Genomic DNA, 57,208 nt, shown 5'->3' on the forward strand with positions numbered 1-57,208 from the left:
ACCCAGGCGGCGGGTGATCAGCTCGGACGTGGTGGTCATCACCTTGCGCGAGAACACCTGGCCCGGCTGCACCAGCAGCAACGACTTGACCTGGTCTTCCGGCACCTTGAGGTCACCGGACAGCTTCACGTCGCGAACGGTGTATTTCTCGCCTTCGTTGATGTTGACGGTGATGTAGACGTGCTTCTTGTCCGGCGTGATGGACACCTGGGTGGAGGCGATGTCCATGTTGATGTAGCCGCGGTCCAGGTAGTAGGAACGCAGGCGCTCCAGGTCACCGGAGAGTTTTTCACGGGCGTACTTGTCGTCGTTCTTGAAGAACGACAGCCAGTTGGTGGTCTTCAGCTCGAACAGCTGCCCCAGGGTCTCATCATCGAATACGTTGTTGCCCACGATGTTGATGTGCTGGATGGCGGCGACGGTGCCTTCGTTGATCTTGATCTTCAGTGCCACTCGGTTGCGCGGCTGCGGCACCACCTCGGCGTCGACCTCGGCCGAGTAGCGCCCTTGGGCCACGTACTGGCGCTGCAGCTCATTACGCACACCTTCGAGGGTGGCACGCTGGAAGATCTCGCCTTCGGCCAGGCCCGATTGTTTCAGGCCCTTCATCAGGTCTTCGGTGCTGATCGCCTTGTTGCCTTCAATCTCGATGCTCGACACCGACGGGCGCTCGACCACGTTGATGATCAGCACATTGCCATCGCGGCTCAACTGGATGTCCTGGAAGAACCCGGTCTTGAACAAGGAACGAGTCGAGTCCACCAGGCGGCGGTCGTCGGCCTGGTCGCCAACGTTCAGCGGCAAGGCACCGAACACACTGCCAGCGGAAACCCGCTGCAGGCCGTTGACGCGAATATCGGAGATGGTGAAGGACTCGGCGTGAACTTCAGCGATCATCAGTGCGGACATGACCGCAGTTAGCAGCAGACGTTTCATGAAGTCCTTTTATTCCAACTGGCAATAAACAACCTGCCGTCACAAAACGGCAGGTTCGCAATTGAGCGAAGCTTTATAGTCGACCCAGATCGTTGATCAGGGCGAGCAACATCACCCCTATGACCAAACTGATACCGATCTGAACCCCCCAACCTTGCACCCGATCCGACAGCGGACGACCGCGCGCCCACTCGACCAGGTAAAACAGCAAATGCCCCCCGTCCAGTACTGGAATGGGCAGCAGGTTAAGAACCCCCAGGCTTATGCTCAGGTAGGCCAGGAAATTCAGGAAATCCCCCACGCCGGACTGGGCTGAAGCGCCCGCCACTTTAGCAATGGTTATCGGTCCACTCAAGTTTTTTACCGAGAGCTCCCCGAACAGCATTTTCTTCAGCGACTCAAGGGTCAGGACGCTCATGTTCCAGGTACGCGACAAGCTCTCACCCACCGCATCCAGCGGGCCGTAGCTGATTTCGCGGAGCATGTTGGCAGGCCATTCGCCACCTTTGACGCCAGCGCCAAGATAGCCACCGACGGCCTTGCCCTCCCCCTTGCGGGCCAAGGTCACCGGCAGCTCCAGGGCAGCGCCATCGCGCTCCACTCGCACCACTACCTTGGCATCCGGGCGGGCGCGCACGCGGTCGACAACCTGCTGCCATTCAGTCACTGCCACATCGTCCAGAGCCAGCAGCTTGTCACCGGTTTTCAGGCCCGCAGCGGCAGCCGGCCCCTTCGGATCGATCTCGGCCAGCACAGGTGTGATCGCCGGTCGCCAAGGGCGCAGCCCCAGGGATTGAATTGGGTCCGGCTCGTCGGCGCCCTTGAGCCAATTGTCCAGCTTGACCTGCAGCTGACGCTCGGCGCTGGCGCCCTCATCGCGCACGCCAATCTGCAAGGTACCGCTCTCGCCCAGACGACGAACCAGCTGCAAATTGACCGCCGACCAACCGTTGGTCGGCTTGCCATCTACAGAAACGATTTCCTGACCTGCGGTCAGCCCTGCAGATGCTGCCAGGCTGCCACTGTCGACCGCGCCGATAACCGGGCGGATTTGCTGGGTACCCAGCATCGCCAGCACCCAGAAAAACAGGATAGCCAGCAGAAAATTGGCGATCGGGCCTGCCGCGACAATCGCAATACGCTGGCGCACCGACTTGCGGTTGAACGACTGCCCGGCCAGCGCCGGCGGCACATCGCCTTCGCGCTCGTCGAGCATCTTGACGTAGCCACCCAGAGGAATGGCCGCAACAACGAACTCGGTGCCGTGGCGGTCATGCCACCGCAGCAGCGGCGTGCCGAAACCCACCGAGAAACGCAGCACCTTGACGCCGCAGCGGCGCGCCACCCAGAAGTGACCGAATTCGTGGAAAGTGACCAGCACACCCAACGCCACGAGGGTGCCGATAATCATGTAGAGCGCTGTCATGTCCATCTCCGAATGATGTTCAGCGGGCCGGCATCCTGCCCAGCCCCCTCACGAACCTTGGCGGGCCTGCATCAGCGGCCGTGACGCCTCAGCCACTCACGGGAAAGCTCCCGGGCACGCTGATCGGCGGCAAATACCGCATCCAGCGACGGCAGCGGTACGACGGGTTCCTGGTCGAGTACCTGTTCGATCATACCCGCGATCTCCGGGAAGCGGATGCGCCGTTCAAGAAATGCCTGGACCGCGACTTCGTTGGCCGCATTGAGCACGGCAGGCGCGCTGTTGCCGGCCTCGGCAGCCTGCCGCGCAAGGCGCAGGCAAGGGAAGCGTTGTTCGTCGGGCGCCTGAAAATCCAGACGGGCGATGGCGAACAGGTCCAGAGGGGCTACCCCGGAATCGATCCGTTCCGGCCAGGCCAACGCGTTGGCGATCGGCGTACGCATGTCCGGGTTGCCCAACTGCGCGAGTACCGAACCGTCCACGTAGTCGACCAGCGAGTGGATTACGCTCTGCGGGTGCACCACTACCTCAACCTTGGATGGCACGGCATCGAACAACCAGCAGGCTTCGATCAACTCGAGGCCTTTGTTCATCATGCTGGCCGAATCCACGGAAATCTTGCGCCCCATGGACCAGTTAGGGTGCGCACAGGCTTGCTCCGGGGTCACGTCCAGCAGCGCCTCGACCGGCGTTTCGCGGAACGGCCCGCCGGACGCGGTAAGCAGGATCCGGCGCACACCGACGGCACTCAGACCACGGGCGTAGTCGCCTGGCATGCACTGGAAGATAGCGTTGTGTTCGCTGTCGATCGGCAGCAGCACGGCCCCTTTTTGCCGCACCGCCTCCATGAACAGTGCGCCCGACATCACCAGTGCTTCCTTGTTGGCCAGCAACACCTTCTTGCCGGCCTCGACCGCTGCCAGCGTGGGCCGCAGGCCGGCAGCACCGACAATGGCTGCCATCACTGCATCCACTTCAGCGGCCGACGCCACCTGACAAAGCCCGGCCTCACCTTCCAGCACCTCGGTGGTGCAGCCGGCCGCAGCCAGACCCGCACGCAACCTCACCGCCGCCTCAGTGCTCGGCACCACAGCGAATGCCGGGCGATGACGCACACATAAGGCCAACAGCTCGTCGATGCGCGAATAGCCAGTGAGGGCAAACGCTTGATAACGGTCAGGATGACGCGCAATCACATCCAGCGTGCTCAGGCCAATGGAGCCGGTGGCCCCGAGCACGGTAATACGCTGCGGGCGACTCACATCACACCCCATTCGGCAGCCCACAGCAGTACGGCGAAAATCGGGATTGCCGCCGTCAGGCTGTCAATGCGATCGAGCACACCCCCATGCCCGGGGAGCAGATTGCTGCTGTCCTTGATACCGGAGCGACGCTTGAACATGCTCTCGGTCAGGTCACCGACCACCGAGGACATCACCAGCAACGCAGCGCCCAACAGGCCCAGCAGGATCTGACCAAAGCCCCAGTCGCGGCTGATGCCGACACCCAGGGTAATCAACAGGCTGACCGCCAGGCCACCGTACACGCCTTCCCAGCTCTTGCCCGGGCTGACCTGCGGAGCCAACTTGCGCTTGCCGAATGCCCGGCCAGAGAAGTACGCACCGATGTCGGCGGCCCACACCAGCACCATGACGGACAGGATCAGCCAGTTGCCCAGGGGCCAGTGCTTGAGCAGCACCAACCCTTGCCAGGCCGGCAGCAACACCAGCAGGCCGATCAGCAACCGACAGGCAGCACTGGCCCACAGGTCGCTGCTGCGCGGGTAGGTAAGCACCAGCCAGGTGGCCAGCCCCCACCAGATCACCGCAGCGCCCAGTACCCAGGGCGCCAGTTCCGGAAGGATGTACAGCAGCATCAGCGCCCCCGCGACCACCGCAGCATAGGCAATGCGCAGCGGCTGGGCCATCAGCCCGGCCAGGCGCGCCCACTCCCAGGCACCGAGGGTCACTACGAAGCCGATGAACAGGGCGAAATCCCCGCCATTGAGCAGGAAGAAACCACCCAGCGCGACCGGCAGCAGGATCAGCGCAGTAATGATGCGTTGTTTAAGCATTAAGCACGAGCTCCAGCCTCGACCTGCTCGCTGGTCTTACCGAAGCGGCGCTGGCGCGAAGCGAAATCGGCCAGGGCATTGCGCATGGCCTCGTGTTTGAAGTCCGGCCAGTAGAGGTCGGAGAAGTACAACTCGGCATAGGCCAGCTGCCACAACAGGAAATTGCTGATGCGGTGCTCGCCACCGGTGCGAATACAAAGGTCTGGTAACGGCAGCTCGCCGGTTGCCAGACAGGTCTGCAGCAGGCCCGGGGTGATGTCTTCGGGGCGCAGGTGCCCGGCTTGCACTTCCCGCGCCAGCCGCTGGGCAGCCTGGGCGATGTCCCACTGGCCACCGTAGTTGGCTGCTATCTGCAGAATGAAGCGGTTGTTGCCGGCGGTCACTGCCTCGGCTTCGCGCATGGCGGCCTGCAGCTCAGGATGGAAACGCGATCGGTCGCCGATGATGCGCAGGCTGATATTGTTCTCGTCAAGGCGCTTGGCCTCACGGCGCAGCGCCGAGAAGAACAGCTCCATCAGCGCACCGACCTCTTCGGCAGGGCGCTGCCAGTTCTCGCTGGAGAAGGCGAACAGGGTCAGTACCTCGACCCCGGATTTGGCACAGACTTCGATGACCGCGCGAACGGCGTCCACACCCGCCTTGTGCCCGGCCACGCCGGGCAGCAGGCGTTTTTTCGCCCAGCGATTGTTGCCATCCATGATGATCGCGACATGACGCGGCACCGAGGACGGCGCCGCTGGCTTGGTCTTTTCCATTAAAAAACCCCGGCCTTAGACGGCCATCAGGTCCTTTTCCTTGGCTTTGAAGGCAGCATCGACTTCGGCGACGAACTTGTCGGTCAGCTTCTGGATCTCGTCCGCGGCGCGACGCTCTTCGTCTTCGCTGATCTCCTTGTCCTTGGTCAGCTTTTTCAGGTCAGCCAGGGCGTCGCGGCGCACGTTGCGCACGGCTACCTTGGCATCCTCGGCAACACCGCTGGCCTGCTTGGTGTAGCCCTTGCGGGTTTCCTCGGTCAGGGCCGGCATCGGGACACGGATGGTGGTACCGGCGCTGGACGGGTTAAGGCCCAGATCGGAGGTGAGGATGGCCTTTTCGATGGCAGCGCTGAGGTTCTTGTCGTGAGCGACGATCTTCAGGGTGCGGGCATCTTCGACGGTGATCGCGGCGACCTGGTTCAGCGGCATTTCGCTGCCCCAGGCGGTAACCTTGACGCTGTCCAGGATGCTTGGGTGAGCGCGACCGGTGCGGATTGCAGCCAGGTTGCGGGACAGGGCCTCGATGGACTTGCCCATGCGCTCCTGCGCGTCTTTCTTGATGTCGTTGATCATGCTTGGCCTTCCTCGATCAGTGTGCCTTCAGCGCCACCCACCACGATGTTCAGCAGGGCGCCAGGCTTGTTCATGTTGAATACCCGCAATGGCATCTTGTGGTCACGGCACAGGCAAATTGCGGTCAGGTCCATCACACCCAGCTTGCGATCCAGAACCTCATCGTAGGTCAGGCGATCGAATTTCTCGGCGTGCGGATCCTTGAATGGATCGGCAGTGTACACGCCATCGACCTTGGTCGCCTTCAGCACCACGTCAGCATCGATTTCGATGGCGCGCAGGCAGGCCGCGGAGTCGGTGGTGAAGAACGGGTTGCCGGTACCGGCGGAGAAAATTACCACATCCCCGGAGTTGAGGTGACGAATAGCTTTGCGGCGATCGTAATGATCGGTGACACCCACCATGGAAATGGCCGACATGACCAGGGCCGGGATGTTCGAGCGCTCCAGCGCATCGCGCATGGCCAGGCCGTTCATCACGGTAGCCAGCATCCCCATGTGGTCACCCGTGACGCGGTCCATGCCGGCTGCGCTGAGCGCGGCGCCGCGGAACAGGTTGCCACCACCGATCACCAGGCCGACCTGGACGCCGATCCCTACCAGCTGGCCAACTTCAAGCGCCATGCGATCCAGCACTTTCGGGTCGATCCCGAAGTCTTCCGAGCCCATCAGGGCCTCGCCGCTAAGTTTGAGCAAAATGCGTTTATAGCGAGGTTGGCGACCACTCACCTGCTGAGCCATTGCGAGTCTCTCCTGCGGCGTACTTTTAGAAAATTCGTGCGGGCTGTTTGCAGCCTGCTAACTGTAGCGTGGCACCGCTTCGGTGCCAGCGAAGAGGGAGTCGTATAAACCCCTCCCCGTTTTGACAAAGAGGCTGCGCGCGTGAGCGGGCAGCCTCTTTGGGGCGACAGACGGGGCTGTCTTACTGCTTGGCAGCAGCGACCTGAGCGGCAACTTCAGCAGCGAAGTCGTCGACTGGCTTCTCGATGCCTTCGCCTACTTTGAAGTAGGTGAAGGAAACGATTTCAGCACCGGCTTTCTTGGCCAGCTCGCCAACCTTGACTTCCGGGTTCATAACGAAGGCTTGCTCTTTCAGCGAGGCTTCGGCTTTGAACTTGGTGATACGACCGTTGATCATGTTCTCAACGATGTTTTCCGGCTTGCCGGCGATCTTGTCGGCGTTCAGCTGCAGGAAGACATTCTTCTCGCGCTCGATGGCCTCGGCGGAGATTTCCGACGAATCCAGGAACTCAGGGTTCGAAGCTGCAACGTGCATGGCGATGTTCTTCGCCAGCTCCACGTCACCGCCTTTCAGAACGACGACAGCGCCGATCTTGTTGCCGTGCAGGTAGGCACCGACAACGTCACCCTCAACGCGCACCAGGCGACGGATGTTGACGTTCTCGCCGCACTTGGCAACCAGGGCTTCACGAGCAGCTTCACGCGAGGCGATCAGCGGAGCGGCGTCGGTCAGCTTCTGGGCGAAGGCTTCTTCGAGGCTTTCGGCCACGAAGTTCTTGAAGTCGTCTTGCAGGGCCAGGAAGTCGGTCTGCGAGTTCACTTCCAGCAGGACGGCGGATGTACCGTCGGTCTTGACGGCGATAGCGCCTTCAGCAGCGACGTTGCCAGCCTTTTTGGCGGCCTTGATGGCGCCCGAGGCACGCATGTCGTCAATGGCTTTCTCGATGTCGCCGCCGGCCTTTTCCAGGGCCTTTTTGCAATCCATCATGCCTTCGCCGGTACGCTCGCGCAGTTCTTTTACCAGCGCTGCAGTAATTGCTGCCATTTCAAAATCCTCTTGGAAAGTTTTTCAACCATTCCACCCGTCAATCACGGGCGTTCAATTCTGCAAATCCGCTGTTTTCATTTCAGCAGGCCCATGATGCGGGGCCGATGCTGACAGCAGGATTTCAAGGTGGCAAAAAGGGGGCAAAGCCCCCTTTTTGCGTGCCAAGTAGACGCTAGCGCCTATTACTCAGCAGCAGGTGCAGCCGCTTCTTCAGCGTAAACTTCGGTGCCGCCGGCAACGTTGTTGCGGCCGCGGATGACTGCGTCAGCCATCGAAGTCATGTACAGCTCGATAGCGCGAATGGCGTCATCGTTACCTGGGATGATGTAGTCAACACCTTCCGGGCTGCTGTTGGTATCGACAACGCCGATAACCGGGATACCCAGCTTGTTGGCTTCGGTGATCGCGATGCGCTCGTGATCAACGTCGATAACGAACAGAGCGTCTGGCAGACCGCCCATGTCCTTGATGCCGCCCAGGCTGCGATCCAGTTTTTCCAGGTCGCGGGAGCGCATCAGGGCTTCTTTCTTGGTCAGCTTGGCGAAAGTGCCGTCTTCGGCCTGGGTTTCCAGGTCGCGCAGACGCTTGATCGAAGCGCGGATGGTCTTGTAGTTGGTCAGCATGCCGCCCAACCAACGGTGGTCAACGTACGGCGAACCGCAACGAGCTGCTTGCTCGGCGACGATCTTGCCGGCGGAACGCTTGGTGCCGACGAACAGGATCTTGTTCTTGCCCTGGGCCAGGCGCTCTACGAACGACAGAGCGTCGTTGAACATTGGCAGGGTTTTTTCCAGGTTGACGATGTGGATCTTGTTACGCGCGCCGAAAATGTACTTGCCCATTTTCGGGTTCCAGTAACGGGTCTGGTGGCCGAAGTGCACACCGGCCTTCAGCATATCGCGCATGTTGACTTGGGACATGATAGTTCCTTGATAAGTCGGGTTGGGCCTCCACGTATCCCAATGACCAACCCGCGAATTCTGCAACTCGGGGCACCCAGGTCATCGTGTCGACACGTGTGTGGGTTAAGTGCTGACGGGGTCGTCCCCGAAAGCGGCGCATTTTATACCACAGACCGCGAGCGAACGGAACCCGGATACTGTTGCGTCTGTCAGCACTTTTTGCAGCACCCCGGCTTTCGCGCCAGAATGCCAGCTATAGACAACAGCATGGCCGCCTTTATCCCGACCGATCGGCGCCCTGCTCTGCTAGAATCCGGCCTTTCCCGTTTGTTCGCGCCGTGCACGGCGCCGTAGAGAGCCTGTAATGACCGTCACCATCAAGACCGCAGAAGACATCGAGAAGATGCGCATCGCTGGCCGCCTGGCCGCCGAAGTGCTGGAAATGATCGAAGAACACGTCAAGCCCGGCGTCACCACCGAAGAGCTCGACCGCCTGTGCCACGATTATATCGTCAACGTTCAGCAGGCCATCCCGGCACCGCTCAACTACAAGGGCTACCCGAAGTCGATCTGCACCTCGATCAACCATGTGGTCTGCCACGGCATCCCCAACGACAAGCCGCTCAAGGACGGTGACACGCTCAATATCGACGTCACCGTGATCAAGGACGGCTACCACGGCGACACCAGCCGCATGTTCCACGTCGGTAACGTGCCGGTCTGGGCCGAGCGCCTGTCCAAGGTCACCCAGGAATGCATGTACAAGGCCATCGAGCTGGTCAAGCCGGGCTGCCGCCTGGGCGACATCGGTGAAGTGATCCAGAAACACGCGGAAAAGAACGGTTTCTCGGTGGTGCGCGAGTTCTGCGGTCATGGCATCGGCAAGGTGTTCCATGAAGAGCCGCAGATCCTCCACTACGGCCGCGCGGGCACGGGCATGGAGCTGAAGGAAGGCATGACCTTCACCATCGAGCCGATGATCAACCAAGGCAAGGCCGACACCAAGGTGCTGGGCGACGGCTGGACCGCCATCACCAAAGACCGCAAGCTCTCGGCCCAGTGGGAACACACTTTGGTGGTGACTGCGACTGGCTACGAGATCTTCACCCTGCGCAAGGACGACACCATCCCGCGCACTTCGGCCTGACCGCACTCCGACAGGCCACCCCACGACAGGAACGTGACGCGATGCCCCAGGTGGACCCCGAGCTGTTCGACCGTGGCCAGTTCCAGGCGGAACTGGCCCTCAAGGCGAGCCCCATCGCCGCCTTCAAGAAAGCCATCCGCCTGGCCGGCGAGGTGCTCGACAAACGTTTTAGCGCCGGCAGCGACATCCGCCCGCTGATCGAGGCCCGCGCCTGGCTCGTCGACAATATCCTGCAACAGGCGTGGAACCAGTTCGACTGGGGCGACCAGAGCGGCATCGCCCTGGTTGCGGTGGGCGGCTACGGGCGCGGTGAACTGCACCCGCACTCGGACATCGACCTGCTGATTCTGCTGGGCGCTGCCGAGCACGAGCAGTACCGCGACGCCATCGAGCGCTTTCTGACCTTGTTGTGGGACATTGGCCTGGAAGTCGGCCAGAGCGTGCGCACCGTAGACGAGTGCGCCGAACAGGCCCGCGCCGACCTGACGGTAATCACCAACCTGATGGAAAGCCGCACCATCGCCGGCCCCGAGGCCTTGCGTCAGCGCATGCTGGAAGTCACCAGCACCGCGCACATGTGGCCGAGCAAGGAGTTCTTCCTGGCCAAGCGCGCCGAACTCAAGGCCCGCCACCACAAGTACAACGACACGGAGTACAACCTCGAACCCAACGTCAAGGGTTCGCCAGGTGGCCTGCGTGACATCCAGACGGTCCTTTGGGTGGCCCGCCGCCAGTACGGTACGCTCAACCTGCATGCACTGGCCGGCGAAGGCTTCTTGCTGGAAAGCGAGAATGAACTGCTGGCTTCGTCCCAGGACTTCCTCTGGAAAGTCCGTTATGCCCTGCACATGCTGGCCGGACGCGCCGAAGACCGCCTGCTGTTCGACCACCAGCGCAGCATCGCCACGCTGCTGGGCTACAGCGATGAAAACCCCAAGCGGGCGATCGAACAATTCATGCAGCAGTACTACCGGGTGGTGATGAGCATCAGCCAACTGTGCGACCTGATCATCCAGCACTTCGAAGAGGTTATCCTCGCCGATGAGGAAAGTGGCAGCACCCAGCCGCTGAACGCGCGGTTCCGCCTGCATGACGGCTACATCGAGGCCGCCCATCCGAACGTGTTCAAACGCACGCCGTTCGCCATGCTGGAAATCTTCGTGCTGATGGCCCAACACCCCGAGATCAAAGGCGTGCGTGCCGATACCGTGCGCCTGCTGCGCGAACACCGCCACCTGATCGACGACACGTTCCGCACCGACATCCGCAATACCAGCCTGTTCATCGAGCTGTTCAAGTGCGAAATCGGCATCCACCGCAACCTGCGCCGGATGAACCGCTACGGCATTCTCGGCCGTTACCTGCCAGAGTTCGGCCTGATCGTCGGGCAGATGCAGCATGACCTGTTCCACATCTATACGGTCGACGCGCATACCCTCAACCTCATCAAGCACCTGCGCAAGCTGCAATACACGCCGGTTTCCGAGAAATTCCCGCTGGCCAGCAAGCTCATGGGGCGCCTGCCCAAACCCGAGCTGATCTACCTGGCCGGCCTGTACCACGACATTGGCAAGGGTCGCCAGGGCGACCACTCGGAAATCGGTGCAGTGGACGCGCAGAAGTTCTGCGAACGGCACCAGTTGCCGGCCTGGGACAGCCGCCTGATCGTCTGGTTGGTGCAGAACCACCTGGTGATGTCGACCACCGCTCAGCGCAAGGACTTGTCCGACCCGCAGGTGATCAACGACTTTGCCCTGCACGTGGGCGACGAGACGCGCCTTGACTACCTGTACGTACTGACCGTGGCCGACATCAACGCCACCAACCCGAGCCTGTGGAACTCGTGGCGGGCCAGCCTGCTGCGCCAGCTGTACACCGAAACCAAGCGCGCCCTGCGCCGCGGCCTGGAAAACCCGCTGGACCGCGAAGAGCAGATTCGCCAGACCCAGTCGTCAGCGCTGGATATTCTGGTGCGCGAGGGCACCGACCCGGATGACGTCGAGCAGCTATGGGCGCAACTGGGCGATGACTATTTCCTCAAGCACACGGCCGCCGACGTGGCTTGGCACACGGATGCGATCCTGCAGCAACCGGCCGATGGCGGGCCGCTGGTGCTGATCAAGGAAACCACCCAGCGCGAGTTCGAAGGCGGCACGCAGATCTTCATCTATGCCCCCGACCAGCACGATTTCTTCGCCGTGACGGTGGCGGCCATGTCGCAGTTGAACCTGAACATCCACGACGCACGAATCATCACGTCGAGCAGCCAGTTCACCCTCGACACCTATATTGTGCTGGACAACGACGGCGGCTCGATCGGCGACAACCCGCAGCGGGTCAAGCAGATTCGCGACGGCCTGACAGAAGCGCTGCGCAACCCCGAGGACTACCCGACCATCATCCAGCGCCGGGTGCCGCGGCAGCTCAAGCACTTCGACTTCCCGCCGCAAGTGACCATCCTCAACGATGCCCAGCGCCCGGTGACCATCCTCGAAATCACCGCGCCAGACCGCCCAGGCCTGCTGGCCCGGCTGGGTCGGATCTTCCTGGAGTTCGACCTTTCACTGCAAAACGCCAAGATCGCCACCCTCGGTGAGCGGGTAGAAGACGTGTTCTTCATTACCGATGCCGACAACCAGCCGCTGTCAGACCCGCAGCTGTGCAGCCGCCTGCAGGAAGCCATCGTGCAGCAACTGCAGGCCGGTCAAGGTAGCGACACCAGCCAGACCCGCGTGACCTTTTAACGATTAGACGATTGACGAGACCTTGCGCCGATGAACCATGCCTTGACCCAGCTTCAGCCCTATCCGTTCGAAAAGCTCCGCGCCCTGCTGGGCAGTGTGAAGCCTGCGGCGGACAAACGCGCCATCGCCCTGTCGATCGGTGAGCCGAAGCACGAATCGCCGGCGTTCGTTGCCCAGGCCATGGCCGACAACCTCGACAAGCTGGCGGTTTACCCGAGCACCCTTGGTTTGCCAGCCCTGCGCCAGGCCATCGGCCAGTGGTGTGAACGACGCTTTGGCGTGCCAGCCGGCTGGCTGGACGCCGACCGCCACATCCTGCCGGTCAATGGCACCCGGGAAGCGCTGTTCGCCTTCACCCAGGCCGTGGTCAACCGCGCCGATGACGGCCTGGTGATCAGCCCCAACCCGTTCTACCAGATCTACGAAGGCGCAGCGCTGCTGGCCGGCGCCACCCCGCACTACCTGCCGTGCCTGGAAAACAACGGTTTCAACCCGGACTTCGACGCCGTACCGGCCGAGGTGTGGAAGCGTTGCCAGATCCTGTTCCTGTGCTCGCCGGGCAACCCTACCGGTGCGCTGGTGCCAATGAACACCCTGAAGAAGCTGATTGCCCTGGCTGACGAACACGACTTCGTGATCGCCGCCGACGAGTGCTACAGCGAGCTGTACTTCGACGAGGACGCGCCACCGCCTGGCCTGCTGTCGGCATGCGCCGAGCTTGGCCGTAGCGATTTTGCGCGCTGCGTGGTGTTCCACAGCCTGTCCAAGCGCTCCAACCTGCCTGGGCTGCGCTCGGGCTTCGTCGCGGGCGATGCCCAGATCATCAAGCCGTTTCTGCTGTACCGCACCTACCACGGCTGCGCGATGCCGGTGCAAACCCAGCTGGCCAGCATCGCTGCCTGGCAGGACGAGGCGCATGTGCGCGCGAACCGCGACCAATACCGAGCCAAGTACGATGCCGTGCTGGATATTCTGCAGCCGGTACTGGACGTGCAACGCCCGGACGGCAGTTTCTACCTGTGGGCCAAGGTACCGGGCGACGATGCCGAGTTCACCCGCGACCTGTTCGAAGCCCAGCATGTGACCGTGGTGCCGGGGTCGTACCTGTCGCGTGAAGTAGATGGGGTGAACCCGGGTGCCGGGCGCGTGCGCATGGCACTGGTTGCACCGCTGGCCGAATGCATCGAGGCGGCCGAGCGGATTCGCGCCTTCCTGCAAAACAGCTGATCAACCCCTTCGCGGGCGTGCCCGCGAAGGGCCTTGATAGGGTCTACTTGACCTGCCCCAGGTTCGCCTCACTCATATCCAGCTCACCCAGTACTTGCCGCACCACCTCATCCCCCACCAGGTGCTGACGATGCAGGTTATACAATTCCAGCCGCTGCGCCCTCAGGGCACGCAAGCGTAAACGCCGCTCCAGCAAGTCCATCTGTGCGGCCAGGGCCTTGGCTTCGGCACTGTCGTCGTAGCTTTCCAGCTCATCCCGGTATTCAGCCATCAAGCGCGCCTTCAACTCGGTCGCCAACGTTGCCTGCGCAGCATCCTGCGGTGCGTTGCTGTCGATCACCTCTTCTGCCTCCAAGGCATGAATCGCCGCCTCGGCCGTGCGCCGCCAGGCTTCCTGCACTTCCTGGTGCAAGCGCTCGTCCGGGCTCTTGGTCACCCCGCGCAGTAATATCGGCAGCGCGATGCAGGCGCTGATCAACGACAGCAGGATTACCCCCGCAGCAATGAAGATAAGCAGATCACGCTCCGGGAAAGCGGTGCCAGCCCCTATCAGCAACGGGATCGACATGACACCCGCCAGGGTGACAGCGCCGCGCACACCCCCCAAGGTCAGCAACCAGCAGGAACGCGCCGTAGGCATCAGCACCAGTGCCGGCTTGCCGCGCCAGCGACGGACCACACCGATCGAGCGCCAGATACTCTGGACCCAGATGAACCGCAACATAATCAGTGCGGCAAAGATCGCCACCACGTCCAGGCAGCGGTAGGCCAATGTCGGCCAGAGGGTCGCTTCGTGGCTGACCACAGCCTTGATGATGTCTGGCAACTGCAAGCCCAACAACAGGAAGATCAGGCCATTGAAGGCAAACTCCAGCAACGACCAGACACTGCGGTTGAGCAGGCGGGTACTGGTCTGACGCGGCAGCAGGTCGAGCCAGCTCTGCATCATGCCGGCCGCCACTGCCGAGAGAATACCCGAAACGCCCAAACGCTCGGCCAGCACGTAGGCTGCGAACGGCAGCAGCAACATGAACACCACATGGGTAGCCGGATCGTCCCAGCCCCGGGTGATCATCCACATGCGCAGGCGACCGATCAACCAACTCAGTACCACGCCCACCGCAAGGCCGCCCAGTGCGACCAACACGAAGCTGAAGCTGGCGTCAGCCAACGAAAACACCCCGGTGATCGCCGCCGCCAAGGCGAACTTGAAGGTTACCAGGCCCGACGCGTCGTTCATCAGCGCCTCGCCCTGCAGCATGTGCATCAGGGGAGTGGGCAGGCGGTCCTGGGCAATGGCTGAAACGGCCACGGCGTCGGTCGGCGAAAGCACTGCGGCCAGGGCGAAGGCCACCGGCAACGGGATGCTCGGCAGCAACCAGTGGATGAAGTAACCGGCGCCGACCACGGTGAACAACACCAGCCCCACGGCCAGCGCCACTACCGGGCCACGAATGCGCCATAACTCACGCTTGGGGATGCGCCAGCCGTCGGCGAACAGCAGCGGAGGCAGGAACAGGAACAGGAACAATTCGGGGTCAAGGGCTACATGCAGGCCCAGCGTCGGCCACGCCAGCAAGGCACCGGCGGCAATCTGTACCAGCGGCAATGGCAGCGGGATCACACGGCCGAGCAGCTTCGACAGGCTGACCAGGGTCAGCAGGATGAGGACGGTGTAGGCGGACTGCATCCGGTAAGGCTTCCTTTGAGAACCAGAAACGATAGCAAGGCGAAACATCGCCATTGGAACAATATGTTAGCGGCGACCGACGGTTCGGGGCCGCTGCACGATAGTCGCAGGTGACGAGGGAATATGTAACATGATGATACTTAGGTTTGATGGTAGGGGCTGCCTTGAGTCTTGTAGCGCCTTTGAGATCGAGCGCCGCCCGCGCGGCGCTTCGCGGGTAAACCCGCTCCTACGTTTGTTTCGGGCCAGTATCGCCTGTGCCAGACCCGCGCGACCGCCTTGTTTGTACGACGCGATATCGAGGCGTGCGCCAAGGCATTCGCGCGCAAATGCCACAGGCATAACTGGCCAGAAACAAACGTAGGAGCGGGTTTACCCGCGAAGCGCCGCGCGGGCGGCGCTCGATCTCAAACGCGCTACAAGACTCAAGGCAGACCTAACCACGCCCCACCAACCCCCAAGACTTGCACACCCGTGGCGCTCCCAGTCTCGTTCCCGCATAATCCCGCGACTGACATCGAAAAACGGAGAGATTGGGGCAACCTGTATCCCCAATGTACACAATGACCTACACGCTCTACGGCATCAAAGCCTGTGACACCATGAAAAAGGCGCGTACCTGGCTCGAAGACAAAGCCATCGCCTACGAATTCCACGATTACAAAACCCAAGGCATCGACCGCGACAGCCTGAACCGCTGGTGCGACGAACACGGCTGGGAAGTCATCCTCAACCGTGCCGGCACCACCTTCCGCAAGCTGGACGACGCCAGCAAGGCCAACCTCGACCAGGCCAAGGCCGTCGAGCTGATGCTGGCCCAGCCGTCGATGATCAAACGCCCGGTGCTCGACCTTGGCGCGCGTACCCTGGTTGGCTTCAAGCCCGACCTGTACGCCGCTGCCCTGGCCTGAGCCCCCACCCTATTTCGCACGAGGTAATCACATGTCCAATACCCTGTTCAGCCTGGCCTTCGGTGTCGGCTCCCAGAACCGCCAGGGCGCCTGGCTGGAAGTGTTCTACGCACAACCGCTGCTCAACCCGAGCGCCGAACTGGTTGCTGCAGTAGCCCCTGTTCTCGGTTACGAAGGTGGCAACCAGGCCATCGCCTTCAGCAACGCCCAGGCCGCACAACTGGCCGAAGCCCTGAAAGGCGTGGACGCTGCCCAGGCCGCCCTGCTGACCCGCTTGGCAGAGAGCCACAAGCCGCTGGTCGCCACCCTGCTGGCCGAAGACGCTGCCCTGAGCTCGACCCCAGAGGCCTACCTCAAGCTGCACCTGCTGTCGCACCGCCTGGTCAAGCCGCATGGCGTAAGCCTGGCCGGTATCTTCCCGCTGCTGCCGAACGTGGCCTGGACCAACCAGGGCGCGGTCGACCTGGGCGAACTGGCCGAGCTGCAACTGGAAGCACGCCTGAAGGGCGAGCTGCTGGAAGTGTTCTCGGTGGACAAGTTCCCGAAAATGACCGACTACGTGGTCCCGGCCGGCGTGCGTATCGCCGACACCGCCCGTGTGCGCCTGGGCGCCTACATTGGCGAAGGCACCACCATCATGCACGAAGGCTTCGTCAACTTTAACGCGGGTACCGAAGGCCCGGGCATGATCGAAGGCCGCGTTTCCGCTGGCGTATTCGTCGGCAAGGGCTCGGACCTGGGCGGCGGCTGCTCGACCATGGGCACCCTGTCCGGTGGCGGCAACATCGTCATCAAAGTCGGCGAAGGCTGCCTGATCGGCGCCAACGCCGGTATCGGTATTCCGTTGGGCGACCGCAACACCGTCGAAGCCGGCCTGTACATCACCGCGGGCACCAAGGTGAACCTGCTGGACGAGAACAACGAACTGGTCAAAGTGGTCAAGGCCCGCGACCTGGCCGGCCAGACCGACCTGCTGTTCCGCCGCAACTCGCTGAACGGCGCGGTAGAGTGCAAGACCCACAAGTCGGCCATCGAGCTGAACGAAGCGCTGCACGCTCACAACTGAGAACCCTGCCGGGTTTGAGGTGTTAAGATCGGGTCTGGCGCCAATGCACCAGACCCGATTTTCATTCCAGGCCTCGCAAACATGTTCCAGCCCTCTCCCTGGCGTGCCGACTTCCCCGCCATCGCCGCCCTGCAACGGCAGCACCAGACCTATCTGGACAGCGCCGCCACCACCCAGAAGCCGCAAGCCCTGCTCGATGCCCTGAGCCATTACTACGGCCATGGCGCAGCCAACGTGCACCGTGCCCAGCATTTGCCAGGTGCGCTGGCGACCCAGGCCTTCGAAACCAGCCGCGACAAGGTCGCCGCCTGGCTCAATGCCGCAGACTCGCGGCAGATCGTGTTCACCCACGGCGCCACCTCGGCACTGAACCTGCTGGCCTATGGCCTGGAGCACCGCCTCGAAGCCGGTGACGAAATTGCCATCAGTGCCCTGGAGCACCATGCCAACCTGTTGCCCTGGCAACAGCTGGCGCACCGGCGCAACCTGCGCCTGGTGGTGCTGCCACTGGACGCCCAGGGTCGTATCGACCAGGACCAGGCACTGCAACTGATCGGCCCGCGCACCCGAGTACTCGCCATCAGCCAGCTGTCCAACGTGCTGGGTACCTGGCAACCGCTGCCTGCGCTGCTGGCCCATGCCCGCGCCCAGGGCGCGCTGACGGTGGTTGATGGTGCCCAGGGCGTGGTGCATGGTCGCCAGGACATGCAGCAACTGGGCTGCGACTTCTATGTGTTTTCCAGCCACAAGCTGTACGGTCCGGACGGCGTCGGCGTGCTCTATGGCCGCGCCCAGGCCCTGGAGCTGTTGCGCCACTGGCAGTTCGGTGGCGAGATGGTGCAGCTGGCCGAGTACCACAGCGCCAGCTTCCGTCCCGCGCCCCTGGGCTTCGAAGCGGGTACGCCGCCGATTGCCGGGGTGATCGGCCTGGGTGCAACGCTGGACTACCTGGCCAGCCTCGATGCCCATGCGGTCGCAGCGCATGAAGCCAGCCTGCACCAGCACCTGCTGCGTGGCTTGGGCGACCGCGAGGGCGTGAGGGTGTTGGGCGTACCGCAGACTGCCCTGGCCAGTTTCGTCATCGAGGGCGTGCACAACGCCGATATCGCTCATCTGCTGACTGAACAGGGCATTGCCGTGCGTGCCGGTCACCACTGTGCCATGCCACTGCTGAAGGGGCTGGGGCTGGAGGGCGCGATACGGGTATCGCTGGGTTTGTACAACGACAGCGATGACGTGCAGCGTTTCTTCGACGCGCTGGACCAAGGCCTGGAGCTGTTGCGATGAGCCTGCCGGAACAGGCGCACCAAGCGCTGGAAGCGTTTCAACAGGGCAAAGGCTGGGAACAGCGTGCGCGGCTGTTGATGCAGTGGGGTGACCGCCTGGAGCCGCTGGCTGATGCCGAAAAGACCGAGGCCAACCGGGTGCATGGCTGCGAGAGCCTGGTGTGGCTGGTGGCCGAGCAGATCGAGGGCGTGTGGCGGTTCAAGGCCAGCAGCGATGCCCGCTTGTTGCGTGGGCTGCTGGCGCTGTTGCTGGTGCGGGTGCAGGGACTGGCCAGTGAGGAGCTGGCCGGGATTGATCTGCGCGAGTGGTTTACCCAGCTCGGGCTGGAACGCCAACTGTCGCCGTCGCGCAGCAATGGGCTGCATGCGGTGTTGCAGCGGATGGCGGAGTTGGCATCCAACCGCTGAATCGGCGCCGGTTTCTTCGCGGGCCTGCCCGCTCCCACAGGTACGGCATCATGCTTGAGAGAGATGCAATTCCTGTAGCGGGCGGCCCGCGAAGACGCCCACGCGATCTACTCAGGCTTGACCCGTTCCGACGGCCGGCGCGCTCCAGCCACCAGTTTTTCTATCGCCTTGCTCGCCGCTACCATGCCAAAGGTCGCGGTCACCATCATCACTGCACCAAAGCCACCCGAGCAGTCCAGGCGCACGCCCTCACCCACGAAGCTTTTCTGCAGGCAAACGCTGCCATCCCCCTTGGGGTAACGCAGCTGTTCACTGGAGAACACGCACGGCACGCCATAGTTGCGGCTGACATTACGCGAGAAGGTGTAGTCGCGGCGCAGGGTGGAACGCACCCGTGAAGCCAATGGGTCATTGAAGGTCTTGTTCAGGTCAGCGATCTGGATCTGCGTCGGGTCGATCTGCCCACCCGCGCCACCGGTAGTGACAATGGCAATCTTGCGCCGGCGACACCAGGCGATCAGCGCCGCCTTGGCCATGACGCTGTCGATGCAGTCGATCACGCAGTCGAGGTGCTCGGTGATGTACTCGGCCATGGTCTCGCGGGTGACGAAGTCGGCCACCGCATGCACCGTACACCCTGGGTTGATCGCCCGCAGGCGCTCGGCCATGACCTCGACCTTGGGCCGCCCCACCTGCCCTTCCAGCGCATGGGCCTGGCGGTTGGTGTTACTGACGCAGACATCATCCAGGTCGAACAGGGTAATCTCGCCCACACCGCTGCGTGCCAGGGCTTCGGCCACCCACGAGCCCACCCCGCCAATACCGACCACAGCCACATGGGCCTGGCCCAGACGTTGCAGCCCCTGGTCGCCATACAGCCGGGCAACGCCGGCAAAGCGTGGATCTTCTGTGCTCATGTTCATACCCCAAAAAACCGGCGCGCATTATATGCCAGTGAACCCTTGGCCTGCATCGTTAGGAAAGAGACTACCAACCCTGCTTTAATGTCCTATCACTTCCACATGAATGGACGACGATGTCTTCACGTAAATTCGGCCTGAACCTGGTAGTGGTGCTGGCCATCGCCGCACTGTTCACCGGGTTCTGGGCACTGATCAACCGCCCGGTCTCCGCCCCCGCCTGGCCAGAACAGATCTCTGGCTTTTCGTATTCGCCGTTCCGCCTGGGCGAAAGCCCACAGAAGGGTCAGTACCCCACCGACGACGAAATGCGCCAGGACCTGGAGCAACTGAGCAAACTGACCGACAGCATCCGTATCTATACCGTGGAAGGCACCCAGGCCGACGTCCCGCGCCTGGCCGAGGAGTTCGGCCTGCGGGTGACGCTGGGGATATGGATCAGCCCGGACCTGGAGCGCAACGAGCGCGAAATCGCCACGGCCATCCAGCTGGCCAACACGTCGCGCAGCGTGGTGCGGGTGGTGGTCGGCAACGAGGCGCTGTTCCGTGAAGAAGTCACACCGGAAAACCTGATCAAATACCTGGACCGCGTACGCGCAGCCGTGAAGGTGCCCGTGACCACCAGTGAACAGTGGCACATCTGGAAGGAACATCCTGAGCTGGCCAGGCACGTCGACCTGATTGCCGCGCACATCCTGCCCTACTGGGAGTTCGTGCCGATGAAGGATTCGGTCGAGTTCGTCCTCGACCGCGCCCGTGAACTGAAGCACCAGTTCCCGCGCAAACCCCTGCTGCTGTCGGAAGTCGGCTGGCCGAGCAACGGCCGCATGCGCGGTGGTGCCGATGCCACACAGGCCGACCAGGCCATCTACTTGCGCACCCTGGTCAATACCCTCAACCGCCGTGGCTACAACTACTTTGTCATTGAAGCCTATGACCAACCCTGGAAGGCCAGCGACGAAGGGTCGGTAGGCGCCTACTGGGGCGTCTACAACGCCGAGCGCCAGCAGAAGTTCAACTTCGACGGCCCTGTGGTGGCGATCCCGCAGTGGCGGGCCCTGGCAGTGGCGTCGGTGGTGCTGGCAATGATCGCCCTGATGGTGCTGTTCATCGATGGCTCGGCCCTGCGCCAGCGTGGCCGTACCTTCCTGACGTTCATCACCTTCCTGTGCGGGTCGGTGCTGGTGTGGATCGCCTATGACTACAGCCAGCAATACAGCACCTGGTTCAGCCTGACCGTGGGCGTGCTGCTGGCCCTCGGCGCGCTGGGCGTGTTCATCGTGTTGCTCACCGAGGCCCACGAACTGGCCGAAGCGGTCTGGATACACAAGCGCCGCCGCGAATTCCTGCCCGTGCAGGCCGACAGTGCCTACCGGCCCAAGGTGTCGGTGCATGTGCCGTGCTACAACGAGCCACCTGAGATGGTGAAACAGACCCTGGACGCCCTGGCCGCCCTGGACTACCCCGACTACGAAGTGCTGGTGATCGACAACAACACCAAGGACCCGGCCGTGTGGGAGCCACTCAAGGCCCACTGCGAGAAGCTTGGCGAGCGCTTCAAGTTCTTCCACGTCGCGCCGCTGGCCGGCTTCAAGGGCGGTGCGTTGAACTACCTGATCCCGCACACGGCAAAGGACGCCGAAGTGATCGCGGTTATCGACTCGGACTACTGCGTGGACCGCAACTGGCTCAAGCACATGGTGCCCCACTTCGCCGACCCGAAAATTGCCGTGGTGCAGTCACCGCAGGATTACCGCGACCAGCACGAAAGCGCCTTCAAGAAGCTGTGCTACAGCGAATACAAGGGCTTCTTCCACATCGGTATGGTTACCCGCAACGACCGTGACGCGATCATCCAGCACGGCACCATGACCATGACCCGGCGCAGTGTGCTGGAAGAACTGGGCTGGGCCGAGTGGTGCATCTGCGAGGACGCCGAACTGGGCCTGCGCGTGTTCGAGAAAGGCCTGTCCGCCGCCTACGCCCACAACAGCTACGGCAAGGGCCTGATGCCCGACACCTTCATCGACTTCAAGAAGCAACGCTTCCGCTGGGCCTATGGCGCCATCCAGATCATCAAGCACCACGCCGGCGCGCTGCTGCGCGGCAAAGGCAGCCAGCTGACCCGTGGCCAGCGCTACCACTTCCTGGCCGGCTGGCTACCGTGGATCGCCGATGGCATGAACATCTTCTTCACCATCGGCGCGCTGTTGTGGTCGGCGGCGATGATCATCGTGCCGCATCGGGTCGATCCGCCCCTGATGATCTTCGCCATCCCGCCGCTGGCGCTGTTCTTCTTCAAGGTCGGCAAGATCATCTTCCTGTACCGCCGAGCGGTGGGGGTGAACCTCAAGGATGCCTTCGCAGCTGCGCTGGCCGGGCTGGCGCTGTCGCACACCATCGCCAAGGCGGTACTGTATGGTTTCTTCACCAGCAGCATGCCGTTCTTCCGCACGCCGAAGAACGCTGACAGCCATGGATTGCTGGTGGCGATTTCCGAAGCCCGTGAAGAGCTGTTCATCATGTTGCTGCTGTGGGGCGCGGCGCTGGGCATCTACCTGGTTCAGGGGCTGCCGAGCTCGGACATGCGCTTCTGGGTGGCGATGTTGCTGGTGCAGTCGTTGCCTTATGTGGCAGCGCTGGTGATGGCGTTCCTGTCGTCGCTGCCCAAGCCCGCAGAAAAGGCTGCCCAAGCGCAGCAGGCTTGAGATTGCCGGGGCTGACCTGTGCAGCCCATTCGCGGGCACGCCCGCTCCCACAGGCCTGGCACAGGCATTCAGAGCTGTGCGGTACCTGATGGAGCGGGCGTGCCCGCGAATGGGCCGTGCTGCCCGAAACCATTTGATATAAGATAACGCCCCTCAGATTTCCCCGCCTTGCCTTGCCCCGGAGTCCCCCATGACGGCCCCTGCCGAGCTCTCGCCTACCCTTCAACTGGCCTGCGACCTGATCCGTCGCCCCTCGGTCACCCCCGTCGACGCCGATTGCCAGGCGCAGATGATGAACCGTCTGGGCGCCGTCGGTTTCCAGCTGGAGCCGATGCGCATTGAAGACGTCGACAACTTCTGGGCCACCCACGGCAGCCAGGACGGCCCGGTACTGTGTTTTGCCGGCCACACCGACGTGGTGCCTACCGGCCCGGTCCAGCAATGGCAGCATGAACCCTTCGAGGCACTGATCGACGCCGACGGCATGCTCTGTGGCCGTGGCGCCGCCGACATGAAGGGCAGCCTGGCGTCCATGGTCATCGCCAGCGAGCGCTTCGTGCAGGACTACCCGAACCACCGCGGCAAGGTCGCGTTTCTGATCACCAGCGACGAGGAAGGCCCGGCTCACCACGGCACCAAGGCGGTGGTCGAGCGCCTGAAAGCGCGCAACGAGCGTCTGGACTGGTGCATCGTCGGCGAACCGTCCAGCACCACCTTGCTGGGTGACGTGGTCAAGAACGGTCGCCGTGGTTCGCTGGGCGCCAAGCTGACCATACGCGGCAAACAGGGCCATGTGGCCTACCCGCATCTGGCGCGCAACCCGATCCACCTGGCCGCCCCGGCCCTGGCGGAACTGGCTGCCGAACACTGGGACGAAGGCAACGCGTTCTTCCCACCCACCAGCTTCCAGATCTCCAACCTCAATTCCGGCACCGGCGCCACCAACGTGGTCCCGGGCGAGCTGACCGCGCTGTTCAACTTCCGCTTTTCCACCGAGTCCACCGTTGAAGGCTTGCAGGCGCGGGTGTCGGCGATTCTCGACAAGCATGAACTGGACTGGTCGGTCGACTGGGCACTGTCGGGCCTGCCGTTCCTGACCGAACCAGGCGAGCTGCTCGACGCCGTGGCGGCCAGCATCAAGGGTGTCACCGGCCGTGATACCCAGCCCTCCACCAGCGGCGGCACCTCCGATGGTCGCTTCATCGCAACCATGGGTACCCAGGTGGTCGAACTCGGCCCGGTCAACGCCACCATCCACCAGGTTGACGAGCGGATCCTGGCCAGCGACCTCGATCTGCTGACCGAAATCTACTACCAGACCCTGGTTCGGTTGCTCGCCTGATGCTTGCCTGCCCGCTTTGCCAGGCGCCGCTGAGCCGGCTCGACAATGGTGTGGTGTGCCCAGCCGGCCACCGCTTCGACCGCGCCCGCCAGGGTTACCTGAACCTGCTGCCGGTGCAGCACAAGAACAGCCGCGACCCCGGTGACAACCAGGCCATGGTCGAGGCACGCCGCGACTTTCTCGACGCTGGCCATTACGCGCCAGTCGCCCGCCGCCTGGCCGAGCTGGCCGCCGAGCGCCAGCCTGGCACCTGGCTGGACATCGGCTGCGGCGAGGGTTACTACACCGCACAGATCGCCCAGGCCTTGCCGGCCGCCGACGGCTATGCGCTGGACATCTCCCGCGAAGCGGTCAAGCGCGCCTGCCGCCGAGCACCGGCGGTCACCTGGATGGTCGCCAGCATGGCCCGCGTGCCGCTGACCGACGCCAGTTGCCAGTTCATCGCCAGCGTTTTCAGCCCGCTGGACTGGGCCGAGGCCAAGCGTTTGCTCAGCCCCGGCGGCGGCCTGATGCGGGTCGGCCCGACCAGCGGCCACCTGATGGAACTGCGTGAAGTGCTCTACGATGAAGTACGCCCTTACGCCGACGACAAGCACCTGGCCCTGGTCCCTGAAGGCATGGCCCATGCCCACAGCGAAACCCTCGAGTTCCGCCTGAGCCTGGCCGCGCCCAAGGCCCGCGCCGACCTGCTGGCCATGACCCCACACGGCTGGCGCGCCAGCGCCGAAAAACGTGCCCGGGTGATCGATCAGCCCGAGCCGTTCGAGGTCACGGTTTCCATGCGTTATGACTATTTCGTGCGCCAAGACTGAGCACACCCGGAGCCCTTATGCGTCAACCTGATATCGAGATCTACCTGAAGGACGCCGACGTCGACCACAAGCAGATTGCCGAGTGGCTCGCCCAGGCAATCGGCCCGTGCACCGAGTGGAAGCAGAAAGGCCATACCTTCAAATGCCAGGCCGGTAACATTCCGGTCACTTGGTTACCCAAGGCTGTAGGGAAATGGAACAGCCTGTACCTGGAAAGCGACCAGACGCCGTGGGCCGATGACGTTGCCTGCGCCCGCGCCGCATTTGCCGCGCTGGGTGTGGAAGTGCGCTGTGCGCCGGGTGGCTGGGTCGAGGAAGACGGGGAAGAAGATGCCGACCGCTGGGTCCGCATCAGCGCCGACGGTGAAGAGGAAATCACCTGGCGTACATCATGAAACGGCAGGTTTGCTCGTTTCTGTAGCAGCGGGTTTACCCGCGAACACGGGCCACGCCCGTGGCAGCCACCGTGGTGGCTGCTTCGCGGGCAAGCCCGCTCCTACGGCTTGAAACCAGAGGCTCAGAGGCCCACTACGTCTTCGGCTTGCAGGCCTTTCTGGCCCTGCACGCAGGCGTACTCCACCCGCTGCCCTTCGACCAGGGTACGATGCCCCTCACCGCGGATCGCCCGATAGTGGACGAACACATCCGCACCACCTTCGCGCTGAATGAAGCCATAACCCTTGGCATCGTTGAACCACTTTACATTCCCAGTCTCACGAGACGACATCTGAACTACTCCGGATTTTTATTGTGAAGATCGCCTTGCAGGCATGAGGTCACCTGCCCCGTGCCAACGCCGCTTGCCGAAATATCCTGCAAGTGGCAGGCCGAGTATATGACACAGAACAAAAAAAATTGATGACGGCGCCGCCGTTGGCCGAATTTTGCTGAACTTACGCCGATACGGCAGACTAAATAGCAGAATACCCACCTGAACATCACACCCAGGGCACACACCCCATGACCCGTTCCCCCCTGCACCGCCTGATCTTCGGCGGCCTGCGTCGCCTGTTGTACCTGTGGGTGCGCTCCGAGACCATCAACCAGTCTTCCATGACCCTCAACCTCGACCGCAGCCGGCCGGTGTTCTATGCGCTGCCCTCGCCCGCGCTCACCGACCTGGCCGTGCTCGACCACGAGTGCACCAAGGCGGGGCTACCGCGCCCGGTGCTGCCGGTAGCTGTCGGCCCACTGCAGGAACCCGCCGCGTTCTTCTACCTGACCCCCGACCCGGACTGGCTCGGCCGTCAGGACAAAAGCGGCGCCCCGCCCACCCTCGAGCGCCTGGTGGCTGCCGTCAGCCAGCATGCTGAAGAAGATGCGCAGATCATTCCTGTCAGCGTGTTCTGGGGCCAGACCCCGGCCAGCGAGTCCAGCCCCTGGAAGCTGCTGTTCGCCGACAGCTGGGCGGTAACCGGGCGCCTGCGCCGGCTGCTGACCGTACTGATCCTGGGGCGCAAGACCCGGGTACAGTTCTCCGCGCCCATCCACCTGCGCGAGCTGGTGCAGCACAACAAAGGCCACGAGCGCACCGTGCGCATGGCCCAGCGACTGATGCGCGTGCACTTTCGCAACCTCAAGGCTGCCGTCATCGGCCCGGACATCTCGCACCGACGCACCCTGGTCAAAGGCCTGGTCCATGCCCCGCAAGTGCGCCAGGCGATTGCCGACGAAGCGCAGCGCGAGAACCTTCCGCTGGCCAAAGCCGAGGCCCAGGCACTGCGCTATGGCAACGAGATAGCCTCGGACTACACCTATACCGCCATCCGCTTCCTCGAAGTGGTGCTCAGCTGGTTCTGGAACAAGATCTACGACGGCATCAAGGTCAACCACATCGAACAGGTGCAGGGTATCGCCCCTGGCCATGAAGTGATCTACGTGCCGTGCCACCGCAGCCACATCGACTACCTGCTGCTGTCGTACCTGCTGTTCCGCAACGGCCTCACTCCGCCGCACGTGGCTGCTGGCATCAACCTCAACATGCCGGTGGTGGGTAACCTGTTACGCCGTGGTGGCGCCTTCTTCATGCGCCGCACGTTCAAGGGCAACCCGCTTTACACGGCGGTGTTCAATGAGTACCTGCATACCCTGTACACCAAGGGCTTCCCGGTCGAGTACTTCGTCGAAGGCGGCCGCTCGCGCACCGGGCGCATGTTGCAGCCGCGCACCGGGATGCTGGCCATTACCCTGCGCAGCTTCCTGCGTTCGTCGCGTACGCCAATCGTGTTCGTGCCGGTGTACATCGGCTACGAGCGCGTGCTCGAAGGCCGTACCTACCTGGGCGAACTGCGCGGCGCCAGCAAGAAGAAGGAGTCGGTGCTGGACATCTTCAAGGTGTTCGGCGCACTCAAGCAGCGCTTTGGCCAGGTCTACGTCAACTTCGGCGAACCCATCCGCCTGGCTGGCTTCCTCGACCAGCAGCAGCCCGGCTGGCGTGAACAGGATCACGGTCCGCAGTACCGGCCGGACTGGCTCAACGCCACCACCGCCCGCCTGGGAGAAACCGTGGCCCGCCACCTCAACGAGGCGGCGGCCATCAACCCGGTCAACCTGGTGGCCCTGGCACTGCTGTCCACCAGCCGCCTTGCCCTGGACGAGCGCGCCCTGACCCGCGTTCTCGACCTGTACCTGGCGCTGCTGCGCCAAGTGCCCTACTCGCCGCACACCACCCTGCCCGAGGGCGACGGCCAGGCACTGATCGAACATGTGCGCAGCATGAACCTGGTGGCCGAGCAGAAGGACGCCCTGGGCCGCATCCTCTACCTGGATGAAGGCAACGCGGTGCTGATGACCTACTACCGCAACAACGTGCTGCACATCTTCGCCCTGCCGGCGCTGCTGGCCAGCTTCTTCCTCAGCAGTTCACGCATGAGCCGCCAACTGCTGGGCCAGTATGTGCACGCGCTTTACCCCTACCTACAGGCCGAACTGTTCCTGCGCTGGACGCCAGAACAGCTGGACGAGGTCATCGACCAATGGCTGGTCGCGCTGGTGGAACAGGGCCTGCTGCGCCAGGACAACGACCTGTACGTGCGCCCGGCGCCCAGCTCGCGGCAGTTCGTGTTGCTGACCCTGCTCGCCCGCACCATCACCCAGACCCTGCAGCGCTTCTACATGGCCACCTCGCTGCTGATCAACAGCGGGCAGAACAGCCTGAGCGCCGAAGCGCTGGAAGACCTGTGCGTGATGATGGCCCAACGCCTGTCGATCCTGCATGGCCTGAACGCACCGGAGTTCTTCGACAAGACGCTGTTCCGCCACTTCATCCAGACCCTGCTCCAGCAAGGGGTGCTGCACGCCGATGCGCAAGGCAAGCTGGGTTATCACGACAAGCTCGGCGAGCTGGCCGAGGGCGTGGCCAAGCGAGTACTGTCGGCCGAGCTGCGCCTGTCGATCCGCCAGGTGGCCCTGCACCGTGACGACGGGCTGGAAACTTCGACCCTCTAACGGTTCATCGGTCGGCAAAATCCGCTAAAGTCCGTGGGGTTGGCCACAAGCCAGCTCCAAGGACACCGGAGATTCCATGAAAAAGCTCTTTATGCTGTGTTGCGCATCCCTGCTTGCAGCCTGCTCCAGCCAAACCCCACCCAACCAGGCCAGCCTGGACGGTGAAGTCTTCTACCTGCAGCGCATTGCCCTGCCGCCTGCCGCCACCCTGAGTGTGGAACTGCAGGATGTGTCGCTGATGGACGCCCCTGCCGTGACCCTGGCGCGCCAGGCCGGCCCGGTCAAAGGCAACGTGCCGCTGCCGTTCCATCTCACCTATGACCCCGCGCAGGTCAAGCCTGGCCACCGCTATGCGGTGAGTGCGCGCATTGAGCTGAATGGCAAGTTGCTGTTCATCAATACCGAACACCACGGTGTCGCGCTCGATGGCAGTGACCCGCAATTGGTACGCATCAAGGTAGACCAGGTTCGCTGATACCCGTTCTCATCCGTTTACAAGGAAAGCTTCATGATCCGCACTTCCCTGCGCTTCACCACCCTGTGCGCCGGCCTGCTGCTGTCGGCCAGTGCCCTGGCCCTGTCGCTGGGCGACCTCAGCCAGAAGGACGCCACCGGCGGCCTGAAAGATGCCCTGACCCAAGGTGCGCAACTGGCCGTCAAGCAACTGAGCACCCCAGGCGGCTTCAGCAACAACCCGGACGTGCGCATCGAGCTGCCAGGCAACCTGGGCAAAGCCGCCAAGGCGATGAAGATGTTCGGCAAGGGTGAACAGGTCGAAGCCCTGGAAACCAGCATGAACAAAGCCGCCGAGGCCGCCGTGCCGCAGGCCCAGGCGATTCTGGTGGATGCCGTGAAGAACATGAGCGTGACCGATGCCAAGGGTATTCTCAGCGGCGGTGACGACTCGGCCACCCAGTACCTGAACAAGAGCAGCCGCGAGCAGATCCGCGCCAAGTTCCTGCCAATCGTCAAGCAGGCCACCGACAAGGTTGGCGTGGCCCAGCAGTACAATGCCTTCGCTGCCCAAGCCAAAGGCCTGGGGCTGGTCAAGGATGACGCCAATATCGAGAACTACGTGACCGAGAAGGCGCTGGATGGCCTGTTCGAGATGATCGGCAAGCAGGAGCAGAGCATTCGCCAGAACCCGGCAGCGGCGGCTACCAGCCTGGCCAAGAAGGTCTTCGGCGCGCTGTAGGAGCGGGTTCACCCGCGAAAGGGCCGGGCCTGCTGGCCAATTTTCACCAGCCGTTCACCGTTGCTGCCGCTACCGTATTCGCGGGTAAACCCGCTCCTACACTGATCGAAAAGCCTGCGCGGTCCTCTGTAGGAGCGGGTTCACCCGCGAAAGGGCCAGGCCTGCTGGCCAATTTTCACCAGCCGCTCACCGTTGCTGCCGCCACCGTATTCGCGGGTAAACCCGCTCCTAAACGGCGGCGGGGTTGGACACAGGCCGTCGTAGGAGCGGGTTTACCCGCGAAGGGAGGGCTAAGCCCTCCCCCTGCGGTCTTCAGCCCTTCTTCACCCTGAACCACGCCGCATACAACGCCGGCAGGAACAGCAGTGTAAGCACCGTGGCCACGATCAACCCACCCATGATCGCCACCGCCATCGGTCCATAGAACACACTACGTGACAACGGGATCATGGCCAGCACCGCCGCCAGCGCGGTCAGCACGATCGGTCGGAAGCGCCGCACCGTAGCCTCGATGATCGCCTGCCAGCGCTCCATCCCCGCTGCGATGTCCTGCTCGATCTGGTCCACCAGTATCACCGAGTTGCGCATGATCATCCCCGCTAACGCAATGGTGCCGAGCATGGCGACAAAGCCGAACGGCTGGCGGAACACCAGCAGGAACAGGGTCACACCGATCAGCCCCAGCGGCGCGGTGAGGAACACCATCACCGTGCGCGAGAAACTGCGCAGCTGGATCATCAGCAAGCTCAGGACTACCACGATGAACAGTGGCATGCCGGCATTCACCGACTTCTGCCCACGCTCGGAATCCTCCACCGTGCCGCCCACCTCCAGCAGGTAGCCATCGGGCAGCTTGGCGCGGATTTCCTGCAGGGTCGGCAAAATCTGCTTCACCAGCGTCGCCGGCTGCTCCTGGTCGTAGATATCGGCACGCACGGTCACCGTCGGCAAGCGGTTGCGGTGCCAGATAATGCCTTCTTCAAAGCCGTACTCCAGGGTCGCCACCTGCGACAACGCCACGCTCTGGCCATTGTCGGTGGGCAACGCCAGGCTACCCAGGTTGCCCAGCTCGCTGCGTTCCTGCCGGGTGCCGCGCAGCAGGATCTCGATCAGTTCGTTGTCCTCGCGGTACTGGCTGACCGTGGTACCGATCAGCGAGCTTTGCAGGAAGCTCGCCAGGTGCGAAGTGCTCACGCCCAGCGCACGGGCGCGGTCCTGGTCGATTTCGAGGAACACCGCCTTGCTGGGTTCCTCCCAGTCCAGGTGCACGTTCACCACATGCGGATTCTCGCGCACCTTGTCAGCCACTTCACGGGCCAGTGCACGGGCCTTCTCGATATGCTCGCCAGTGACCCGGAACTGCACCGGGTAACCCACGGGTGGGCCATTTTCCAGACGCGTGACCCGGGCGCGCAGGTCGGGGAACTGCTGGTCCACCGTGCTGATCAGCCAACTGCGCAGCCGTTCGCGGTCTTCCATCGACTTGGCCAGCACCACGAACTGGGCAAAGCTGGCTGCCGGCAGTTGCTGGTCCAGCGGCAGGTAGAAGCGCGGCGAGCCGGTGCCCACATAGGCCACGTAGTTGTCGATACCGTCCTGCTGCTTGAGCAGTGCCTCCAGCTGCTTGACCCGCTCGGCGGTATTGGCCAGCGAGGCGCCTTCGGCCAGCTTCAGGTCAACCATCAGCTCCGGGCGCCCGGAGGCCGGGAAGAACTGCTGGGGTACAAAGCGGAACAGCAGGAGGCTGCCGACAAAAGCGGCAACGGTCAGCAGGATTACCGTCTTGCGCCGCCGTACGCACCACTCCACCAGCCGTCGCACGCGCTGGTAGAACGGGGTGGCGTAGGGGTCGGGCGCATGGCCGTCCTTGCCATGGCGCGCGGCATGCAGCTTGGCCAGGTCGGGTAGCAGACGCTCACCCAGGTAAGGCACGAACACCACAGCCGCCACCCAAGAGGTCAGCAAAGCGATGGTGACCACCTGGAAGATCGACCGGGTATATTCGCCGGTGCTGGAGGCCGCGGTGGCAATCGGCAGAAAGCCTGCTGCCGTGATCAGCGTCCCGGTGAGCATCGGGAAGGCCGTACTTGTCCAGGCATAGCTGGCTGCCTTGAGGCGGTCATAGCCCTGCTCCATCTTGATCGCCATCATCTCCACGGCAATGATCGCGTCGTCCACCAGCAAGCCCAGGGCCAACACCAGCGCGCCCAGGGAAATCTTGTGCAGGCCGATGCCGAAGTAATGCATGGCGGCAAAGGTCATGGCCAACACCAGCGGAATGGCCAGCGCCACCACCAGGCCAGTGCGCAGGCCCAGCGAGAAGAAGCTCACCAGCAGCACAATGACCAACGCCTCGACCAGCACCTGCACAAACTCGCCCACGCCGGCCTTCACCGCCGCCGGTTGATCCGAAACCTTGCGCAGCGCCATGCCGGCAGGCAGGTTATGCGCCAGGCGCTCGAACTCGCCTTCCAGGGCCTTGCCCAGTACCAGGATGTCGCCACCGTCTTTCATCGACACCGCCAGGCCAATGGCATCCTCGCCCATGAAGCGCATGCGCGGTGCAGGTGGGTCGTTGAAGCCACGGTGCACCTCGGCGACATCACCAATCCGGAAGGTGCGATCACCCACGCGAATGGGGAACTGGCGGATCTGCTCGACACTGTCGAAACGCCCGCTCACGCGCAGTTGCAAGCGCTCGCTGGGCGTCTCGAAGAAACCGGCGGTGCTCACCGCGTTCTGTTCTTGCAACGCCTTCTGCACGGCTTCCAGGGGCACGCCGAGGGTGGCCAGCTTGAGGTTGGACAGCTCGATCCAGACTTTCTCGTCCTGCAGGCCGATCAACTCGACCTTGCCCACATCCTTGACCCGCTGCAGCTGGATCTGGATACGGTCGGCGTAGTCCTTGAGCACCGCGTAGTCAAAGCCCTCGCCAGTCAGCGCATAGATATTGCCGAAGGTGGTGCCGAACTCGTCGTTGAAGAACGGGCCCTGGATCTCCGGCGGCAAGGTGTGGCGAATGTCCGCAACCTTCTTGCGGATCTGGTACCACAACTCGGGGATGTCCTTGGAGTGCAGCGAGTCGCGGGCCATGAAGGTAACCTGCGATTCACCGGGGCGAGAGAACGAGACGATTCTCTCGTACTCACCGGTTTCCATCAGCTTCTTTTCGATGCGCTCGGTCACCTGTCGCGACACTTCTTCAGCGCTGGCGCCTGGCCACAGGGTGCGGATGACCATGGCCTTGAAGGTGAATGGCGGATCCTCGCTCTGGCCAAGCTTGGTGTACGACATGGCGCCAATGACCGCCAGCAGGATCATCAGGAACAGGACGATCTGGCGGTTGCGCAGCGCCCAGGCAGAAAGGTTGAAACCCATCGGGACTTACTCCTTGGCCGTCAGGTTCACTACACGGTTGCTGCGGTCAACGGGGCGTACCTCCTGGCCCTCGCGCAGTACATGGCCACCAGCGGCAACCACCCAGTCACCCGGGTCCAGGCCTTCGAGCACCGGCACACTGTCGCTGCCATAAGCCCCCAGGCGCACGGTCGCCCGCTCCAGGCGGCTTTCCTTGTTCACCCGCCAGACATAGGCCTGACCGTTTTCCGCCGTCACGGCCGACAGCGGTACCGCCAGCGGGATCAGCCCGTCCTTGGCGATGAACACCCGGGCGCTCTGGCCCAGTTCAGCCGGTACAGCGGCCGTGGTAAAGGCGATGCGCGCCGCGAACGTGCGCGAGCGCGGGTCGGCGGCCGGTGACAGCTCGCGAATGCGCCCCTGGAAACGCGCCTGCGGGTGCGACCACAGCTCCACGCTCACCGGTTGGCCCACAGCGAAGCGGGCAAACTGCTGCTCCGGCAGGCCGATGGCTACTTCTCGCTCGCCATCGGCGGCAAGGGTGAACACGGTCTGCCCGGCGGCGACCACCTGGCCCACTTCAACCTGGCGCTTGGCAATCACCCCGGCCTGCGGCGCACGCAATACGGCATATTCGGCCTGGTTGCCCGCCACATCGAACTCGGCCTTGGCCTGCTTCAGACGGGCAAGGCCGGCGCGGTAGAGGTTTTCGGCGTTGTCGAACTGGGAGTGGCTGACCATCTGCCGTTCCAGCAGCTTCTGGTAGCGGTCGCGCTCGGCGCGCACCAATGCCAGGTTGGCCTCGGCAGCCGCCAGCTGGGCGCGATTGGCTTCAAGTTGCAGGCGCACGTCCTGCGGGTCCAGCTCGGCCAGCGGCTGGTCGGCCTTGACCCGCTGCCCCTCCTCCACCAGGCGCTTGCTGACCTTGCCGCCAATGCGGAAGGCCAGCTCCGGCTCGAAGCGCGCGCGCACTTCGCCGGGGTAACTGTCGGCAGCGGCTTCGGCCGGCTGTGGCTGCACCACCAGCGCCGGGCGCGGCGCGGCGGGTGGGGCAGCTTCCTGGCCACACGCCGCCAGAAGCAGGGCAGCAGCGGCGGGCAGAGCGATGGACAAGGCATGGCGCAACATGATGAATCCTTTCGCGGAGTGCACATTTAATATTTGTACTGGCTGGTATATTAAATCAGCGCAACGATGCCGGGAAGGGCATGCGCTGGCTTTTCGACGACCTGGCTGGAGCCCTCTGGCGCCTGTGAGATCAAGCGGCGGCTGAACGCCCACCCTGTCGATCAACTGAACGCTGGCAGGCCGCAGGTAAATGTGAGCTAGGTTTAGCCGTATCGCGGCTGACCCGTTAAGATGGGGATTCTTAAACCAGATGCAGACCACAATGCTCAACGACGCACCCATCGGCCCAGGCCGGCCCAAGGACCTGGCCAAGCGCGAGGCGATCCTCGAAGCGGCCAAGGCGCTGTTCCTCAGCCTTGGCTATGCCAACACCAGCATGGATGCGGTCGCTGCGGCGGCAGGTGTTTCAAAACTCACCGTGTACAGCCACTTCACCGACAAACAGACCCTCTTCTGCTCGGCGGTCATGGCCACCTGCCAGGTCCAGTTGCCTGACCTGCTGTTCGAGTATCCCGAAGGGGTACCGGTGGAAGAAGTGCTGCTGACCATTGCCCGCAACTTCCAGGCGCTTATCAGCAGTGACGAAGCGATCAAGCTCAGCCGCCTGATCATGGCCCAGGGCAGCCTGGACCCGAGTTTTGGCGAGTACTTTTACGAAGCCGGGCCCAAGCGCGTGCTCGCAGGCATGGAAGCGCTACTGCGCGGGGCTCATGAGCGTGGGCTGCTGCGCATCGACAACCCGCTGCGCGCCGCGGAGCACTTCTTCTGCCTGGTCAAAGGGGCACCGGATTACCGGTTGCTGCTGGGATGTGCGGGGCCGCTGGAAGGCGATGAAGCCGAGGCGCATGTGCGCGAGGTGGTGGGGGTGTTCTTGAGGGCATTCAAACCCTGATATCTGGATATTTTTGCAGGCCTCTTCGCGAACTTACCCGCGAAGAGGCCTGGGCAGGCCACACAAACGTCAGGCTTTCAACGCCTTCTTCGGATAAATGTCATACCGGCTCGACTTGCCTTCCAGGCTGTGACTGGGCTTCGGCCCGTCGATGATCGGTGCCTTGCGCGGGCGCTTCACCACCACCCGATGGCTGGCCAGCGCCAGGGCGGCTTCGAGCAGCGCCGGGGCATCCAGGTCATCGCCCACCAAAGGCCGGAACACGCGCATTTCCTTTTTCACCAGGGCGCTCTTGTCCCGGTGCGGGAACATCGGGTCGAGGTAGATCACCTGCGGCGCCTCCCCTTCCCAGGCGCGCATGCGCTCGATGGCGTTGCCGGTCAGCAGGCGCATGCGCCCGACAATCGGGCCCACCTCTTCATCCGCCCGCGCCCGCGCCAGGCCGTCCTCCAGCAGCGCGGCAATCAGCGGCTGGCGCTCGATCAGGGTCATCTGGCAGCCAAGGCTGGCCAGCACGAACGCGTCCTTGCCCAGCCCCGCCGTGGCATCCAGCACCTGCGGCCGGATACCTTGGGCAATGCCCACAGCCTTGGCGATCATCTGCCCGTTGCCACCGCCAAACTGGCGGCGATGCGCAGCCTGGCCTTCGACGAAGTCCACACGCACCGGCCCGGGTGCCTGCGGGCCCAGTTGCTGAATCTGCAAGCCGTCGGCGCCCACCTGCACCGCGAAGGCGGCGGTATCGTCCTGCAGCGGCAGGCCCAGGCGTTCAGCCCACACCCTGGCCTGTTGCGCATACTCAGCTGCCATCGCCTCGACCCTGATACCCGTGCCTTGCTCTTCCATCGTTCACACCCGAAAAATCAAACCAAGCCCTTAATGAATCGGCAGCCACGGCCGATACAGGCAATATCCCGCTATTCTGCCAGAGCACAGCGCGCACGACTGCCATGTCAGATACTCTTCCCATCGGCTTGACCTATTTGTCGCCTGTCGGCAACTACAGTCAGCACAACACCCAGGCACTCGGGGGCGTCAGCCACCTGTGGCAGGATTTCTTTGCCCGGGCGATGGCCGAGCAGCAGGAAGAGCCCGTAGACGGCATCAGCCAGTCGTTCGTGCAGTACGACCAGGACAGCGGCGAACCCATCGGCGGGGCCCGTGCACTGGCCTTGATCGACGCCCAGCGCGCCTGCCCGGTGCACGACACCATCGTGGCGCCGCCCGAACCGTTGTTTCTGCCCAAGGCCGAGCTTGAAGCCAAGCTGCTGCCGCCCGCCCCCGAGCCGTTCAGCGCCATGGAACTGATCGAGCAACAGCGCCAGCTCGACATCAACAACAGCTGGCTGCGCCCGGTGGTGATGAACCAGGGTCAGCCGATCGCCGAACCCGGCCCTGGCCCCACGCCGCGGTCATTGTTCCTGCCCATTGCCGAGTTCGAGACCAACCTGCTGGACCCGGCGCCCGAACCGTTCGACGACGCCACCCTGGCCAAGCAGCAGAATGACCTGGAGTTCGACATCCACTGGGCGCGCCCAGTGGTGCTGAACAACGTGCGCGCGTACGCCTGAAGCTAACGACAGATCTGCCAGCGCCCCATGTCCAGATGGAAGTGGTTGCGGTGCGCAGCGTTGTAGTCCGGCCCCAGTACCGTGCTGAAGCTCTCGCAAGCTGCCCGCTGCACCCGGTGCAGGAATTCCGCCTTCTGCCCGCCCGCCTGCCAGTCACGCGCCAGAATAATGCGCTGGCCGTCCTTCAGGCGAAATCCGCTGATGTCCAGCGCATTGGCCGTAGCGTGCTGGCTCAAACGGCCCTGCTTGCGGTGGTAGACGTTGCGGCAGGCAAAGCTGCCCAGGTGATCGACCTGCGTCACCGGTTGCCCAAACACTTCCTGCGCCGCCGGCTGCAAGCCATGGTTTTCGAACAGTGCATAGGCCACCGCCAACGGGCAACTGGCCAGAAAGCTGCTGCCCAACCGCGCCTGGCCGCCCTCAATGCGCCATACGTTCTGCAGCGGGCAGTTGGCCGACGCCGGGCTGTCGGCTTGTGCCCGGTAACGCAGGTGGCTGGTTTCCAGCGCCTGCCGGCACAGCGCTGGGTCATCGCGCAGGCGCGACAGTTTGTAGGGGGTCAGCAGGTTGGGCGGCTGGTGTACGTCCAGCGGCGCCCAGGGGTTCCATGCGGCAGGCAGGCGCCAGCCGAAGTGCCAGGCCAGGCCGGCCACCGTCAGCAGGCCGGCCAGTAGCGCCAGCAATGCCCGCATCAGCGACGGAACAGGTCGTTCAGCTGGGCAAACGGCATGGTCTGCTCACCGTAGCCGAACGTGCCCTCATCGCGAATTTCCTGCGCGGCCCGGTAGAAGGCCCCGAGCGCAGCACGGGCCAGCGACGAGCCAACGCTGACGCGGCGCACGCCCAGGTCCTGCAACTGGTTGACGCTCAGCGGCACGCCCGCCATGCCCATCAGCACATTCACAGGGCGCGGTGCGACTGCCTGCACCACGGCACGGACTTCCTCCACGGTGCGCAGCCCGGGGGCGTAGAGCACGTCGGCACCGGCTTCGGCATAGGCTTGCAGGCGCAGGATGGTGTCGTCGAGGTCCATGCGCCCGTGCAGCAGGTTTTCTGCACGGGCGCACAAGGTGAACGGGAATGGCAGGCTTCGCGCAGCCTGCACAGCGGCGCGCACGCGCTCCACAGCCAGCCCGAAGTCATAGATGGGCGCATCACTGCGCCCACTGGCATCTTCGATGGAACCGCCCACCAGGCCAATTTCGGCGGCACGCAGAATGGTCTGGGCACAGTCTTCGGGCAAGTCGCCAAAGCCGTTTTCCAGATCGGCGGCCACCGGCAGCGCGGTGGCATCGACGATCTCGCCGGCATTGTCCAGCGTATCGTCCAGGCTCAAGGCGCCTTCGGCGTCCGGCCGGCCAAGGCTGAAGGCCAGGCCTGCACTGGTGGTAGCCAGCGCCTCGAAACCCAGGCTGGCGAGCAACTTGGCGGAGCCGGCATCCCACGGGTTGGGGATGACGAACGCGCCGTCGCGCGCGTGTAACGCCTTGAAGGCCTCAGCTCGCAGGGTTTGCACATCCATGGTTCAACCTCCGGCAGTCAGGGAAAGGTCAGAGTAGCCCCAATTGTTCGACCTCAGGGGCGCGCGGCAATTCCGGCAAAGGTGCCAGGCCCGGCAGGCGTGCCATCAGGCGCTGATGGAAACGCTGGGCCAGCGCCGCAGCCAGGCGATTGTCCGAGGTGTGCAGGAAGATATAGGGATTGCGGCCTTCTTCGATCCAGGCGGCGACTTTTTCTACCCAAGGGCTAAGGAAGGTGTGATTGGCCTCCAGTTCCGGATGGCCGATGAAGCGAACCTGCGGGTGCTGGCTGAAGGCTGCCGGACGCGGTGGCACCTTTGGCTTCTTCGACTGCGCATGCAGCACGGCAGGGTCGCGCGAGGTACAACTGAACAGCGCACGCGGGTCGAGGCAGATACGCTCCACACCGCGTTCGTGCAGCAGGCGGTTGAGCAGGCGTTCTTCCTCACCCTTGGCAAAAAAGGCCTGGTTACGCACTTCCACAGCCACGGGCACGGCAATCTGATCGAGGAAGTGACAAAGCTCACCCAGGCGCGCCGGGCCGAACTGGGCCGGCAACTGCAACCAGTAGGGTGATACGCGCTGGCCCAGCGGGGCCATCAGCCGAGTGAAGTCGAAGGCAGGCTCAAGCTGGTCTCGCAGGTCGCCTTCATGGCTGACATCCCGCGGAAACTTGGCAGTGAAGCGAAAGTGCTCTGGCATGACCTGCGCCCAGCGGGCAATGGTGCCGGGAGCGGGACGTGCGTAGAACGTGGTGTTGCCTTCGACGGCGTTGAATACCTGGCTGTAGAAGCCAAGCATTTGATTACTGTTGGCGTCAGCGGGGTACAGGTAGTCGCGCCAGGCGTTTTCGCTCCACGACGGGCAACCGAGAAAATAAGGCAGTGGTAGGGGATTCATCCATCAAATGTACAGGTCGAGCCCCAGTACTTCCATGTCCCAGTCAGTAAAGCCTGCAGTGCTCAGGTAGCTGGCCAGTGCGGTGGCGGTGCGGCGGTCACGGGCGCGAGGGAAAACCATATCCTGCTGGCGGGCTGGCAGGCCACCACCAGGGCGGCGGGCGGTGGCTTCCTGCGGGGCGGCTTCTGCCTCCTCGATCACCTCGGCATCGTCGATGGCCTCGTCACGCACCGCTGCTTTGCGCGAGATGCGCTTGAGCGGGTAGGACTGCGATGAGAAACCGTCGATACGCATGGCATGAGCACTCAGGACCAATGATGGCAATTTAGCAGCATCAGAGTTCCGTCGCTAATGCTTGAGTGATAACTGGACCACAGATCGCGCAAAAGGTTTAAGCGTGTTCGGCGATAATCGACGAACAGCACTCAGTGCTTCTTGGGCGTGGCTACATTATCGCGCAGATAAACCGGTTGCGCCTGCTCGGCGACGATTGCCTCGCCACGGGCCCAGGCAAAGGTGGCCAGGCTGAGGACGTCCAGGGCGTTGGGCAAGGCACCCGGGTTGCTAGCCGCCACCTGTACCGCCAGGCGCTCGGCATAGCCCCATCCGGTACCGGCACCGAACCACTCGCCATTGCTGCCTGCCGGTAGCGCCACCTGCTCGGGCGGCAACACGGCTTCACGGCCGACCAGGCGCATTTCGCCCGCCGTGGCTTGGTAGCAGCCCCAGTACACTTCATCCATGCGCGCATCGATGGCAGCTGCCACCTGCTGCACGCCATGCTCGCGCAATGCACCCTGGGCCAAAGCGGCCAGGTTGGACACCGGCAGCACTGGGCGTTCGAGGGCGAAGGCCAGGCCTTGCACAACCCCGATGGCAATACGCACGCCGGTGAAAGCGCCCGGGCCACGGCCAAAGGCAATGGCATCCAGCGCATTCAGTGCCACGCCAGCGTCGGCCAGCAGTTGCTTGATCATCGGCAGCAGCTTCTGGGCATGCATGCGCGGGATCACCTCGTAATGGCTGGTTACCTTGCCGTCATGCAGCAGCGCGACGGAACAGGCTTCGGTGGCGGTATCCAGGGCCAGCAGGGTGGTCATCGAACGGGTATCCAGATGCGAATGAAAAAGAGCGGCAGTATAGAGCAGCAGCGGCGTTGTGTCCCGAGGGGGCCGCTGTGCGGCCCATCACGCTGATTTCAAAGCCTGCACTGGCCCTGGAGGAGCGACCTTGCGTCGCGAAAAGGGCCGCAAAGCGGCCCCAGGGTTTCAGCGGTATCACACCATTGTATGGGGCTGCTCTGCAGCCCTTTCGCGACACAAGGCCGCTCCCACAAAAGCGGGCCGTTGTCGAGGTGCGTCAGGCGCCGGATCAGCTCAGGGCTGCCAGGACCTTGGCGGTGATGGCTTCAACCGAGCCGACACCTTCGATGTGGCTGTACTTCGGCTTGCCGCCATTGGCAGCCGACAGCTTCTGGTAGAAATCCACCAGCGGCTTGGTCTGGCTGTGGTAGACCGACAGGCGATGGCGAACGGTTTCTTCTTTGTCGTCGTCACGCTGGATCAGGTCTTCACCGGTCTCGTCGTCCTTGCCTTCCACTTTCGGCGGGTTGTACTGAATGTGGTAGGTACGGCCCGAGGCCAGGTGCACGCGGCGGCCAGCCATGCGGCCGACGATTTCTTCGTCGTCGACGGCAATTTCGACCACGGCATCGATGTCGACACCGGCAGCGACCATGGCTTCGGCCTGTGGGATGGTGCGTGGGAAGCCGTCGAACAGGCAGCCGTTGGCGCAATCAGGCTGAGCGATGCGCTCCTTCACCAGGCTGATGATCAACTCGTCGGAGACCAGCTGGCCGGCATCCATGACTTTCTTCAGTTCCAGGCCCAGCGGGGTGCCGGCCTTGACGGCGGCACGCAGCATGTCACCGGTGGAGATCTGTGGAATACCGAACTTTTCGGTGATGAACTTTGCCTGAGTACCTTTACCGGCCCCGGGAGCTCCCAGCAGAATTACGCGCATCTTGTGCTCCTCAAATTTTTGTATGAAATTCAATGGATTCGGCGACCAGGGCCAAGTCCGGATAATCGGGTATGACCATAAATCGGTCAGAAGGCTGCTCAAGATACACAGCGCCCGGCAGCCAGACAAGCGTCCCAAAGTTGCAGGAATGCGCCACTTGCGGCTGACCGGGCAGGCGGTTGCGCCAGGCGCAACCACCCTCCCCGTCATAGTGCCGGGCCTGGATGGCACGCGCCAGACATGACCCGGGCTTGCCCTTAGCCGGTGTTGCGCAGCCCGGCGGCAATACCCGCCACGGTCACCAGCAAGGCCTGCTCCAACGGGCTGTCCAGAGCGGCTTCGCGACTGCGCGAGCGGGCCAGCAACTCTGCCTGCAGGCGGTGCAACGGGTCCAGATAGGTATTGCGCAGGCTAATGAATTCCAGTGTCTCGGGGCTGTGCGCCAGTAGCACCGGCTGCCCGGTCAGACCCAGCACGACCTGGCATGACTGCGACAATAGGTCGCGCAGGTGCGCACCTAAAGGACGCAAGTGCGGTTGCACCAGACGTTCGTCGTAGGCCTCGGCAATTTGCGCATCCGCTTTGGCCAGTACCATTTCCAGCATGTCGATTCGGGTGCGGAAGAACGGCCATTGCTCGCGCATTTGCGCCAGCAACTCACCCTGACCACGGGCCAAGGCATTAGTCAGCGCCGTTTCCCAGCCCAGCCAGGCCGGCAGCATCAGCCGGGTCTGGGTCCAGCCGAAGATCCACGGGATGGCCCGCAGGCTTTCGATGCCCCCGGCGCGACGTTTTGCCGGGCGGCTGCCCAACGGCAGGCGCCCCAACTCCTGTTCTGGCGTCGACTGGCGGAAGTACTCGACGAAATCGGGATTCTCCCGTACCACGCTGCGGTAGGCCTGGACACCATCGGCGGCCAACTGGTCCATCACTTCACGCCAGGCCGGCTGCGGGGGCGGTGGTGGCAATAGCGTGGCTTCAAGCACGGCAGCCAGGTACAGGTTGAGGTTTTGCTCGGCGATGCCCGGCAAGCCGAACTTGAAGCGAATCATTTCACCCTGCTCGGTGGTGCGGAAACGCCCCGCCACCGAACCCGGTGGCTGCGACAGGATCGCAGCATGGGCCGGGCCGCCGCCTCGCCCGACCGTACCGCCACGGCCGTGGAACAGCAGCAGCTCGACCTGATGCTCGGCACAGATACGCACCAGGTTTTCCTGAGCCCGGTACTGCGCCCAGGCAGCAGCGGTGGTGCCGGCGTCCTTGGCCGAATCGGAGTAGCCGATCATCACTTCCTGCGGGCCGCGCAGGCCCGCGCGGTAGCCCGGCAGGCCAAGCAGGCGCTGCATGACCGGGCCGGCGTTGTCGAGGTCGGCCAAGGTCTCGAACAGTGGCACCACACGCATGGGGCGGGTCAGGCCGGCTTCCTTGAGCAACAGTTGCACCGCCAATACATCCGAGGCGGCACCGGCCATGGAAATGACGTAAGACCCCAGCGAGGCGGCCGGCGCAGCGGCCACTTCCCTGCAGGTCGCCAGCACTTCGGCGGTGTCCGCTTGCGGCTTGAAATGCGCAGGTAGCAGCGGCCGGCGGTTTTTCAGCTCGGCCTGGAGGAACGCGATGCGCTGCTCCTCATCCCAGTCGGCGTAACGCCCCAGGCCCAGGTAATCGGTAATCTCGGTCAGCGCATCACGGTGGCGGGCAGCGTCCTGGCGTACGTCCAGGCGGCCCAGGAACAGGCCGAAGGTCACCGCACGACGCAGGCAGTCAAGCAGCGGCCCCTCGGCGATCACGCCCATGCCGCATTCGTGCAGTGACTGGTAGCACAGCTCCAGCGGCGCGATCAGCTCGCGGTTGTCCACCAGCACGTCGGCACCGGCCGGTTGGTTGCTGGTCAAGGCCGAATGCGCCCATGCGCGTGTCGCACGCAGGCGGTCGCGCAGTTGCTTGAGCACAGCGCGGTAGGGTTCGGCACTGTCGCCAACCTGTTTGCGCAGGGCGTCGTTGGCCTGCTGCATGGACAACTCGGCGGCCAGCGCATCGATGTCGCGCAGGAACAGGTCGGCGGCCATCCAGCGCGCCAGCAGGAGTACTTCGCGGGTGACGGCAGCCGTTACATTGGGGTTGCCATCACGGTCCCCACCCATCCACGAGGCAAAGCGAATCGGCGCGGCCTCCAGCGGCAGGCGCAGGCCAGTGGCCTCCAGCAGGGCCTTGTCGACCTTGCGCAGGTGGCTGGGGATGGCATGCCACAGTGAATGCTCGATCACTGCGAAACCCCACTTGGCTTCGTCTACCGGCGTAGGCCGGGTACGGCGGATTTCTTCGGTGTGCCAGGCCTCGGCGATCAGCCGGCGCAGGCGTTCACGCACTTGCTGACGTTCTGCCGAGGTCAGGTCACGATGGTCCTGTGCGGCCAGTTGGCCGGCGATCGCGTCGTACTTCTGGATCAGCGTGCGACGGGCCACTTCGGTGGGATGTGCGGTGAGCACCAACTGGATATCGAGCTTGGCCAGTTGCCGGGCCAGGGCATCGTTGCTGTGGCCGGCCTGCTTCAAGCGCCCCAGCAGCTCGGGCAGTACCTGCGCTTCGAACGGCTCGGGCTGGTCAGCGTCGCGCCGGCGGATCAACTGGTACTGCTCGGCCATGTTGGCCAGGTTGAGGAACTGGTTGAAGGCCCTCGCTACGGGCAGCAGGTCTTCTTCGGCCAGGTCCGCCAAGGTCGAGCTCAGCTGCTCACCCGGGCCGCGGCGGTCGGCCTTGGCACTGTGGCGGATGTCCTCGATTTTCTGCAGGAACGCATCGCCATGCTGTTGGCGAATGGTTTCGCCAAGCAGCTCCCCCAACACATGGACATCTTCACGCAAACGCACATCGATATCGGTCACTGGCGCTCTCTCCGTTGCATCCCTCTCAGCCTTGGCGCGCCCTGTGCCAGAGCGGGGTAACCCGTGAAGAGCCCAATGCGGTGTCTGGCACCGGCGTTGCCGGTGTTCGCGGGTAAACCCGCTCCTACAGGGGGGCGGTATCCCCCAAGAGTGCCCACAGCCGGGCGACGATGGCAAGCCGTGATCGGCCAAACCAAACTAAAGTGAAAGCACAGCACTCCCATGCAGTGCAGCCTTTCCAGGCGTCAACAGAGGTCATCATGAAAATCCGTGAACTCGCCCAGCACTGGGAACAGAATGCCGCCGGTACCCTCAGCCGTACCGGCCATGTCCTGCATCTGGACCTGGAGTCCGAAGCGCGCCTGGCCGCGCTGATCGACATGTACCCCAAGCGCACCGCCGAAGAACTGCTCGGCGAACTGATCGCCGCCGCCCTTGAAGAACTGGAAGCCAGTTTCCCCTATGTGCAGGGCCGCCAGGTCATCGCCACCGACGAAGAAGGCGACCCTTTGTACGAAGACGTTGGTCCTACGCCGCGCTTTCTCTCCCTGTCCCGCCAGCACCTGCACAACTTGAGCAACGCGACAGTCGACACCGACAAATAATCCTGCGCCCCAGCATTCCGGGCCTGCTCAAGGCCCGGAATACCGCTCCAGCCTGGGAAAGTTCCAGGCAAATCGCACTGACCGATCAGTCAGAAATAGTTATTCGATTACAGCGCTTTTTTCTGAACTATTCGAAAAACGTTCGAGTCGGAGCCAATAGCCATCACGCTAAAACCCTGCACACTGCCCTCGTGCACCGTTGAGCTGAAGCGCGCGGTTTTGTCAGGGATTGAGCGATGGACTGCTACGGACATCGTCGTTATCAGGAGTGATCCAATGGAGCTGACCACCATGAAGACCCGCACTAGCCAACTGTCATCCACTCATGTGCGCGGGTTCAAGCTGGCCGCGCTGGCGCTGGGCAGTAGCCTGGTCCTGGCCGGCTGTGCGGGCAATCCGCCCACCGAGCAGTATGCCGTTACCCAGTCCGCCGTGAACTCCGCCGTCAGCGCTGGCGGTACCGAGTTCGCCGCCGTGGAAATGAAAGCGGCTCAGGACAAGTTCAAGCAAGCCGAAATCGCCATGCACGACAAGAAGTACGACGAGGCCAAGCGCCTGGCCCAACAGGCCGAGTGGGATGCACGCCTCGCCGAACGCAAGGCCCAGGCAGCCAAAGCCCAGAAGGCCGTGCAGGATGCCCGCCAGGGCGTTCAGGACGTACGTGAGGAAGGCCTGCGCAGCGCTCAGTGAGCCCTGCCCCGCCAACCTTAGCCTTCGCACACGATCAAAGGATGAACACTATGCGCAAACACGTCATGATTCCCGCCCTGCTGGCCCTGAGCGTCGGTCTTGCTGCCTGCTCGCACGATCCGAATGCCAACCTGGAATCGGCCCGCACCAACTTCTCCTCGCTGCAGAGCGACCCGCAAGCGAGCAAAGTCGCGGCACTGGAGACCAAGGACGCCCAGGACTGGCTGAACAAGGCCGACAAGGCCTACATGGACCGTGAAGACGAGAAGAAAGTCGACCAATTGGCCTACCTGACCAACCAGCGCGTCGAAGTGGCCAAGCAGACCATTGCCCTGCGCACCGCCGAAGCTGAACTGAAGAATGCCTCGGCCCAGCGCGCCCAGGCCAAGCTGGATGCCCGCGACGCGCAGATCGCCAAGCTGCAGGACAGCCTCAACGCCAAGCAGACCGACCGCGGAACGCTGGTGACCTTCGGCGACGTGCTGTTCGACTTCAACAAGGCCGAACTCAAGAGCAGCGCTTACCCGAACATCACCAAGCTGGCCCAGTTCCTTCAGGAAAACCCGGAACGCAAGGTGATCGTCGAGGGCTACACCGACAGCGTCGGCTCGGCCAACTACAACCAGACCCTGTCCGAGCGCCGTGCCAACAGCGTGCGCATGGCACTGGTGCGTGCCGGGGTAGATCCGGCGCGTATCGTTTCCCAGGGCTATGGCAAGGAGTACCCGGTAGCGGACAACTCGAGCAACTCGGGACGTGCGCAGAACCGTCGGGTGGAGGTGACCATCTCCAACGACAACCAGCCGGTGGCACCACGCTCGGTGAGCCAGGTTCAGCGCTAAGGCTGGCTAGCTGAAAGGACAAGCCCCGCGATCGACGCGGGGCTTTCTTTTGCCTGTTCGGGCCTCTTCGCGGGCACGCCCGCTCCCACAGGTACGGCGCCAGTTTCGAGTTTTGCGCGACCCTGTGGGAGCGGGCGTGCCCGCGAAGAGGCGAGTTCAGGCAGCAGGGATAATGGCTCACTGCACCTGCTGCGGTGTTTCCTCGCCCATGCAGCGCACCGCGCGCTTGCGGTTGTCCACCAGCACGCCGGTCAGGCCTTTCTGCTGGGTGTCGAACAGCACCAGCACGCCGTCGACGCACTGGGCCACTTGCGGCGCCGGGTCCAGCGATACCTTGTAGTCCTCGCCGGGGATGGTCTTGAGCATGGTGAAATCCTGCAGCAGCAGGGCATCTTCGGGCTTGGCGAAATGCAGGTAACCGTAATACCACAAGGCCCCCACCGTCACGATGATGCTGCCGACGCCGGTCAGGATCAGCGGGATGGCGTTGCGTTCTTCACTCATTGCTTGTTCTTCTCGTCAGGGAAATTGGGCACTTCGGCAAGCCGCCGCAGGCCGTTGAAATGGCTGGGGTCATCGAGGAACCGCAGCATCACCTGGCGCCAGGTAGGGTCGGCGAAGGTCTGCACGTGCCCCCCTCGGGTCAGTTGCAGCACCCGCGGTGGTGGCGCGTGCTGATACAGGCGGATGCCGTTGTCCATCGGCACCAGGTTGTCGTCGATGCTGTGGAAAAACAACTTGGGCGGGCTGCTCAATCGCTCGATCGAGCGGATCGCGCTGTCGCCGTCCGGCACTAGCCACGACAGCGGAACCTGCAATGGCCAGGTCATCCAGGAGGTGCTGAGCGCAAAGCGCCCCACCGCGCGGTAACTGGCCGGCACGCCATCGAACACCAGGGCGCTGAAGCGCTGACGCTGCTCGGGGTGGGCCGCCAGGTAATGAATGGCCATGGCACCGCCCAGGCTCTGCCCCAGCAGTACCAGCGGCTTGCCCTTGACCTCGGGCGCCTGCTGCAGCCAGGCCATGGCTGCAGCAATGTCCTGGTACACCTCCGGCAGGCTCGGCTGGCCCTGAGACAAGCCATAGCCGCGGTAATCGATCATGAACACCTGGTAGCCCTGCTCCGGCAACCAGTAGCTCCCCCCCAGGTGCCCTGGCAGGTTACCGCCGTTGCCGTGCAGGTGCAGCACCGTGCCCTTGACCTCGACCCCAGCCTTGGCTGGCAGCCACCAACCGTGAAGGCGGATGCCATCAGCAGTGGTCAGCGTGACATCGCGGTATTCCAGCTTGGCGCGCTCCGGGGTGAAGGCCTGACCACGCTCGGGGTAGAACAACAGGCTGCTGCAGCCGCCAAGGCTCACCAGGACCAGGCCGAGGACGAGCAGGCGGCAGTGCTCAGAGAATGTTCGCGTAGTCGGCTTCAATGCGATCCAGGCTCAGGTGGTTGAGGAAGTTGGAGAAGCACATCCAGGCCGACAACGCACTCAGGTCGCGGAACTGTTCAGGCAGGTACTTGGGCGGCTCGACCAACCCTTCCTCGACAAGTTGGCGCAGGGTGCGCATGTCTTCCAGGGTGGTCTTGCCACAGAACAGCAACGGGATCTGTTCCAGTTTGCCCTTCTTCACGGCCAACTGAATGTAGTTGTAAACCATGATGAAGCCCTTGAGATAGGACAAGTCCTTGGTGAATGGCAGGCCATTGGGTACCGACCCGCGGAACACCCGGCTGGCGTTGCTGTAGCTCTGCGCCATCTCGAAGCCCTGCTCGCGGAAGAAACCGTAAACCTGCATGAAGTCTGCACCCTCCTCGACCATGTGGATGGCACGGGTGCGGTTGGTAAGCTTGCGCAGGCGGCTGGGGTAGGAGGCAAAGGCGATCACCTCCATGAGAATCGCCAGGCCCTCCTGGGTTACCGTCGATGAGGGCGGGCCCTTGGCCAGGAAGGTGCAGATCGGCTGGTTCAGGCCATTGAGCGTGGTGCCGACATGCACCAACCCTTCATGCACCTCCAGGGCGCGCACATCGCGGGCGTTGAACATGGCATCGGCACGCACCTTGATGTAGTCGGCACCGGCTGCGGCATCGGCGACGATACCGTCGGACTCGAACACGCGAATGGTCCCTTCAGCCTCGCCGAACACGTTGTTCAGCCGGTGCTGGAGGATCTCCACCGCCTCCTTGGCGGTGAGATTCTTTGGCTCATCCTTGAGGTCACCACGGCCATCGATGTTGTTCAGGTAGTCCGACAGCATCAGGCCAAGGTCGGCCAGGGTCGGGTCACCGGCGTGGAAAGCATCCGAGGCGGCGCCGTACAGCTCCTGGGAGATCAGGCCGAAGTCCTCGGTACCGCGCGCTTCAAGCATGCGCACCACCATGCGGTATTCGCGGCACATGCGCTTCATGATCTGCCCGACCGGGTTGAACTGGCCCAACTGGCGAATGATGTCGCGCTCGATGCCCTGGAACTCGGCCTTGACCGCGCTGGAGTCGAACGACAGCGGGCGCGACTGGTAGTAGGCACGATCAACCGCCGGCGGCTCCTTGCCCTTGGCCTTGAGAAAGCCCTGGCGGATGTTGTCGTCCCACTTCACCGCGTCCAGGACCCGGATAGGCGTCTGTGCCGCGACGATGCGGTCGGACAGGGCGCGGATGGTTTGCTGGTATTCGTCCACCGGGGACTCCTTTCTAGTACACGAAACCTGTACCGGCCTCTTCGCGGGCAAGCCCGCTCCTACAGGGATATCAAGAAGCCCAGGCCTGGCAAGGCCCCTGTAGGAGCGGGCTTGCCCGCGAAGAGGCCGGTACAGGCCACTACTTGCCGGAGCGCTGGAACCGCGCCACTTCAACGAACAGGTCGGAGTTGGCCGGGTCGTCCAGGTAGGCCAGCACCCGCGCCGCCGGGCTATCGATCAGCACGCCATCGCCGTTGTCGTCCGGCACTTCGGTACTGCGACCGGTCAGTTCCTTGTTGTCCACCGCCTGCTGTACCTGCTCGACATCCAGGTTGTAGACCACCAGCTCCTTGCCATCGACGATATCGAAGCCGCCAATCAGGAAATTGCCACCCAGGCGCTTGGGCACGCCAGCCGACAAGTACCAGCGGTTGCCATGGCGTGACACGGTGAACACGTACTCTTCAGGCGCCTTGCCCTTGGCCGTGGCCACTGCCTTGTAGGCGTCGCCACCGCTACGGCTGATCACCAGTTTCAACGGCTCCCCCCAGGCGTCCTTGCTACTCCACTTGCCGAGCAAGGCCTTGGGCGCTGCCTGGTTGCTGGGCAAGGGCTCATGGAAGGTCACCAGACAACCGCCCAGCAGCAGGAATGACAAAGTCAACAACACCACACGCCAGGCTTTCATCAGGTTCTCCTTGAAAAGGTCGTTCTCGGCTCAGGCCGATGCCAGCACCAGCTGCAGGTATCGGGTAAGCATAGCGAGCATCTGCCCATCGGCTTGCGCATTCGCTTGCTTGAGCAGGCCTTGATATTCCAACTGCTCGATAATCGCCGTCAACATCTGTGCATCCTGCTCCGGCTGCCGCGAGCCCACGACCTGCAGCAATTGCCGGGTGCCGTGCAGCAGGATCTGCTCATGAGCGCACACCAGCTCAGCCAGTCGCGGGCACAGCAATGCTTCCTGGCGGAAAGCCTGCTCGGCCATCAGGAAGTCACGGCGGTTCAGCAGTTGCCGCTGAACGTAGTCGGCGGTCATGCGCGCCACCTCGTCAGCCAGCCGCGCCCGGGCCTGCGGGCTGCCATCGCCCTGTGCCAGCAACTGGCGCAACACCACCTCGGTGTTGGCCCACAGCTTGGCCATGTAAGCCGCACTGCGCTCGACGTACTGGGCAAAGGTATCGGTGAGCAGGTCCTCGATGTCCTTGAAGTAGTAGGTGGTGGCCGACAATGGTACGCCGGCCTCGGCGGCCACTGCCCGGTGGCGCACACCGCGCACGCCATCGCGCACGACAATGCGCATGGCGGCATCGAGAATCAACTGGCGACGCTGTTCGCTGCCTTGGCGGGCAGTCTTGCGGCCTTGGTATTGCACGCTTTCGGCGACGGCGGTGGCGATGCCGGCGGCGCCTTGGTCAGGCATGGCGGGTGTCACGGGGGATACCTCATGGGCAGTGTTTCGTCAGTGCTGGCCCCTTCGCGGGTAAACCCGCTCCTACAAGGCCTTTGTAGGAGCGGGTTTACCCGCGAAGAGGCCGGTACTGACAACATAAAGCTTCAGGCAAGAAAAAGCCGCCTCGAAAGGCGGCTCGTTCAGCTCACTCAGGCCTGCGGACGCATGTGCGGGAACAGGATGACGTCGCGGATCGACGGCGAGTTGGTCAGCAGCATCACCAGGCGGTCGATGCCGATACCTTCACCGGCGGTCGGCGGCATGCCGTACTCCAGCGCACGAACGAAGTCGGCGTCATAGTGCATGGCTTCATCGTCACCCGCGTCCTTCTCGGCCACCTGGGCCAGGAAGCGCTCGGCCTGATCTTCGGCATCGTTGAGCTCGGAGTAGGCGTTGGCGATCTCGCGGCCACCGATGAACAGCTCGAAACGGTCGGTAACGGCCGGGTTGTCGTCGTTGCGACGGGCCAGCGGCGACACTTCGAACGGGTACTCGGTAATGAAGTGCGGCTGTTCCAGCTTGTGCTCGACCAGCTCTTCGAAAATCATCACCTGCAGCTTGCCCAGGCCTTCATGGCCCAGCACCTTGGCGCCGGCCTTCTTGGCAATCTCACGGGCGCGGTCGACGTCCTGCAGGTCGGCAGCGGTCAGCTCCGGGTTGTACTTGAGGATCGAGTCGAACACCGACAGGCGTACGAACGGCTCGCCGAAGTGGAAGACCTTGTCGCCGTACGGTACGTCGGTAGAGCCCAGTACCAGTTGCGCCAGCTCGCGGAACAGTTCCTCGGTGAGGTCCATGTTGTCGCGGTAGTCGGCGTAGGCCTGGTAGAACTCGAGCATGGTGAATTCAGGGTTGTGACGAGTCGAAACGCCTTCGTTGCGGAAGTTACGGTTGATCTCGAACACTTTTTCGAAGCCACCCACGACCAGGCGCTTGAGGTACAGCTCCGGCGCGATACGCAGGAACATGGCCATGTCCAGGGCGTTGTGGTGGGTTTCGAACGGCTTGGCTGCCGCACCGCCCGGGATGGTCTGCAGCATCGGCGTTTCGACTTCAAGGAAGTCACGCTCGATGAGGAACTTGCGGATGTGCGAGATCACCTGCGAACGCACACGGAAGGTGTGGCGGGTTTCTTCGTTGACCATCAGGTCGACGTAGCGCTGGCGGTAGCGCTGCTCGGTGTCGGTCAGGCCGTGGTGCTTGTCGGGCAGCGGGCGCAGCGACTTGGTCAGCAGGCGCACGTTGGTCATTTCGACGTACAGGTCGCCCTTGCCGGAACGGGCCAGGGTGCCTTCGGCGCTGATGATGTCGCCCAGGTCCCAGGTCTTGACCGCAGCCAGGGTTTCTTCCGGCAGGGTCTTGCGGTTGACGTAGACCTGAATACGGCCAGTCATGTCCTGGATAACCATGAACGAGCCACGGTTGAGCATGATGCGGCCGGCTACCTTGACCGGGATCGCGGCTGCTTCCAGCTCTTCCTTGGTCTTGTCCGCGTACTGCTTCTGCAGGTCGTTGCAGTAGCTGTCGCGACGGAAGTCGTTGGGGAAGGCATTGCCCTTGGCACGCTCGGCGGCAAGTTTTTCCTTGCGCAGGGCGATCAGGGCGTTTTCTTCCTGTTGCAGGTCTTGCGATTCGGTCTTCAGGTCGCTCATGTCGTCATTCTTTCCATCAGGTATTCGTTGCCCGTTCCGGGCAGGGCACGCGCTACCGGCGGCTGGCCAGGTAGCGCGGCATGGGTGTGCGGCTTACAGGCCCTGCTTGAGGCTCGCTTCCAGGTACTGGTCAAGGTCGCCATCGAGGACCTTCTGGCAGTCGCTGCGTTCGACGCCGGTACGCAGGTCCTTGATGCGCGAGTCATCCAGCACGTAGGAGCGGATCTGGTGGCCCCAGCCGATGTCCGACTTGCTGTCTTCCAGCGCCTGCGAGGCGGCGTTGCGCTTCTGCATTTCCAGCTCGTACAACTTGGCCCGCAGCATTTTCATGGCGGTGTCTTTGTTGGCGTGCTGGGAGCGTTCGTTCTGGCAGGCCACCACGGTGTTGGTAGGCACGTGGGTGATACGCACCGCAGAGTCGGTGGTGTTCACGTGCTGACCACCGGCACCCGAGGAGCGGTAGGTGTCGATACGCAGGTCGGACGGGTTGATGTCGATCTCGACCTTGTCGTCGATCTCAGGCGACACGAACACCGCCGAGAACGACGTGTGACGACGGGCGCCGGAGTCGAACGGGCTTTTGCGCACAAGGCGGTGCACGCCGATCTCGGTGCGCAGCCAGCCGAAGGCGTACTCGCCCTTGATGTGCACGGTGGCGCCCTTGATACCGGCGACCTCGCCTTCGGAAAGCTCGATGATGGTGGCGTCGAAACCGCGCTTGTCGGCCCAGCGCAGGTACATACGCAGCAGGATGTTGGCCCAGTCCTGCGCTTCGGTACCGCCGGAGCCGGCCTGGATGTCCAGGTAGGCGTTGTTCATGTCCATCTCGCCGCTGAACATGCGACGGAACTCAAGCTGCGCCAGGTTCTCTTCCAGGCCTTCCAGCTCGGTCACGACGTCGCTAACGGCGTTCTCGTCATTTTCCTCGACGGCCATGTCGAGCAGGTCCTTGCAGTCGGCCAGGCCGCCGGACAGCTTGTCCAGGGTCTCGACGACCTGGGCCAGCATGGCACGCTCGCGGCCCAGTGCCTGGGCGTACTCGGGCTTGTTCCAGACGTTGGGGTCTTCCAGCTCGCGGTTGACTTCGATCAGGCGGTCATGCTTGTGATCGTAGTCAAAGATACCCCCGAATTGACTGGGAACGCTCGGTGAGGTCCTTGATGGTGTTCAGGATCGGTTGGATTTCCATGGGCTGGCTACTCGCGCGAATTCGGTGAAAAGCCCGCGAGTATAACCGAGTCCGCAGCATGGCGGCAGACCCGCCGGGCGGTCGTATGTAGATAGGGCAACCTGCGCTCTCACACAGGCCGCGCCGTCTCCAAGAGCTCAGGCGATGCCGACTTGGTTACGCCCACCGTTCTTGGCCAGGTAAAGACCTTTATCGGCCGCCGAAATCAGCTGCCGGCAATGGCTGCCGATAGCCGGAGTCTGGGTGGCCAGGCCGATGCTCACGGTCAAGCACGTATCAGCCGTCGACGCAGTATGCGGGATGCCAAGGCCCAGCACGGTCTGGCGCAGTTTTTCGGCCACCAGCCGCGCCCCACCTGGCGAGGTGTTGGGCAGCACCAGGGCAAACTCTTCGCCGCCATAGCGCGCCGGCAGGTCGGTCGGCCGCGAGCACGAGCTACGAATGGCTTCGGCCACCTGGCGCAGGGCCTCGTCGCCGGCCAAGTGGCCAAAGCTGTCGTTGTAGGCCTTGAAATAATCGACATCGATCATCAGCAACGACAACTGCTGCTGTTCACGCATGGCCCGGCGCCACTCCAGCTCCAGGTACTCGTCGAAGTGGCGACGGTTGGACAGCCCGGTCAGGCCATCGGAGTTCATCAGCCGCTGCAGCATCAGGTTGGAATCAAGCAACTGCTGCTGGCTGACGCGCAGGGCACGGTAGGCCTCATCGCGCTGCAGCAGGGTCAGGTAGGAACGCGAGTGGTAGCGGATGCGGGCCACCAGTTCGATGGTATCAGGCAGCTTGACCAGGTAATCGTTGGCCCCGGCGGCAAATGCTGCACTCTTGACCAGCGGGTCTTCCTTGGTCGACAGGACGATGATCGGGATGTCCTGGGTCACTGGGTTGTTGCGGTATTCGCGCACCAGGGTCAAGCCGTCCAGGCCAGGCATGATCAGGTCTTGAAGAATGACCGTGGGCTTGATGCGCATGGCCTGGGCCACCGCCTGGTGCGGGTCGGCACAGAAGTGGAAGTCGATGTTGTCTTCATCGGCCAAGCCACGCCGCACCGCTTCGCCGATCATGGCCTGGTCATCGACCAGCAGCACCATCGCCGAGTTCTCGTTGGTGGTCGCGAAACCTTCGATCGGTAAATCATTCATCATTGTTCACCCGATCACTACCGGCCTGGCGGCGTGATTCAATACATTTCGTCATTTTGCGAAAAATTCAGTCAAGCGCCCGGCAATGCGTTCCAGCGGGCGAATTTCCACGGCGGCATCAATAGCCGCAGCAGCCTTGGGCATGCCGTACACCGCGCTGCTGGCCTGGTCCTGGGCAATGGTCAGAAAGCCCTGCTGACGCATCAGCTTCAGGCCCTGGGCACCGTCGCGGCCCATGCCGGTGAGCAGCACGCCCACTGCATCACCATTCCAGTAACGTGCCACGCTCTCGAAGAACACATCGATCGAGGGCCGGTAGATTTCATTCACAGGTTCGGCAGTGTAGGCCAGTTGGCCATTCTGTAGCAGGCGAATGTGGTGGTTGGTACCGGCCAGGAGTACCTGCCCTGGCTGCGGCGGTTCGCCTTCACGGGCCAGACGCACCGGCAGGCCTGCTGCGCTGCTGAGCCATTCGGCCATGCCTGCGGCAAACACCTGGTCCACGTGCTGGACCAGCACGATGGCCGCCGGAAACGCGGCCGGCAAACCCTTGAGCAGCACTTCGAGTGCTGCCGGCCCCCCCGCCGAAGACCCGATTGCCACCAACCCGCGGCGCTGGGAAGCCTCGCGCAGCGGCGCAGCCACCGACCTTGCGGCAGGTGCCCGCTGCTGGCCGACCAGCCAGCCAATATTGAGGATCTTGCGCAACAATGGCGCCGCTGCTTCGCGGGCATCGCCAGCGCCCAGCGCAGGCGTGTCGACCACATCGAGCGCGCCATGGCCCATGGCCTCGAATACCCGGTGTACGTTCTGCTTGCGGTCGACCGTGACGATGACAATGGCGCACGGGGTTTCGGCCATGATCCGCCGGGTCGCCTCGACACCGTCCATCACCGGCATGATCAGGTCCATGAGGATCAGGTCCGGTAACTGCTCGGTGCAGCGCTGCACCGCCTCGGCACCGTTGCTGGCCACCCACACGACCTGGTGTGCGGGCTCCAGGGCAACCGCCCGGCGCAACGCTTCGACGGCCAGGGGCATGTCATTGACGATGGCGATCTTCATCCCTGAGCACCTCCGATCAGTTCCACAACAGCATCCAGCAACGCATCGTCGTGGAAACTGGCCTTTGCCAAATAGTAGTCGGCGCCGGCGTCCAGGCCACGCCGTCGGTCTTCCTCACGGTCTTTATAGGACACCACCATCACCGGCAATGACTGCAGACGCTGGTCGCGACGCACCAGGGTAACCAGCTCGATACCGTCCATGCGCGGCATGTCGATGTCGGTGATCAGCAGGTCGAAGTCCTCACTGCGCAGGGCGTTCCAGCCGTCCATGCCATCAACCGCCACTGCCACGTCGTAGCCACGGTTGCCCAGCAGTTTGCGCTGCAGTTCGCGCACGGTCAGCGAGTCATCGACCACCAGGATGCGTTTGCGGACAGCGCCACGGGCTCCGCTGCTGCCGCGTTCGATGCGTTCCAGGCTGCCGGTGCTGAGCAGTTTTTCCACCGAGCGTAGCAAGTCTTCGACATCGACAATCAGGACCACCGAGCCATCATCGAGCAAGGCGCCGGAGGAAATGTCCTGCACCTTCCCCAGGCGTGGGTCGAGCGGCATCACGACCAGCACCCGTTCCCCCACCAACCGCTCCACGGCCACCCCGTACAGCTGCTCGCGCTCACGAATCACCACTACCCGCAAGCTGGCTTCGTCGCTTTGCCCCGCCGGGCGATTGAGCAACTGGCTGGCCGCCACCAGGCCAATATGCCGGCCTTCGTGCCAGAAGTGCTGGCGCCCTTCGATCTGCACGATCTGCTCGGCGGTCACTTCCAGCGTGCGTTCGATATGCGCCAGCGGGAAAGCGTAAGCCTCCCCGCCCACCTCGACCACCAGGCTGCGAACGACCGACAGGGTCAGCGGCACCTGAAGATGGAAGCGACAGCCCTGCCCTGCCACCTGGGTCAATTCGATCGAGCCGCGCAGCTCGCGGATCAAGTGCTGCACCGCATCCAGCCCCACACCGCGCCCGGACACTTCGGTAACCTTGTCACGCAGGCTGAAACCGGGCAGGAACAGGAACGTCAGCAGCTCCGCCTCACTCATCCGCGTCACCGTGTCAGCGGGCGACAGGGCGCGCTCGACGATGCTGCTGCGCAGGCGCTCCAGGTCGATACCGGCGCCATCGTCGATCAGTTCCAGGCTGAGCATGCCCGCCTGGTGCGAAGCCCGCAGGCGGATCACCCCCTCGTCCGGCTTGCCCGCCAGCAAGCGCCGCTCGGGCAACTCGATGCCGTGGTCGACGGCATTGCGCAACAGGTGGGTCAGCGGTGCTTCGAGCTTTTCCAGCACATCGCGGTCAACCTGGGTCTTCTCCCCTTCCACCACCAGCCGCACCGGCTTGCCCAGCGAACGGCCCAGGTCGCGGACCATGCGGCTTTGCCCGGTCAGCACGTCGGCAAACGGCCGCATCCGGCAGGCCAGGGCGGTGTCATACAACAACTGCGCACGCTGACTGGCCTGCCAGCCGAACTCATCCAGGTCGGCCGCCTGCTGCTGCAGAATCTGCTGGGTTTCTGCCAGCAGGCGCTGGGTCTGTGCCAAGGCTTCGAGCACCTCGTTGCCCTGCCCCGTGTCTTCCAGCTGCATGCGCAAGCCGTCAAGCGCCTGCATACCTTGCCCGTGCATGCGCTTGAGGCGCTGCAGGGTAGCCAGGTATGGCTTGAGCCGCTGGGTTTCCACCAGCGACTTGCTGGACAGGTCAAGCAGGCTATTAAGGCGGTCGGCGGTAACACGCAGTACCCGCTCGGCACCTTCTCCAGCGCGCTTGCCAGCCTTGCGCCGCAGGGCGGGTTCGGGCTCTGGTTCCGGCGGTTCGGCTGGCATTACCCTAGGTGCAGGCGGCAGGGTTGCCAGCGGCGGCTCCGGCGGCACGGATGCAGCCAGCGGCACGACAGGCATGGCAGAGGCGCCCGGGTCGAGCAGGCTGGCCATTTGCGCAAGAAACACCGGCAAGGTCGCCTGCGCACCGGCATCGCCGGGGGTGGCAATACGCATCAACAGGTCGGTACCTTGCAACAGCGCGTCAATATGCTCGGCGGTCAGCCGTAGTCGGCCTTCCTGGGCCGCCACCAGGCAGTCTTCCATCACGTGGGCGACACTGACACCAGCATCCACCCCGACAATGCGCGCTGCCCCCTTGAGCGAGTGGGCAGCGCGCATGCAAGCCTCGAGCTGGTCGGCCTGGGTGGGGTTGCGCTCCAGTGCCATCAGGCCGGCACTGAGCACTTGGGTCTGCGCCTCGGCCTCCAGGCTGAACAGTTCGAGCAAC

At 63.4% G+C, this 57,208-nt stretch carries 51 protein-coding genes (1 of these 51 cut by a window edge); 19 read left to right on the top strand and 32 right to left on the bottom strand.

What is annotated here, in order from left to right; all coding sequences use genetic code 11:
• From bamA to rpsB, 9 genes are all read right to left on the bottom strand, one after another.
• On the bottom strand, positions 1–936 hold a 936-nt coding region (gene bamA, locus AC3WLP_RS20815), incomplete at its 3' end, for an outer membrane protein assembly factor BamA (RefSeq protein WP_492576237.1).
• 73 nt (positions 937–1,009) lie between these two features.
• Positions 1,010–2,362 (bottom strand): RIP metalloprotease RseP, encoded by a 1,353-nt coding sequence (gene rseP / locus AC3WLP_RS20820; RefSeq protein ID WP_026031852.1) that lies wholly within the window; start codon positions 2,360–2,362, stop codon positions 1,010–1,012.
• Between the two features lie 71 nt (positions 2,363–2,433).
• Entirely contained in the window at positions 2,434–3,624 is a 1,191-nt protein-coding gene (gene ispC / locus AC3WLP_RS20825) for a 1-deoxy-D-xylulose-5-phosphate reductoisomerase (protein WP_088513367.1), read from the bottom strand.
• Entirely contained in the window at positions 3,621–4,436 is an 816-nt protein-coding gene (locus AC3WLP_RS20830; RefSeq protein WP_003252301.1) for a phosphatidate cytidylyltransferase, read from the bottom strand. Before AC3WLP_RS20830 ends, ispC begins: the two co-directional genes overlap by 4 nt.
• Positions 4,436–5,191, bottom strand: a complete 756-nt coding sequence (gene uppS, locus AC3WLP_RS20835; RefSeq protein ID WP_003252299.1) for a polyprenyl diphosphate synthase — start codon at positions 5,189–5,191, stop codon at positions 4,436–4,438. Before uppS ends, AC3WLP_RS20830 begins: the two co-directional genes overlap by 1 nt.
• A gap of 15 nt (positions 5,192–5,206) precedes the next feature.
• A complete protein-coding gene (gene frr / locus AC3WLP_RS20840) occupies positions 5,207–5,764 on the bottom strand; it encodes a ribosome recycling factor (RefSeq protein ID WP_003252296.1) in 558 nt (185 codons plus the stop codon).
• Entirely contained in the window at positions 5,761–6,504 is a 744-nt protein-coding gene (pyrH, locus tag AC3WLP_RS20845) for a UMP kinase (RefSeq protein ID WP_088513366.1), read from the bottom strand. The genes frr and pyrH overlap by 4 nt, the downstream gene beginning before the upstream one ends.
• A 181-nt stretch (positions 6,505–6,685) precedes the next feature.
• Positions 6,686–7,549 (bottom strand): translation elongation factor Ts, encoded by an 864-nt coding sequence (gene tsf, locus AC3WLP_RS20850; protein WP_003252290.1) that lies wholly within the window; start codon positions 7,547–7,549, stop codon positions 6,686–6,688.
• A gap of 185 nt (positions 7,550–7,734) precedes the next feature.
• On the bottom strand, positions 7,735–8,472 hold the full coding sequence (gene rpsB, locus AC3WLP_RS20855; protein ID WP_003252287.1) for a 30S ribosomal protein S2: 738 nt from the start codon (positions 8,470–8,472) through the stop codon (positions 7,735–7,737).
• 346 nt (positions 8,473–8,818) lie between these two features.
• Here rpsB and map point away from each other — a divergent pair, with 346 nt between their 5' ends.
• From map to dapC, 3 genes are read left to right on the top strand one after another with little or no spacing between them, the layout of a single operon-like run.
• Positions 8,819–9,601 carry a type I methionyl aminopeptidase gene (map, locus tag AC3WLP_RS20860; protein ID WP_003252286.1) on the top strand — a complete coding sequence of 261 codons (783 nt, stop codon included), beginning with the start codon at positions 8,819–8,821 and terminating at the stop codon, positions 9,599–9,601.
• A gap of 41 nt (positions 9,602–9,642) precedes the next feature.
• Complete coding sequence (locus AC3WLP_RS20865; protein WP_003252283.1) at positions 9,643–12,345, top strand: [protein-PII] uridylyltransferase; 2,703 nt, start codon at positions 9,643–9,645, stop codon at positions 12,343–12,345.
• Between the two features lie 30 nt (positions 12,346–12,375).
• Positions 12,376–13,572 (top strand): succinyldiaminopimelate transaminase, encoded by a 1,197-nt coding sequence (gene dapC, locus AC3WLP_RS20870; RefSeq protein ID WP_012053545.1) that lies wholly within the window; start codon positions 12,376–12,378, stop codon positions 13,570–13,572.
• Between the two features lie 43 nt (positions 13,573–13,615).
• Here dapC and AC3WLP_RS20875 read toward each other — a convergent pair whose 3' ends face one another.
• Positions 13,616–15,262, bottom strand: a complete 1,647-nt coding sequence (locus AC3WLP_RS20875; RefSeq protein ID WP_088513365.1) for a Na+/H+ antiporter — start codon at positions 15,260–15,262, stop codon at positions 13,616–13,618.
• Between the two features lie 563 nt (positions 15,263–15,825).
• Between AC3WLP_RS20875 and AC3WLP_RS20880 the strand changes: the two genes are divergently transcribed.
• The 4 genes from AC3WLP_RS20880 to AC3WLP_RS20895 all read left to right on the top strand — a co-directional run bounded on the left by AC3WLP_RS20880 (position 15,826) and on the right by AC3WLP_RS20895 (position 18,933).
• Positions 15,826–16,173 (top strand): ArsC family reductase, encoded by a 348-nt coding sequence (locus tag AC3WLP_RS20880; RefSeq protein ID WP_041168523.1) that lies wholly within the window; start codon positions 15,826–15,828, stop codon positions 16,171–16,173.
• A gap of 31 nt (positions 16,174–16,204) precedes the next feature.
• Positions 16,205–17,239, top strand: a complete 1,035-nt coding sequence (dapD, locus tag AC3WLP_RS20885; protein WP_004574732.1) for a 2,3,4,5-tetrahydropyridine-2,6-dicarboxylate N-succinyltransferase — start codon at positions 16,205–16,207, stop codon at positions 17,237–17,239.
• Between the two features lie 81 nt (positions 17,240–17,320).
• Positions 17,321–18,526, top strand: a complete 1,206-nt coding sequence (locus AC3WLP_RS20890) for a cysteine desulfurase (RefSeq protein ID WP_088513363.1) — start codon at positions 17,321–17,323, stop codon at positions 18,524–18,526.
• The gene (locus tag AC3WLP_RS20895; protein ID WP_003252266.1) at positions 18,523–18,933 is read left to right on the top strand and encodes a SufE family protein; all 411 of its coding nucleotides are present in this window, start codon (positions 18,523–18,525) and stop codon (positions 18,931–18,933) included. The genes AC3WLP_RS20890 and AC3WLP_RS20895 overlap by 4 nt, the downstream gene beginning before the upstream one ends.
• 107 nt (positions 18,934–19,040) lie before the next feature.
• Here the strand turns inward: AC3WLP_RS20895 and tcdA are convergent, their stop codons facing one another.
• Positions 19,041–19,850 carry a tRNA cyclic N6-threonylcarbamoyladenosine(37) synthase TcdA gene (gene tcdA, locus AC3WLP_RS20900; RefSeq protein ID WP_178085913.1) on the bottom strand — a complete coding sequence of 270 codons (810 nt, stop codon included), beginning with the start codon at positions 19,848–19,850 and terminating at the stop codon, positions 19,041–19,043.
• A gap of 119 nt (positions 19,851–19,969) precedes the next feature.
• Here tcdA and AC3WLP_RS20905 point away from each other — a divergent pair, with 119 nt between their 5' ends.
• The 4 genes from AC3WLP_RS20905 (at position 19,970) to AC3WLP_RS20920 (ending at position 25,110) form a co-directional block, all read left to right on the top strand.
• Positions 19,970–22,561: a glycosyltransferase gene (locus tag AC3WLP_RS20905; RefSeq protein WP_012053552.1), complete on the top strand. Its 2,592-nt coding sequence runs from the start codon at positions 19,970–19,972 to the stop codon at positions 22,559–22,561.
• 190 nt (positions 22,562–22,751) lie between these two features.
• The gene (gene dapE / locus AC3WLP_RS20910) at positions 22,752–23,903 is read left to right on the top strand and encodes a succinyl-diaminopimelate desuccinylase (RefSeq protein WP_004574734.1); all 1,152 of its coding nucleotides are present in this window, start codon (positions 22,752–22,754) and stop codon (positions 23,901–23,903) included.
• Positions 23,903–24,715, top strand: a complete 813-nt coding sequence (locus AC3WLP_RS20915; protein WP_014754288.1) for a putative RNA methyltransferase — start codon at positions 23,903–23,905, stop codon at positions 24,713–24,715. The genes dapE and AC3WLP_RS20915 overlap by 1 nt, the downstream gene beginning before the upstream one ends.
• A gap of 17 nt (positions 24,716–24,732) precedes the next feature.
• Positions 24,733–25,110: a hypothetical protein gene (locus tag AC3WLP_RS20920; RefSeq protein ID WP_010952612.1), complete on the top strand. Its 378-nt coding sequence runs from the start codon at positions 24,733–24,735 to the stop codon at positions 25,108–25,110.
• A gap of 122 nt (positions 25,111–25,232) precedes the next feature.
• Here the strand turns inward: AC3WLP_RS20920 and AC3WLP_RS20925 are convergent, their stop codons facing one another.
• On the bottom strand, positions 25,233–25,442 hold the full coding sequence (locus tag AC3WLP_RS20925; protein WP_003252255.1) for a cold-shock protein: 210 nt from the start codon (positions 25,440–25,442) through the stop codon (positions 25,233–25,235).
• Positions 25,443–25,675: 233 nt separating this feature from the next.
• Between AC3WLP_RS20925 and plsB the strand changes: the two genes are divergently transcribed.
• From plsB to AC3WLP_RS20940, 3 genes are all read left to right on the top strand, one after another.
• The gene (gene plsB, locus AC3WLP_RS20930) at positions 25,676–28,162 is read left to right on the top strand and encodes a glycerol-3-phosphate 1-O-acyltransferase PlsB (RefSeq protein WP_088513361.1); all 2,487 of its coding nucleotides are present in this window, start codon (positions 25,676–25,678) and stop codon (positions 28,160–28,162) included.
• A gap of 76 nt (positions 28,163–28,238) precedes the next feature.
• Entirely contained in the window at positions 28,239–28,637 is a 399-nt protein-coding gene (locus AC3WLP_RS20935; protein WP_088513360.1) for a YbaY family lipoprotein, read from the top strand.
• A gap of 33 nt (positions 28,638–28,670) precedes the next feature.
• A complete protein-coding gene (locus AC3WLP_RS20940; RefSeq protein ID WP_003252248.1) occupies positions 28,671–29,357 on the top strand; it encodes a DUF4197 domain-containing protein in 687 nt (228 codons plus the stop codon).
• 312 nt (positions 29,358–29,669) lie between these two features.
• On the opposite strand, the gene AC3WLP_RS20945 is transcribed toward AC3WLP_RS20940, so the two are convergent.
• Together AC3WLP_RS20945 and AC3WLP_RS20950 are read right to left on the bottom strand one after the other, a co-directional pair.
• On the bottom strand, positions 29,670–32,735 hold the full coding sequence (locus tag AC3WLP_RS20945) for an efflux RND transporter permease subunit (protein ID WP_088513359.1): 3,066 nt from the start codon (positions 32,733–32,735) through the stop codon (positions 29,670–29,672).
• A gap of 6 nt (positions 32,736–32,741) precedes the next feature.
• Entirely contained in the window at positions 32,742–33,842 is a 1,101-nt protein-coding gene (locus tag AC3WLP_RS20950) for an efflux RND transporter periplasmic adaptor subunit (protein ID WP_012053558.1), read from the bottom strand.
• A gap of 250 nt (positions 33,843–34,092) precedes the next feature.
• Here AC3WLP_RS20950 and AC3WLP_RS20955 point away from each other — a divergent pair, with 250 nt between their 5' ends.
• On the top strand, positions 34,093–34,734 hold the full coding sequence (locus AC3WLP_RS20955; RefSeq protein ID WP_012053559.1) for a TetR/AcrR family transcriptional regulator: 642 nt from the start codon (positions 34,093–34,095) through the stop codon (positions 34,732–34,734).
• A gap of 69 nt (positions 34,735–34,803) precedes the next feature.
• Here the strand turns inward: AC3WLP_RS20955 and AC3WLP_RS20960 are convergent, their stop codons facing one another.
• Positions 34,804–35,580, bottom strand: coding sequence for a class I SAM-dependent methyltransferase (locus AC3WLP_RS20960; protein ID WP_012053560.1), 777 nt, complete (start codon positions 35,578–35,580; stop codon positions 34,804–34,806).
• A 104-nt stretch (positions 35,581–35,684) separates the two neighbouring features.
• Between AC3WLP_RS20960 and AC3WLP_RS20965 the strand changes: the two genes are divergently transcribed.
• A complete protein-coding gene (locus AC3WLP_RS20965; protein WP_012053561.1) occupies positions 35,685–36,305 on the top strand; it encodes a hypothetical protein in 621 nt (206 codons plus the stop codon).
• A 2-nt stretch (positions 36,306–36,307) separates the two neighbouring features.
• Here the strand turns inward: AC3WLP_RS20965 and AC3WLP_RS20970 are convergent, their stop codons facing one another.
• From AC3WLP_RS20970 to ppc, 7 genes are all read right to left on the bottom strand, one after another.
• Positions 36,308–36,997 (bottom strand): extensin-like domain-containing protein, encoded by a 690-nt coding sequence (locus AC3WLP_RS20970; RefSeq protein WP_014754295.1) that lies wholly within the window; start codon positions 36,995–36,997, stop codon positions 36,308–36,310.
• The gene (locus tag AC3WLP_RS20975; protein WP_014754296.1) at positions 36,997–37,827 is read right to left on the bottom strand and encodes an isocitrate lyase/PEP mutase family protein; all 831 of its coding nucleotides are present in this window, start codon (positions 37,825–37,827) and stop codon (positions 36,997–36,999) included. The genes AC3WLP_RS20970 and AC3WLP_RS20975 overlap by 1 nt, the downstream gene beginning before the upstream one ends.
• A gap of 28 nt (positions 37,828–37,855) precedes the next feature.
• Entirely contained in the window at positions 37,856–38,725 is an 870-nt protein-coding gene (locus AC3WLP_RS20980; protein ID WP_014754297.1) for a DUF72 domain-containing protein, read from the bottom strand.
• 3 nt (positions 38,726–38,728) lie between these two features.
• Positions 38,729–39,019 (bottom strand): hypothetical protein, encoded by a 291-nt coding sequence (locus AC3WLP_RS20985; RefSeq protein ID WP_012053565.1) that lies wholly within the window; start codon positions 39,017–39,019, stop codon positions 38,729–38,731.
• Between the two features lie 131 nt (positions 39,020–39,150).
• On the bottom strand, positions 39,151–39,825 hold the full coding sequence (gene tsaB, locus AC3WLP_RS20990; protein WP_003252230.1) for a tRNA (adenosine(37)-N6)-threonylcarbamoyltransferase complex dimerization subunit type 1 TsaB: 675 nt from the start codon (positions 39,823–39,825) through the stop codon (positions 39,151–39,153).
• Positions 39,826–40,096: 271 nt separating this feature from the next.
• Positions 40,097–40,747, bottom strand: coding sequence for an adenylate kinase (gene adk / locus AC3WLP_RS20995; RefSeq protein ID WP_004575467.1), 651 nt, complete (start codon positions 40,745–40,747; stop codon positions 40,097–40,099).
• 257 nt (positions 40,748–41,004) lie between these two features.
• On the bottom strand, positions 41,005–43,632 hold the full coding sequence (gene ppc, locus AC3WLP_RS21000) for a phosphoenolpyruvate carboxylase (protein ID WP_012053566.1): 2,628 nt from the start codon (positions 43,630–43,632) through the stop codon (positions 41,005–41,007).
• Positions 43,633–43,892: 260 nt separating this feature from the next.
• On the opposite strand from ppc, the gene AC3WLP_RS21005 reads away from it, so the two are divergent.
• The 3 genes from AC3WLP_RS21005 to lptF all read left to right on the top strand — a co-directional run bounded on the left by AC3WLP_RS21005 (position 43,893) and on the right by lptF (position 45,769).
• Positions 43,893–44,237, top strand: a complete 345-nt coding sequence (locus AC3WLP_RS21005; protein WP_088513357.1) for a pilin assembly protein — start codon at positions 43,893–43,895, stop codon at positions 44,235–44,237.
• 276 nt (positions 44,238–44,513) lie between these two features.
• Positions 44,514–44,927: a DUF4398 domain-containing protein gene (locus AC3WLP_RS21010; RefSeq protein ID WP_003252223.1), complete on the top strand. Its 414-nt coding sequence runs from the start codon at positions 44,514–44,516 to the stop codon at positions 44,925–44,927.
• Between the two features lie 50 nt (positions 44,928–44,977).
• Positions 44,978–45,769: a lipotoxin F family OmpA-related lipoprotein LptF gene (lptF, locus tag AC3WLP_RS21015; protein ID WP_003252221.1), complete on the top strand. Its 792-nt coding sequence runs from the start codon at positions 44,978–44,980 to the stop codon at positions 45,767–45,769.
• Between the two features lie 177 nt (positions 45,770–45,946).
• Here the strand turns inward: lptF and AC3WLP_RS21020 are convergent, their stop codons facing one another.
• From AC3WLP_RS21020 to AC3WLP_RS21065, 10 genes are all read right to left on the bottom strand, one after another.
• The gene (locus tag AC3WLP_RS21020; protein WP_003252219.1) at positions 45,947–46,273 is read right to left on the bottom strand and encodes a PA3694 family proteiin; all 327 of its coding nucleotides are present in this window, start codon (positions 46,271–46,273) and stop codon (positions 45,947–45,949) included.
• Positions 46,270–47,193 (bottom strand): alpha/beta hydrolase, encoded by a 924-nt coding sequence (locus tag AC3WLP_RS21025; RefSeq protein ID WP_017147929.1) that lies wholly within the window; start codon positions 47,191–47,193, stop codon positions 46,270–46,272. The genes AC3WLP_RS21020 and AC3WLP_RS21025 overlap by 4 nt, the downstream gene beginning before the upstream one ends.
• A complete protein-coding gene (locus AC3WLP_RS21030) occupies positions 47,165–48,442 on the bottom strand; it encodes a flavohemoglobin expression-modulating QEGLA motif protein (RefSeq protein ID WP_003252215.1) in 1,278 nt (425 codons plus the stop codon). The genes AC3WLP_RS21025 and AC3WLP_RS21030 overlap by 29 nt, the downstream gene beginning before the upstream one ends.
• A gap of 139 nt (positions 48,443–48,581) precedes the next feature.
• The gene (locus tag AC3WLP_RS21035) at positions 48,582–49,130 is read right to left on the bottom strand and encodes a hypothetical protein (protein ID WP_014754305.1); all 549 of its coding nucleotides are present in this window, start codon (positions 49,128–49,130) and stop codon (positions 48,582–48,584) included.
• Between the two features lie 30 nt (positions 49,131–49,160).
• Positions 49,161–49,865, bottom strand: a complete 705-nt coding sequence (locus tag AC3WLP_RS21040) for a TetR/AcrR family transcriptional regulator (protein WP_003252210.1) — start codon at positions 49,863–49,865, stop codon at positions 49,161–49,163.
• A gap of 179 nt (positions 49,866–50,044) precedes the next feature.
• On the bottom strand, positions 50,045–51,547 hold the full coding sequence (lysS, locus tag AC3WLP_RS21045; protein ID WP_003252208.1) for a lysine--tRNA ligase: 1,503 nt from the start codon (positions 51,545–51,547) through the stop codon (positions 50,045–50,047).
• A gap of 93 nt (positions 51,548–51,640) precedes the next feature.
• A protein-coding gene (gene prfB, locus AC3WLP_RS21050; RefSeq protein WP_103340239.1) for a peptide chain release factor 2 occupies positions 51,641–52,736 on the bottom strand; the annotation gives its coding sequence in 2 pieces (ribosomal slippage) (positions 51,641–52,663 and positions 52,665–52,736; 1,095 coding nt in all).
• 137 nt (positions 52,737–52,873) lie between these two features.
• Entirely contained in the window at positions 52,874–53,878 is a 1,005-nt protein-coding gene (wspR, locus tag AC3WLP_RS21055) for a Wsp signal transduction system regulator diguanylate cyclase WspR (RefSeq protein ID WP_012053571.1), read from the bottom strand.
• Positions 53,879–53,929: 51 nt separating this feature from the next.
• A complete protein-coding gene (gene wspF, locus AC3WLP_RS21060; RefSeq protein WP_010952586.1) occupies positions 53,930–54,943 on the bottom strand; it encodes a Wsp signal transduction system protein-glutamate methylesterase WspF in 1,014 nt (337 codons plus the stop codon).
• Positions 54,940–57,208 carry the 3' portion of a hybrid sensor histidine kinase/response regulator gene (locus tag AC3WLP_RS21065; RefSeq protein ID WP_012053573.1) on the bottom strand. Its footprint extends 29 nt past the window's final position, so the window shows 2,269 of its 2,298 coding nt (coding positions 30–2,298); the start codon falls outside the window, past its right edge; the stop codon is at positions 54,940–54,942. The genes wspF and AC3WLP_RS21065 overlap by 4 nt, the downstream gene beginning before the upstream one ends.

Source organism: Pseudomonas sp. FW305-E2, assembly GCF_058782925.1.

Bases quoted from the DNA above. Each gene is read 5' to 3' on its own strand.
- AC3WLP_RS20945 (WP_088513359.1), bottom strand. From the start codon at position 32,735: ATGGGTTTCAACCTTTCTGCCTGGGCGCTGCGCAACCGCCAGATCGTC.
- lysS (WP_003252208.1), bottom strand. From the start codon at position 51,547: ATGAGCGACCTGAAGACCGAATCGCAAGACCTGCAACAGGAAGAAAAC.
- tsaB (WP_003252230.1), bottom strand. From the start codon at position 39,825: ATGACCACCCTGCTGGCCCTGGATACCGCCACCGAAGCCTGTTCCGTC.
- rseP (WP_026031852.1), bottom strand. From the start codon at position 2,362: ATGACAGCGCTCTACATGATTATCGGCACCCTCGTGGCGTTGGGTGTG.
- AC3WLP_RS20955 (WP_012053559.1), top strand. From the start codon at position 34,093: ATGCAGACCACAATGCTCAACGACGCACCCATCGGCCCAGGCCGGCCC.
- wspR (WP_012053571.1), bottom strand. From the start codon at position 53,878: ATGAATGATTTACCGATCGAAGGTTTCGCGACCACCAACGAGAACTCG.
- frr (WP_003252296.1), bottom strand. From the start codon at position 5,764: ATGATCAACGACATCAAGAAAGACGCGCAGGAGCGCATGGGCAAGTCC.
- AC3WLP_RS20905 (WP_012053552.1), top strand. From the start codon at position 19,970: ATGTCTTCACGTAAATTCGGCCTGAACCTGGTAGTGGTGCTGGCCATC.
- AC3WLP_RS20935 (WP_088513360.1), top strand. From the start codon at position 28,239: ATGAAAAAGCTCTTTATGCTGTGTTGCGCATCCCTGCTTGCAGCCTGC.
- AC3WLP_RS20965 (WP_012053561.1), top strand. From the start codon at position 35,685: ATGTCAGATACTCTTCCCATCGGCTTGACCTATTTGTCGCCTGTCGGC.
- AC3WLP_RS20970 (WP_014754295.1), bottom strand. From the start codon at position 36,997: ATGCGGGCATTGCTGGCGCTACTGGCCGGCCTGCTGACGGTGGCCGGC.
- lptF (WP_003252221.1), top strand. From the start codon at position 44,978: ATGCGCAAACACGTCATGATTCCCGCCCTGCTGGCCCTGAGCGTCGGT.
- map (WP_003252286.1), top strand. From the start codon at position 8,819: ATGACCGTCACCATCAAGACCGCAGAAGACATCGAGAAGATGCGCATC.
- AC3WLP_RS20940 (WP_003252248.1), top strand. From the start codon at position 28,671: ATGATCCGCACTTCCCTGCGCTTCACCACCCTGTGCGCCGGCCTGCTG.
- AC3WLP_RS20985 (WP_012053565.1), bottom strand. From the start codon at position 39,019: ATGCGTATCGACGGTTTCTCATCGCAGTCCTACCCGCTCAAGCGCATC.
- AC3WLP_RS20975 (WP_014754296.1), bottom strand. From the start codon at position 37,827: ATGGATGTGCAAACCCTGCGAGCTGAGGCCTTCAAGGCGTTACACGCG.
- dapD (WP_004574732.1), top strand. From the start codon at position 16,205: ATGTCCAATACCCTGTTCAGCCTGGCCTTCGGTGTCGGCTCCCAGAAC.
- AC3WLP_RS20980 (WP_014754297.1), bottom strand. From the start codon at position 38,725: ATGAATCCCCTACCACTGCCTTATTTTCTCGGTTGCCCGTCGTGGAGC.
- wspF (WP_010952586.1), bottom strand. From the start codon at position 54,943: ATGAAGATCGCCATCGTCAATGACATGCCCCTGGCCGTCGAAGCGTTG.
- AC3WLP_RS21040 (WP_003252210.1), bottom strand. From the start codon at position 49,865: ATGCCTGACCAAGGCGCCGCCGGCATCGCCACCGCCGTCGCCGAAAGC.
- dapC (WP_012053545.1), top strand. From the start codon at position 12,376: ATGAACCATGCCTTGACCCAGCTTCAGCCCTATCCGTTCGAAAAGCTC.
- AC3WLP_RS20830 (WP_003252301.1), bottom strand. From the start codon at position 4,436: ATGCTTAAACAACGCATCATTACTGCGCTGATCCTGCTGCCGGTCGCG.
- tsf (WP_003252290.1), bottom strand. From the start codon at position 7,549: ATGGCAGCAATTACTGCAGCGCTGGTAAAAGAACTGCGCGAGCGTACC.
- pyrH (WP_088513366.1), bottom strand. From the start codon at position 6,504: ATGGCTCAGCAGGTGAGTGGTCGCCAACCTCGCTATAAACGCATTTTG.
- AC3WLP_RS20880 (WP_041168523.1), top strand. From the start codon at position 15,826: ATGACCTACACGCTCTACGGCATCAAAGCCTGTGACACCATGAAAAAG.
- AC3WLP_RS20920 (WP_010952612.1), top strand. From the start codon at position 24,733: ATGCGTCAACCTGATATCGAGATCTACCTGAAGGACGCCGACGTCGAC.
- AC3WLP_RS20960 (WP_012053560.1), bottom strand. From the start codon at position 35,580: ATGGAAGAGCAAGGCACGGGTATCAGGGTCGAGGCGATGGCAGCTGAG.
- AC3WLP_RS21005 (WP_088513357.1), top strand. From the start codon at position 43,893: ATGAAAATCCGTGAACTCGCCCAGCACTGGGAACAGAATGCCGCCGGT.
- tcdA (WP_178085913.1), bottom strand. From the start codon at position 19,850: ATGAGCACAGAAGATCCACGCTTTGCCGGCGTTGCCCGGCTGTATGGC.
- AC3WLP_RS21010 (WP_003252223.1), top strand. From the start codon at position 44,514: ATGGAGCTGACCACCATGAAGACCCGCACTAGCCAACTGTCATCCACT.
- AC3WLP_RS20865 (WP_003252283.1), top strand. From the start codon at position 9,643: ATGCCCCAGGTGGACCCCGAGCTGTTCGACCGTGGCCAGTTCCAGGCG.
- dapE (WP_004574734.1), top strand. From the start codon at position 22,752: ATGACGGCCCCTGCCGAGCTCTCGCCTACCCTTCAACTGGCCTGCGAC.
- AC3WLP_RS20890 (WP_088513363.1), top strand. From the start codon at position 17,321: ATGTTCCAGCCCTCTCCCTGGCGTGCCGACTTCCCCGCCATCGCCGCC.
- AC3WLP_RS20925 (WP_003252255.1), bottom strand. From the start codon at position 25,442: ATGTCGTCTCGTGAGACTGGGAATGTAAAGTGGTTCAACGATGCCAAG.
- AC3WLP_RS20950 (WP_012053558.1), bottom strand. From the start codon at position 33,842: ATGTTGCGCCATGCCTTGTCCATCGCTCTGCCCGCCGCTGCTGCCCTG.
- uppS (WP_003252299.1), bottom strand. From the start codon at position 5,191: ATGGAAAAGACCAAGCCAGCGGCGCCGTCCTCGGTGCCGCGTCATGTC.
- adk (WP_004575467.1), bottom strand. From the start codon at position 40,747: ATGCGCGTAATTCTGCTGGGAGCTCCCGGGGCCGGTAAAGGTACTCAG.
- rpsB (WP_003252287.1), bottom strand. From the start codon at position 8,472: ATGTCCCAAGTCAACATGCGCGATATGCTGAAGGCCGGTGTGCACTTC.
- AC3WLP_RS21035 (WP_014754305.1), bottom strand. From the start codon at position 49,130: ATGAAAGCCTGGCGTGTGGTGTTGTTGACTTTGTCATTCCTGCTGCTG.
- plsB (WP_088513361.1), top strand. From the start codon at position 25,676: ATGACCCGTTCCCCCCTGCACCGCCTGATCTTCGGCGGCCTGCGTCGC.
- AC3WLP_RS20895 (WP_003252266.1), top strand. From the start codon at position 18,523: ATGAGCCTGCCGGAACAGGCGCACCAAGCGCTGGAAGCGTTTCAACAG.
- AC3WLP_RS20875 (WP_088513365.1), bottom strand. From the start codon at position 15,262: ATGCAGTCCGCCTACACCGTCCTCATCCTGCTGACCCTGGTCAGCCTG.
- AC3WLP_RS20915 (WP_014754288.1), top strand. From the start codon at position 23,903: ATGCTTGCCTGCCCGCTTTGCCAGGCGCCGCTGAGCCGGCTCGACAAT.
- AC3WLP_RS21020 (WP_003252219.1), bottom strand. From the start codon at position 46,273: ATGAGTGAAGAACGCAACGCCATCCCGCTGATCCTGACCGGCGTCGGC.